Below are 54491 nucleotides of genomic sequence, written 5' to 3'. Positions count from 1 at the left end.
GGCCGGACACGCCTCCGCGCGGCAGGTCCCGACGGCCGTCCGGGCGCGCTAAATCGCACGTCGCAGGCTCCCGCGCCCTGGCACGCGGGAGCCTGCGCATCGCCGCGCATCCCCGGAGCGGACGCAGTGCCGGCTGGCTGGCAAAACCGCGCGCGGAAAAACCCAAAAAGACGGCGGGGACGAAGAAAAACAAGGCCGCCCGATCGGCGGACGCGACCTGCGCGCCGCGATCTTCCCGGACATTTTCGCCAAGACGATTGCGCATGACTGAACAGGTACGCTAGACTGAACATGTCAGTACAGAACAGGGGCTCACCACCCCGAATCCGACCCGAAAGGGAACGACATGTCGGACGTCATCACCACCGCCTCGAACACCGACCTCGCCGCGATCGCCGCGCTGCTGCAGCAGCAGCGCGCACAGCGACTGGACGTCGTCGCCCCGGCGGCTGCGATCCGCGCCGAGGGCGGCCGCCTGGTCGTGCGCGACGCGGGCGAGCCGGTGCTCTCGCTGGACGGGGTCACCACCCGGGACGCCGCCCTCACTCCGAACGCCGTTGCCGACGCGGAGATCGCGGACAAGCTCGGCATCCCCACCCCGTACGTGCGCCGCCTCCGCGAGGACCACGCCGAGCTGTGGGACGCCAACGTCAACGGGTGGCTGCAGCGGGACGAGCGCTCGTTCCTCGTGCGGGGCCTTACCGACGGCTCGGAGGGCGACGGCATCGCGCGCGCGTTCCTGTCCGACCAGTACCGGATCGTCGACAATCTCGACGTGCTGCTCGCGACGCTCGAAGGCCTGCGCTCCACCGGGATCGACGCGAACGTGACCGGCGCGGACCTGTCGGAAAAGCGGATGTACGTGCGCGTCAGCTCGCCTGCTGTCGCGGCCGCTGCGCCGCAGCTGCTGGCCGACTACCGCTCGCCCTTCACCGGCGACCGGGGCGCGGACAACCCGCTGGTATTCGCGGGATTCGTCATCACCAACTCCGAGGTTGGACACGGGGCGTTCACGATCACCCCGCGCCTGGAAATCCAGGTGTGCCAGAACGGCATGACGATGCAGCGCGACGCGCTGCGGTCCCCGCACCTGGGCGGCCGCATGGACCACGGCCAGATCCGGTTCAGCGACGCTACCCAGCGCAAGAACCTGGAACTCGTGAAATCGCAGACCGTCGACGCCGTGCGCACGCTCCTGGACGCCGATTACCTGGCCAAGGTGATCGCCGAGATGACCGATAAGGCAGCCACCGAGGTGACCGCCCCGTCGGACACCGTTGAGCGCGTCAAGACCGAGCTGCGTTACACCGACGCGCAGCGCGACGAGATCCTGTCGCACTTCCTCAAGGGCGGCGACCCGACCGCCGGAGGGGTCATGCACGCGGTCACCAGCGCCGCCCAGGTCATCCGCGACCGCGACGCCGACAAGGCCCACGAGATGGAAACCCACGCCGTGCGCGCGCTCGAAATCGCCGCGGCCGCCCACTGACCGAAGACCGGAGCCCGGGGCGGGGCAGCACCGCCCCGGGCTCCGGTTCCTTGTCGCTCCGAAAGGACAACTGTTCACCATGACCACGACGGAAAACCGCTTCGTCATCGGCGAATTCGTCCGCATCACCTCCGGCGCACTCGCCGGCCAAACCGGAACGGTCGTCGCCACCGAAACCGACGCTCACGGCAACACCCTGTACGCCCTCGCCCCACGGCGAGTGGTCATTGACCGCCGGCGACTTGTCACCGGCGACCTGCTAGAGCACGCCACCAGCGTCTCATTGGCAGAGGTGCAGCACACCCTGCAGGCTCTGGGCGATGCCGTCACGCGCGACGACGTCCAGGCCTACCGGCGCGCACTCGCCGTCGCGCGGCAGCAGGGGCTCACCAACGAACAGATCACCGACGCCCACACTTGGCGCGACCGCAAACGAGATCGGCCCGCCTCGTTCGGACCGGACGGCGGAATCCGATAACCCGCCGCCAACGAAAAATGTGTAGGGCCCGCCCGAGACAAACTCGGGCGGGCCCTACGCGTCGTGTACGCGGCCCGCCGCACGACGACGCAGCACTGAGCGGAGCGGCACTACCTACTGAGCGGAGGATTCCGCATCGCCGGCTGCCGGGTCCGTCGCGGCTTGCGCGGGTTCCCGCTCAGTCGACGCGTCGCGCTTTTTGGTGGACGCGTCGCGCTTTTTGGTGGCCGATCCACGGCGAGACGCTGCCGTCCGGGGCCGCCCGCCACGTCGTGAGCCGGGCTGCTCGATCCCGAGCTTTCGCAATTCGTCGACAGTCCATCCCGCTTTGGTCGCCGCCGTCCAGGCGTCCGCGAGCTTGCTTTCGGCAGCGCGCAGCGCGTCACGCGCCGACGACGCTTCCTGCGCGTACTTCTCCAGGTCTCGAATGCTTCCGAGCCGTTCCTGCAGCAGTGCTTGGGCGCGGTCCGTGATCGTGTCCATGCCCGCAGTGTAGGCGACTTGATGCGTCAAGTCCCGTACTGATTTCCCCCGTCCTTGCCGATGGGTTTCGGTGACCGAGTGCATTTCCGGAGGAAAAGGCACTCCACGCCTTCGGCGGGAGCAAGCTATAGGGTAGGGTGCCCCTAAGTGCGGGTCACCCTGATCATGCACCTCGCCCGTCCAAGGTGGCCGGCCGAGTAGACCCACTCGTGCGCAGCACGAGGAAACCCATCAGGAGGTGTGCTGCAATGGGTGAACGGGGAGGCTCGTACCGTCGTCGGATGGTCGGTCAGCGACGTGACAAGCGGACCGTCATTAAACACACTGACGAAGAGTGGGCGCGGGTCGCGGCCATGGCGGAAGTGCAGGGCGTCAGCGTCGCAAGGCTGTACGAGCGGGCGCTGTGGGCCGGCGACGCTGTCGCCGCGGCGAAGATGTCGCAGATCTACGCCGAACTGGTGATGGCTCAGCGTCTGCTGATCGGCGTCGCGACGAACGTCAATCAGATGGCGGCCGTCGCGAACTCGACCGGGGAGCTGCCTGCTGCCGCGCAGTTGGAGGGCGCACTGGCACTCGTACAGCGGCAAGTCGAGCGCATCGGCGAGCTGCGGCACGACCTGCCGGGCGGAGAGCTGTTCAGGAGCGTGAAGCGTGACCGGTGAACCGTCGACCATGGTCGCGCACGTCGCCGAAGGCGGTCGGGACATGCCCGGCTTGATGAAGTACCTCTACGGACCCGGTAAGGCGAACGAACATCGCGACCAGCACATGGTGGCCGGATCCCCCGGGCTGGCCCTTGCCTGGCCGGGCGCTCTCGCCGTCGACGAAGCACGCGAGCTTGGACATTTCGTCGAGTCATCGTGGCGCGCCGCGTACATGGAACAGATGGCCGAAGCCGGAATGCCGGTGCGCGGCGTATCGCGCACCGCGCGCGGCAGTGAACCGGGCGTCGTCGACGTATTCGGAAACGACGTGGTCGGTCCTGAGCACGTCTATCATCTGATCGTTTCGCTCCCGCCGGACAACGCCTGGACCGATGAGCAGTGGGCTACCGTCGCCCAGGAGTTCGTCAGCGGAATGGGGTTCAGCGACGGACCCGAGGACGACCAGGGCTGCCGGTGGGTGGCGATGCGCCACGGCCTGTCGGTGAACGGAAACGAGCACATGCACATCGCGGTGAACCTCGTCCGCCAGGACGGGCGCTGGGCTGAGCTGCCCCACCGCACCGACCGCAACGGCAATCGCCACCGAAACGACTTCGCACTGGTTCAGCGCGTGCGTCGAGAGATCGAAGAGCGTCACGACTTCGTCACCCCGCTGCACGACCAGGGTCGTTCCGGCCGATCGCTTCCCGCGTACACGATGGCCGAGCACCAGATGTCCCGGCAGCGCGCCGAGCAGACCGGAAAAGAGGTCCCCGACCGCGTCCTCGTTCGACAGCTTGTGCGTGCAGCGGCTGCCATGTCGACGACCGAGGTCGAGTTCATCAACGCTGTCCTCGACGGTGCTGTCGGCGTCGAGCTCGACGTCGCGCGATGGGCTCCCGGCGGGCACGACACGGTGACCGGGTACAAGATCCGCATCGGCGATGGGACCTGGCTTTCGCCCACTCATTTCGACCCGGAGATGACCCTGGGCAAACTGCGTGCGCAGTGGGAGCCGAACGAGACTGCGCAGACGCGCGCGCAAGCGCTGGCGCTGTGGCGCGGAGACGCCGCACCGGAGGATTCGACGCCGGTGGCGGAGGGCGATGTCGAGGAACAAGTTCGTGCTGCGGTCGTGGAGCTGGACGCGTGGAACGGCGACCTCGAAAGGCTGTCCTCCGACTCCGCGGAGTGGCGTCGTCACGAGCGGGACGCAGCCGGTTTTCTCTCCGTGTTCTCCCGAATCGACGGGCCGACCGGGGAATCGTTCGCGGTCGCTGCCGATGCACTCATCCGGCACACCGTCGACGCCCCACCGACACTGCCGGCGATGCCGCAACCTCGCGGACAGGACGGCGCACCTGCGCAACAGTTTGGGCCGACCCGTGCGGAGCTCGCGGCGCGGCATGCTGCGACCGCGTTGCGCGCGAGCTCGCCGGATCATCACCGCGGATGGCTCGCAGTCCTCGCCCAAGTGCAGCGCACCGTGACCGCCGTCCACGCGGCGAGCGCCGCACGGCAAGAGCTGGCGGCCGCGCGCGCCCTGCACACCAACGCCGTTGCAGTCCTCGAACACGTAACGAGCGACCTGCAGCACACAGTGCCGGACCGTGCGGCGTTCACGCCCGAGGCGACTGACGCGGCGTCGATGGCGCGTGTTGCGACAGGACGCGCCACGACCGCACCGGGCGCGACGGTCGCCAAGGCGTCGCCGATTCGACCTGCTGGTGCGGCGAAGCCGGCGCCGGACGAACGGCGCGGCCGGACTCGCTGAACACATCTGCCTGCGCGCGAGGCAGTTGGAAACGTTCCGTGGTCCGGACGGACGTGGAGCAGGCCTTGCATAGCGAAGCCCCGGCTCGCGCGTTCGCTGAGCCGGGGCTTTGACCGTTGAGTTCGGCGGTTCAGGTGGTTTGGGTGCGGGTCCGTGTGGTGTGCGCTGCGGGCGTCTCGGCGTGCGGCGTTGCCTGGGTCGCCGGCCGTGTCGCCGCTGATGCCAGCATCTCGCGGGTCGAGCGCGGATAGCCGTACGCGGAGACCTGGCGAACCCGGGCCGCCTCGTCGTCGAGCGATGCCGTCATGGTTTCGCCGCGGTCGGAGAGATTCGCGGCAGCAGCTGCGGTTTCCGGCTGTGCGGCGTCGTTCCGCAGCAGCGTGTCGCGGAGTTGGGCGAGGGTGCTGTCCACTGCTTCGGCGACGTCGGGATCGTCCATCGGCTCCAGCCACTCGAAGTGAGTGCCGTCCTCGTCGCTGACGACGGACTCGGTGCCGTGGGCGTCGAGCGCGGACATCACGACGTCCCGCAGTTCGTCGCTGGGGATGGCCTGCACGTCGCCGCCGGCTTCGGCGACGAGGCGGACGAGCTTGACGTCCGGCATTCTCGGTTCGTCCGTCCAGGACGCGTTGCTGTAAGCCTGGTCCTCGCGGGCGGCGGCCTCGGCAAGGATGGTCTCGGCGCGGTCCGCGCGCCGGGCGTTGGCGTTGGCCGAGCGCCCCTCGATCCCGAGGTAGGCCTGCTTGCGCAGGACGTCCGCCGCAGCGTCGGGGTCGATCCGCCGCGGAACGTATTCGTCGTAGAGCCGGGCGCTGTCGGCGCCGGTGTCGTTCTGCGCAGACTGTGCGGACTCGCTCATCGTTGAGGCCCTTCCTGTCCTGAGCGATTGGTTGTTGCTGGGCAGATCGGACGCTGTCACCGTCGTTGGGAGCGAATGTGGGTGGCGCGGCCGGACGCGGGCGTTTGCGGACGAGGTTTCGCCTGCGTCGCCTTTCGACTGTCGGTCTCGGCCAGCATGTCGCGGGTCGAGCGCGGGTAGCCGTACGCGGAGACGGTGCGGGCCTGGCGGGCGTCGACGTCGATCGTCTCGGGCACGGACCCGGCCCGGTCGTAGTTCGCAGTGGCCGGTCGAGCTTCGGCGTGGTGCGATCCGTTGTCGAGGTCGCCGGGCTGGATCGCGGTGGCTCGCTCGTCGTCGATGACTGACTGCGTTTGGTCGAGCTCGCCCTCGGTGGCGCGCATCTCGCTGAGCACCTGCTCGACCGCCTCCTGGCCTGCGTCGTAGTGCAGCTGGGCGACCTCGTCGATGGAGTAGCTCAGCAGCTGCTCGCGTTGGTCTTCGGGGGCGTGTTCGCGGACGCGGTATTCGGTGAACCCGACCTCTGCTGCGGCGTCGTCGTCTCCGGCGATGAGCCGGGGCCGCAGCTCGGCGATGGCGTTGTCGATGACGAGGTACGCCCCCGAGCGGGCGTTGTCGAGATCTGCCAGCCGCGCGCGAAGATCGTCGCGCTTGTCCTCCCACATCTTGGCGGGGTCGAGGCCGTCGGGCAGCGGGATGTCGCGCACGTCGACTCCTCGTTCGGCCAGCAGCCAGAAGTCTTTTTCCGCGGCCGCGCGGCCCGCGCCGTCGGCGTCGAGCATTTCCCAGATCCGCCCGCGTTCGGCGAGCTGGTCGGCCTGCCGGTCGGTCAAGGCGGTGCCCAGTGGGGCGACGCCGGCGACCTGTCCGTCGCCGGCGGCGGTCACCGCGATCGCGTCGAAAGGGCCTTCGACGCGGGCGAGACGGGCGTCGGCCGGAGCTTCGTAGAGGCCCAGGAGGTGATCGCCTTTGGTGTAAGCCGGGGTGCTGCCCGTGTTGAGGTATTTCGGCGCCCTCTCGTCGCCGGAGAGGTCGCGTCCGATGAACCCGACGATGTCGCCGTCCTGGTTGTGGATGCCTACCATCGCGCGGTCACGGAAGAAGTCGATCACCTGGCCGCGCGAGGACTGCCGGCCCAGGCCTGCCGCGACGATCTCGGTGTCGGTGGCGCCGTGGCTGCGCAGGTGGCCGGTGAGGTTGGACCAACCGGTCGGGGCGTAGCCGAAGCGCCAGCGGTCGTCGGCCACGACGTCCGCGCCGAGCCTGCCGGCCAGGTACGCATACCCGGGAGAGTCGGGCGTCATCGACGCGGCGAAGTAGTCGGCGGCCAGCGTGTTCAGTTCGATCGTCCGTTCCCGGCTGATCGCCGGAGTTTCGTCAGGCGCGGGGTCGGCCCGCCGCGATCGTGCGGGTGCCGTCCGCGGAGCGGCGACGGGATCCAGGCCGGCGGCCGCGCGCGCGTCGGCCGAGTCGTAGGCCGTCCAGTACCGGAGGGCTTTGTCCTGCCACGCCATCTCCTGCCATGCCTTGCCTGCGGCCATCGACGAGGTGTCGGCAGGGAGTTCGGCGCGGAAGCTCTGCTCGGCCAGGGCCCACGCGGTCGCCCGGCGGGCCCGCTCCTGCGGGGTCGACGCCTTGGACGGGGCCATTCCCCGCTCTTCCTTCGGTGCTGGCTTCGGCGGTGTGCTCGCAGGGGCCGTGGACTGTGTTTTCGCTTCGGTTGAAGGGGAAGCGGGCATCTCGTGCTCGGGTGCAGGGTCCTCGGGGGCAGTGGTCAGCGGGGCGGCTGCTCCGAGGGTGCCGTTCTCGGGGATTTGGACCTGGCGGGCTTCCTCGGTGTCGTAGACGGTCCAGTAGCGGTCGTAGCGGTCCTTGCTGGGAAGGGCCTTCCATGCTGTCTCGTCCATCCCTGCCTGCGCCAGCCGCCATGTTTGCGCGCGGTGGGCGCGCTCGGCGTCGCTGTCGGCTTTTGTCGGGGCCACGCCGCGGTCGGGGTTGTCGGGACCGGCGGGGAGCACGACGTCGCGGTACCGGATCTCGGCCGGGGTGCCGGTGCTGGCCGAGATCTCGTGCGCGATCGCGGTTTCCTCGGACAGCGCGGTCGCGACCGCGTCCTGGTCGCGGGTTGCGTCTGCGGCGGCGGCCGCGGTGTCTTGCAGGGCATCGGCGAGGTAGGTCGCCGGGTCGATGCCGAACCGCTCGCGAAAGTGCCGTTCGAGCAGGTCGGCGTTGTCCAATGCGGTTGCGGCGTTGTCGGGATCCAGGATGGCGGTGACACGGGCCGACTCCCAGGTGCGCACCAGATCGGCGACCGCCGCGTCGTCCAGGGCGTTCGGATCCAGCGGCCGGTCCGGACGCCCGGCCGGCGTCAAGGGAGTGCCGATCGCGAGGTCTGCCCGGTTCGGGTTCAGGCCGGCCGCGCGCATCTGGGCGCGGTGGTGGTCCAGTTCGGCTTCGGCGCGGTCGGTCGCGGTGGTTTCCCAGTGGCGGTGCAGCGCAGCGGCCCGGGCGTGCTCGTCGACGGCTCCGCCCGCGACTCGCCATCGGTCGGGCGCGAACTCGGCTCCTCGGCCGGTGTGCTCGGCCCATGCCTCCCACCGCGACAGCGTGGGGAGGCGTCCGTACTCGGCCCAGTGCTGCCAGTCCGCCCACACCCGCTGCTGCGCCGCGCCGTTCGGGCGAGCGTCGAGCCGACCGCGCAGGTTGTTGTGGCGTCGGTAGTAGAACGGGGCGTTGGCCTCGGCGAGGTCGACCGCTTCGGGCATGGTGATGCGTCCGGCGGGCACGCGGCCCGGCTCGGCCGGGTTCTCGACGCTGCGCAGGATTGTGGCCGGATCTGCTCCGTGCGCGGTTTCGATCCGTCGGCCGAGATCGTCGCGGGCTGCCAGGGCGCGCGGGTCCTGCTCGGCCCACGCGGCCGCCGCGGCCCACGCGCGGGCCGCGTCGACGCGATCGCCGCGTTCGACGACACCAGGCCGGGTCCAGGGCAGGAACCTGTCTCGGGCCCCGTCGCGTTGTGCCGTCCAGACGGCTCGGTTCTTCGCCTCCTGTTGCCGGTGCAGCTCCCCGGCACGGGAGGCGTTCTCACGGGCTGCTTCGCGTTCCCGCTGTGCTAGCTCGCGGTTTTTGTCGGCGCGGGCGCGGGCGGTCCGCTCGGTGATCTGCGCGACCGTGGTCACTGCCGTGCGCAGTGCCTGGTCCAGCTCGCGTGCGAGCTCGAGTTCTTCGTGCATGGTCATGCCACGCCTCCCTGCTGGTGGGACTGGGGTTGCACAACGGACTCGGGGTCGACGTCGAACAAGCCCGCCGGCGGTTCGGTGTGAGCCCACACGGCACCGGCGCGGTGGACCGGCTCGTCGTGGGTGCGGGGCGAGCACCCGGCGAACGTGCCGTCTACACGGGTGAGCATCGACATGTGGTGGTCGAAGTGGTCGCGCAGCCAGGTCGAGAGGCTCGGAGCCGGTTCCAGGCGCATCGCCTCGAACGCTTCCCAGAGCGCTTCCAGCCGGGTGACGGCTTCCTCGTGCAGCCACCATCGCTCGCACCAGCGGGTGTCCCGGTCGTGGCGGTGGCGCCAGTTGGGCAGCACATACCGGTCGACGAACGTCGGCAGCGACGCGAACGACGGCGCGCTCGCGGCGGGCGCGTCCTGCCCGGATTCCAGGGCGGCCGCGCGGTCGTAGGAGGCCCGGGCCGCAGCGACGCGTTCCTCGGCCAGGTCTCGGGCGCGTTCGGCCTTGGCGACCTTCTCCCGGGCCGCGACCACGGCCGCGCTCTCCCGGGGAGGCACCGCGCGGGCCTGGGCGAGCTGCTCCTCCGCGGCTGCCAGCAGGTTCTCGGCCGTGTCTCGGCTCTCGTGTGCCTCCAGGAGGGCCTCCTGCGCCGCTTCCTGGGCCCGGACCGCCTTGTCGTGGCGTTCGGCGGCCTCGACGAGCTTCACGTCGTCCGCAGCGTTGTGGGTCCGCTCGGCGTCGAGTTTCGCGGCCGCGACCTCCACCGCGCCGACGCGGTCGGCGGCCGTGCGTTGCGCGGCGCGGACCGCGGTTGCGGCCGCGTGGGCTTTCGCCCGCGCGGACTCGACTTCTTCCGCGGCGCGGGCGACGGCTGCGTTTTCCTGCGGAGTCGCGGCGAGCGTGTCGGCGAGCTGGGCCTGCGCGACCCGCACCGTGCCCTCGGCATCGGCCAGAGCGCTCTGCGCTGCGCGGAGCGCGGCGTACGCGGCCGCGGCGGGCCCGTCCGTGCGCTGCGGCGGCGCCGGTGCAGACCCAGAAGGGCCGTCCGGGCGCGCTGGGGCCGACTCCACGGAGGAGAGCCGGCGGTTCGGGGTCCTACGCATGCGTGTTCTCCTCCTCGGAATCTGCTTGGGCCAGCAGGTCCGGGTCGCCGAAGTGGGCTTCGGACGCGGCCACCAGCGGGGCCCACGGGTAGTCGGTGAAGTCGCGCAGGCCGAGCAGCACCGGGCGTGCGCCGGAGGCGAACAGGACCGCGCGGCCGCGCGGCATGGCGCGCAGGTCGGCTTCGGTGAGGATGCGTTCGTCGCGGTTCTGGTGGCCGGTCGAGCGGTGTCCCCTGGTGCCGACCGACAGCGAGCGGTCGGCGATCTGGCGGTCGCCGATCAGCTTGGCCAGCAACGACAACGTTTCGCCGTCGTTGATGCCGCGGCCGGCGACGAAGATATTCGCGGCGCTGATCATCATCTTGAACATCCGCTCGCCCCACGCCTCCTCGCCCTGGGGCGCGGACTGCAGGATCACAACCAAGATCAGGCCTTTCGAGCCCGCGTGGCTGTAGAGGCGCGGGAGTTCGGGCCAGCGGCAGATGTTGGCCGCCTCATCGAGCTCGAACAGGATCGGTGTCGGCACGCGGCCACCGGAGGTCTCCGCATATTCCTCGCCCGCGGCGTAGACCGCCGCGGTCAGTGCGGCGGTCAGCGCGCGCGCCGAACCGGCGCCGTCCTTGGACAGCAGCAGCAGCGTGTCGGCCTCCGACCGTACGAACGCGTTCGGCTCGAACACCGGCCGTGCATCATCGGTGCCGGTGGGGGCCATCCACGGAAGAAACTCCGGGGTCTCCAGGAACCGCACGAACGACCGCGCGGTGCCGAAGAGACCGTCTTTCTGGTCGGGGTTGAGGTCGAGGAAGTTCTCGACGGCTTTGGCCATCGTCCGGTACCCGTGCTCGCGCAGGATCTCGGCCGGGTCCGGCACCCCCGGGCGCGGCGAGAAGCCGGTGAGCCAGTCCGGGAACCGGGTCACGTATTCGCCGCTGAGAGCGGCGGCCATCACCAGGTTCGCCAGCAGCGCGCGGCCTTCGGGTTCGAAGTAGGGGTCGGCGCCGGCCATGTCGGCCGTGGTACGGGCGGCTGCCCAGATCTCAACCAGCTTTTGGGCGCGCTCGACGTTGGTCACGAACGACATCGGGTTCCACCACCAGCTCGGCGGCCGGTGGGCGATCTGCTGCGGGTCGTTGACCCATACCCGCCCCATTTCCGAGCGCGGCCCGCAGATGCGGTTGTGCATGTCGCGCTTGTTCTCCGTGGCCACGACCGGGCCCCGGTGGGAGAGCACCTGAGGGATCGCGACTGAGCGGGTCTTGCCCGCACGAGTGCCCATGATCCACACCTGGGACCACTCGTAGGTGCCGTAGAGGTTCTGACCAGTCAAAACTGCGCGTCCCACCGGGACCCCGGCGCCGGCGTGCGCGCAGCCGAGCCGCTGGGCATCGCGGGCCACGGCTTGGTCGGTCAGCTCGTGGAAATCCCGCCGCGAGGACATGTCCGAGGCGAGGGCGTCGGTCCATTCGCGGCCGCGCCACCACCGCCACGCGAGGACGCCGATCACGGCGGCGGCGAACAGGGTGAGCAGCGCGAACAGCAGCAGCCACCCGGTCGCGGCCGGGTTCCACCGGCCGGTGCCGCCGCGGTCGGCGGCCCAGGACACCGGGTCGCCGTGGCCGGTGCCGCCCAGCTGCGCGGACAGCCACACCGCGGCCGCGCACCACAGCAGGGCGAGCACGCCCAGGAGCACCGCCAGTGCTTCGCCGCCGGTCATCCCGGCCGCCGGTCGGCGCTTGTTCGGACGCTGGGTGGGCATGGTCTACACCGCCTCGTCGAGCAGTTCGTCGTAGCTGCCGCCGCCGCGGTTCATCGACGCGATCGCGTCGTGCCACGTGCGGTTCGTGTCGTTGAGCGCGAGCTCGGCGTCGACCAGCTGCACACGGAAGGGCAGCCCGAGATCCTGTCCCGTTTTCAGCAGGAACTTGCCCCGCCCAGGCGGGGCGTCGGCTTTTCCGGTCTTCGGGTTGACCGTGCCGCGTGCCGACCAGCTGGTGACCATGGCCTGTTCGCGTGCGGACATGGCGAACACCTCGGCCAGGTTGCCCATCTCCTTGTGGTCCAGCCCGCCCATGAACACCATTTCCGAGCGGGACACGAACCCCCAGGCCTTTTCCGTCGCGTCCGCAGTCGGCAGCTTGAGGTCGGCCATCGTGTGGGTGATCAGGATCTGCGCGAGCCCGAGCGTGCGGTTGAGCCGGGTGAGGTCGTCGATGCGGTCGACCATGAACTCGGCGGCGCGCAAGGAGCGCCACAGCTCGTCGTAGCCGAGGACGTAGACCTGACGCGGCTGCAGCCCGGCGTCGGCCAGGTGCTTGGAGGCGGTGACGGCGGCCGAGCCGTAGGACCAGCAGACCAGCTGCAGACCGGCCTGGACGGTGCGGTCGGCGGCGTCGACGGCCTGCAGGTCGAAGCAGAACGGGCGGCCCATTTCCATCGGCTCGGTCGTGTGGTGGGCGAAGATCCCGCCGAACAGGCCCTCGTCGGAGCACAGCGCCAGCAGGGCGTCGACCAACCGCTCGGTCCGCTCGGCGTAGCGGGTCTCGTCGCCGCGGTCCTGGGCGATCAGCTGCAGCTCCTTCGGCCGCTGCCTCACGACGTCGAGGACGTCCTGCACGACGGGGATGTCGGTCTGATGGCGGTCCTGCCAGCACCGGATCGCCGCGACGAGGATGTTCTGCTCGTGCGCGGCCAGCCGCGTCCCGATCGCCAGCTCGCACAGGCCGATCATTACGTTCGCCCTCCGGCCCTCCATGTCCGCGCGCGCTTCGGCGCGGGGGTGGCGGAGCCGGCCGTCGCGGCCGGTCATCGTCTCGGGCAGCTCCATGAGCCGCTGCCACAGCGGTCCCAGGTCCAGGGGATTGACGTAGGCCGAGCCCCGGCCGGGAGAGACGACCTTGCCGTCCAGCTCTCGGATCAGGTCGACGTACTCGCCCTTGAAGTCGGACAGGACGAGCGGGATAACGCCCTTGTCCGGCAGCTGGATCATCATGTGCCGCACCAGCGACGACTTCCCGACCCCCGGGCGGCCCAGCACGAAGCACGAAGGGTTGTTGATGAGGCCGGCGGCGAACCACGCGACGAGGTCCGCGCACAGGATGCCGCGGCCGCCCAGGTGCGGGCCCAGCGCGGAGCCGATCATCGGCAACGTCGACCCGGCCGAGAACGGATACAGCCCGGTGACCTGGACCGACGGTCCTCGGAACTCGGGCGGGGCGTCGACGATGGTCGTCTCGCCTCCTCCGGCCATCGCCCACCCCGTGCGCGTGAGCGCCGACCGCGCCAGCCGCTTACGACGGGAACGGCTCAGCGCGCGACTCCAGAACTTGTTCATGCCGCACCCTCCTGATGCTTGCCCGGGGCGCGCAGCGCGCTCTGAGGAACCAGCCCCAGCGGCAGGGACGAGAGGAAAGAGACGTCCTGGGCGCCCTTGGGCAGGCGCAACGCGATGCGGGCTTGCCCGGCCAGACCGGTCTTGACCGCCCGCGAGGCCCGCGCCAGCTCGGCGGTGTCGCGGACGGTGACGGTCACCAGCAACCCCACTCGGATCAGCGGGGACCCCATCGCCACCTGCTTGGTCGTGCGCTGGGCGGCTTCCAGTTCCCCGGCCGCGGCGGCCTTGGCGTAGCGGCCTTGGGTGGCTTTCAACCGGGCGTTTTTCACGTCCCGCTCGGATGCGGTCGCCGAGATCTCCGGCGACTCCGGCCGGTACAGCAGCGCCACGCGTTTGCGGGCGATGTCCTTGTGCGGCGCGAGCATGTGGTGCAGGGTCTGCGCGAAGAACACCCCGCGCGGCGGCTCTTTCATCTGCCAGGTGCGCGAGACCGCGGTCTCGTGCTCGTAGTACTCCCAGTGGTTCCATGCCGAGATCGGCCCGGCCTGCGCCCACTCGATGCCAGTTCCGCCGCCGTCCTCGCCGGAGCGCAGCTGCGCCTCCTCGACGAGCTCGGCTACCGACGGGTCGAAGGCGACGCGCACGTAGTCGGTGATCTCCTGAGCCGTGCACGGCCGTGCCCCGGTCCCGGCGCCGGTCATGTCCAGCGACCCGGTCCAGGTCGGCAGGAGATCCCCGATCAGGTCGGCCATCTCCTGTTCAGTGCGCGCCGGTTCGTCGGTGCTGCCCGGCGCGATCGCCGAGAGCGTCACGGTCAGCCGCACTGTCGTCGCCGGAGTCCCGACGTGGTAGCTGTTCAGGATCTGGTCGGTGACTCCGCGCGAGAGCTGGGGCGCGCCGTTGACCCGGCCCCGGCGCACCGCACGCAGCAGGCGGCGTCCGGAGTCCGGCACCGTCTCCACCACGACGGCCGCGCCCGCGATCTCTTCCACCGTGTTCAGCCGGCCCAGCCACGCTGCCCAGTGGGCCAGGCAGCTGTCGATGGTGGACTTGTCCAGGCCCTCGAAGCCCGTGGGGAAGGCCTCGATCACCACGGTGTAGAGGTCCTGTTCGGGCCACACGATCAAACCGAATTCGCGGCTGTGGACGTCGCGGTAGGTGCGCAGCCGAGTCGGGGCGGCCAGGCCGGGCAGGCGGCATTCCCCGTCCGGAACGTGGCCGGTCAGGCCCTGGCGCAACGCAGTGCGCCCGGCCTTTTCGGCGCGAGCGTGCATGCGGCGGCGCCACATCATCTGGTACCGGCCGTATCCGTCCTTGGTCGGGAACGTCGCCGGTGCCAGCACTGCCGCGCTGATCGCCAGCCACACCACGGCCACCGTCAGCAGCTGCAGCACTGCGACCAGCACGATCAGCACGATCGCGGAGAACACCGCGAACATCGTCGAGCCGAAGCCGAGCGAGCCCAGGCCCGGAAGCTTCGGCGAGATCAGGTTGCCGTAGGTGACATCCCGTTCTGCGGTCTCGTTGGGGGTAGTCATCGCTGGGTTCCCTCCGCGCCTTCGGCGGTGTCCGGCTCTTCGCCGGACCCGATCTGATCGGTCAGTCGGCGGGTTACTTCCGACCCGCCACGAATCGCGTCGCCTCGGCCTGTCGAGCGGGAACCGGCCGCGGCGGGAGCGGGCGACGACCCTCCGCTCGAACCGGTCGCGCCGCCGGGCGCGGGGGCGGCATCAGCCTGGGCGCCGCGGCTTTCCGGGGTGCCGGAACCGCCGCCAGGACCGGATCCCCCACCGCCGCCACCAGAGCCGGAACCGCCGCCTGCGGACGCAGGCGGTTCCGGGCTTCCGCCAGGCGAACCGGATCCGCCGCCGGCGCCGGTCTGCGCCAGCCCGGCACCGCCCATGCCGCTCCCGGTCGCCCCGGATCCCGCAGTGCTGGCACCGCCGCCGGCGGCTCCCGCTCCGGCCCCGGCCACGATCGCGGCACCGGCGGCGACGGCGCCGATCGCGGCCCCACCGGAGAACATCGAGGAGCTGCCTGCCGCTGCGGCCGGGGCGATGAACTTGATGAAGGCCGGCAGCGCCAGCGCGGCGATCACCATGATCACCATGCCGTAGATCGCGTCCTGGATGGAGCCTCCCGGCGCGTCGGCCTGCGACGTGGCGGTGGTGGTCATCAGCTTGATGCCGACCGCGTAAATGATCGCCGCGACCGGCTTGTACAGCGTGAACCCCAGAACGATCATCCCCAGGCGTTTGAACCGCTGCCAGCCCTCCTCGCTGGCCGTCGTCGCCGCGAACCCCGGCGACAGCGTGAGGAGCACGATCACGACAGGAGCCCGGATCACCATGAACACGCACTGGATCAGCGAGCCGATCAGGCAGAGGAGGAACAGGATCAGCCACAGGCCCAACAGGGTCCCCGGCGCGCCCGTGCCCAGCCCGATCTTCATCAGCTTGTCCATGCCCTGAGACGGGTCGCCGTCCGACGCCCGTTCCAGAATCCACGGACTGAATGCGTCGCCCGCCGAGATCAGCAGCTGCGTGATCGCTGCCAGGCACAGCGGACCTGCCGCGACCGTGGCCACCTGCCGCACGAGGCCCTTCGCCTCGTGCGCTTCACCGGACCGGTGCGCCGACCACGCGATCCGGCCGAGGCCGAAGACGAACGCGCACACCGCGAAGAAACCGGTGAACGCCGACAGCGCCCCGTGGAACCAGTCGAGTGTCTGAGACTCGTGCCATTGCCCGTCCGCGCCCTGGCCCGCCACCGTCGGCGACGGCACCTTCATCCAGAAAGTCGACAGAAACTTGACGAGGCCGATCACAGCCTCGCCGAACGCCTTGACCATGTAGGCGAACGCCTTTTTGGCGCCGTCTTCGAGATAACAGCCGATGCTGATGCCGCAGTTGTCCGCGAGAACGATCCGTGTCATGAGCTCGGCCCCCACGCGATGAACCCCGACGGCATGGTCTGGCTCGCGACGGGCTGCAGCGGGCCGCCGGTTCCGTCGATCTTCCAGTCGCCGCCGCGCCACACCATCGACATCGCGAACTGCCCGTAGGCCCCGTCGGTGAGCAGGAGGCTCACCTGGCACCGGTCGGGCTGGCACGCCCCGATCGAGAACCCGGCCGGGGTCAGCGGGCTCTGCTTCGCGTCGGCGGTCGACGCGATCGTCGCGTCGCGCCCGGGCCCGGGAGTCATCCCCGCGTACGCCACCTGGGCCGCCTGCCCCGGCGTCGCCAGCCCCTCGAGGATGACCGTGGCGGCGATCAGGGCGCCGGTCGGAGAATGCTGGAAACAGCTGTGGACCGGGCCTTCGGTGCGGATCGGCCCGTAGTCGGGGCTGGTCGGGATCGAGGCCATGTTCTCGGCCCGCCACGTCGCCTGGGGCGCGCTGGTCGGGACCGTGGCCGAGCCGCTGGTCCCGGCGCACCCGGTGTCGCTCCAGCCGTCATTGCCGTTGCCCGGCACCGGGCCGGCGCCGACGGGAGGCGCCTGCGCCGGCGCCGCGTCGCGGCCGGAGGGCAGCAATACCCAGACCAGGCCCGCGGTCACGACCACCACGATCGCGGCCGCGACGTACCATCCCCCGGTACGGCTGAAAAACTTGTCCAGCCGGCTCGGCTCGACGACCTGCTCGCTCCGCTCGGCTTTCTCGCTCTCCTCGGCCATCAGGCCTGCTCCCTTTCGTCTCGGACGTGCTTAGCCAGCGCTGACACCGAGCGCGGCGAAGATCGCTGTCGCGGCGCCGAGCAGGACGGCGCACACGAGGCAGATGACGGCTCCCGTGCCGCCCTCGAAGTGCCCGTGGCGCAGCGCGGCGAGGCCGGTTTTGCCCATGGCGGCGATGAATCCGCCGAACAGGGCCAGCCCGACCAGCCCGCTCAACCAAGCCCCGATGGTGCTCAGCTGGCCGGTGCCGGGGGGAAGCTGGCCGGCGGCCAGGACGGCCGCGGAAAGGAAGGGATTCATCAGCTGCTCCTTGCTTGTTGTTGACGGTGGATGTGCGGGCTGGCCAGTTCGGCTTTGGCCAGCACGTTCTTGCGGATGCGCCGCATCCGGGAGGAGAACCGGTCCGGGTGCGTAGGCCCGGGGTTCAGCCGCAGTTCCTCCTCCCAGTCCAGTCGCCACGTGACCGGGAAGATCCGCGACGCGGACTCGGCGGGCCGTTTCTGGGCCCCGAGGCTGGGCAGGTCCGCGACCAGCACCAACCCGAGGATCCGGATCTGGTTGAGGCCGCCGGAGGCCCACTGCTGACCGGTTCGGCGCACGAGATCGAGCCCGCGCGCGTGGGTGCGGGCCACCAGCAGCACCGGGGCCGAATTGGTCCACAGCCAGTCCAAGCCGACGCCGCAGTCGACGACACCGGCGCCGAGCATTGCCGCCACCGTCGTGGCCCCGGCGCCGCCGTGCAGGCCGACCACCTGCAGCAGCGGGACTCGCGGGATCCGCGGCGGCGCGACCCGCGGCGACACCATCCACAGCGGCAGCCGCAGCACCGGGTGCGCCGGGGCAGGCGCGCCGGTGGGCATCGGGGCACCTGCGTACTCGAACTGTCCCCGGTCCTGCTGGAGCGGGGCCTGGATCGGCGACGGGCGAACCTCCGGAGCCAGGAACGGGTTGGCGACCGGGGTTTTGTCTTTCCTTCTCATCAGCGCTCCCGCTTCCATCCGGGACGTCCTCGCTTTCCCTTGTCCGCTCATGACGCTGGGTTCCAGCCGTTGACCAGCCATCTGCCCTCGGCGCGGACGACGACCACGCGGACGGTCACCGCGTCGGTGGGCACGTCCACGGTGATGTCGTCGGGCATCGCCGAATGGATCGCCGCCGGTCCGGTGATCCGGGTCGAGTCGACGTTCTGCGGATCGACGGTGCGCAGCTGCGTCACCGCCTCCGGGGTCGACAACGGCTGCAGGCCCGCGATCCACTGGCCTGACTGGACTCCTTCGGCGGGGCGCAGCCACCGCTGCGCCCACTGCAGGGCCGTCGAGGTCGCGGCCGCTTGGTCGGCTGCGGACGGCGGCACGGTGGCCGGGTTGACCGGGACGAGCGCGGTGGCGGACGTCGCGGCCGGGCTGTGGTCGGCGGTGTCGCGTTCGCCGGTGGCGCACCCGGCCGCGGCGGCGGTCAGCGCCACCGCCGCCGCGATGCGGAGAACGCGTGCGGACAGCTGCATCAGGGGCCTCCCGGGGCTTGCGTGGGCAGGAACGTGACCGCGGACGGCATGAGCCCGACGTTGCGGATCTTCGAGATCTTCACCGGGACGCCGTCCTGCTGGGCTTCGACCATCTGCCCGCCGCCGAGGGACATCGCCACGTGGTGGATGGTGGCCGGGTCGTTGGTGTTGTAGGCCCAGAACAGCAGGTCGCCGCGGCGCGCCTGGCCGACCGGGACGCGGGCGCCTGCCCGGAACTGCTGGGCCGAGGTTCGCGGCAGCGTGATCCCGGCCTGCTGGTAGGAGCGCAGCATCAGACCGGAGCAGTCGAAGGCCCCGGGCCCGGTCGCGCCCCACTGGTAGGGCTTGCCCTGCTGCGCCAGCGCGAAGACGACGGCGGCCTCCATGCGGCCCGCGTCCAGCGCGGACGGCCCGCACACGTCGGCGACGCCGCCGGGCGGCGCGCCCGCGGCGGGCGGGACGGCATCGCCGTTCTGCGCGATGACCGCCGCGGCGAAGGCTTCCCAGCGGTGGTAGCGCTCGGGGAATCCGCTGCGCTCGACCCGCTGGGCGGCGTCGCCGGTGCGCATCGACTGCCACCCCGGGACCGCGATCAGCACCGAGTACCACTTGTTGACCTGGTAGGTGACGTCACGCAGCTGGGCGGGCGTGCCCCAGCCCATGCTGGGGCGCATCTGGAACACCCCGATCGAATCGCGGTCGCCGTCGGGGAGGTTCCGCAGCTCGGACTCGGTTTTCCCGGCCTGGATCGCAGACTGCCATGCCTGGGGCGGCAGGCCTCGCTGCTTGCCGATCCCGATGATCGAGGCGACGATCGACCGCTGGTCCGGGGTCAGCGCGGCCGCCGCTCCCTTCGGGTCGACGGGTGCATACGATCCGCCGCCGCAGCCCTGGCCGGGCTGCGGGTTGTTCCCCGAGGACGCGAACATCGTCAGCGGCAACGCCAGCAGCAGCGCGAACAACCCGCCCACGGCCCACTTCATCAGCGGCCTCCCGCCGAGGCCGGAGCCGCGTCGGCTGCGGGGACGGCGTACAGGTGCTCGGCGTTCCCGTCGCGCGCCACCAGGTACGCGGTGGTCCCCCGCACCGCGCCCGGCGCGCCCGGGACGGACGTGCCGCCGGTTCGCCCGGCGGCCAGCGCCTGCGTGCTCGCCGCGGTCAGCCCTGCGGGGGTGGCAGCGACGGCCGTGCCGTCGACGGTGCCGAACGCGGCGGCGTCGCCGACGACGCTGGTCTGCCACCCGGTCGGCAGCGACGTGGTCTTCCCGAGGTCGAGATCCACGATCGAGGTGCCGTAGATGCCCCAGTGCCCGGAGGGAGCCGCCGGGGCCAAGGCGGACGTCGTGCCGGCCGCGACCTGCGCCTGCGGCACCGGCGTACTGGTCCACAGAGGCTCGCCGCCGGCGACCGGGAAGGCCCTCAGCACGACCGTGCCCGACGCCGCGCCTGGCGGTGCGTAGGCGAGCACGATCGCCCGTTCGGTGGCCCCGGCGACCGACGAGAACGTCGCACCTGCCGGTGCTGCCACCGGGATCGGGTCCCCCGCGACGGCGTCGGACGTGATGCGCCACAGCTGTCCCGGCGCGGCCGCGGCCACCAGGGCGCCGTCGGCGGTCGGGAACAACGGGGTCGCGCCCGAGGGCAGCACCCGCGCGACGAGGTCCTGGCCCTGGACGACCAGAACGTGCTGTCCGCCGTTGTCGTCGGTCACCATCGGACCGGTCGGCGTCACCCGGACACGAGCGCTGGAAGACGGAAGTTTCGCGGTCAGCAGGGACCGGCCGGTGGCCGGATCCCACGCCTGGATTTCCGAGGAGGACGCGGCGACGACCGCCGGTGCGCCGCCGATCCGGGTGAGGGCCGGTCCGGTCTGCACCGTTCCGCCGAGCCCTGCCGACCACAGCCGGGCGCCGGTCGCGGCGCTGTAGGCGACCACCGAGCTCTTGCCCGGCGCGAACACGCGCAGCTCGTCGGCCGCGACCTGGGAGGCCGGGTTCGGGCTGTTGGCCTCGACCGGAGCCGACCACGTCGCGACCCGGGACCAGCCTGCTGGGCCCGCTACCGGAAGCTCGGTCGCCACAGGTTCCGGTAGCGCGGGGGCCGCGGACTCCGACGGAGCCGGACGCTGCAGGATCAGCACGGCCGCGACCAAGGCCACGGCCAGGGTCAGCGCCACGCCAGCGGCGGCGATCAGCACAGCACGGCGCGGCCGGCGGGTCTTCCGGGGCGACCGCAGGGCCGTCGCATCGTAGGTCTGGCCGTCGTCGGTCACGACCGTCTCCCACACCGCGCCCGACAGATCCTCGCCCTTGGCGCGGATCGCCCGACCCGGGCGCAGCGCAGCCTTGCGCGCGACCTCGCGGATCAGCTGCGCCCGCACCTCGGCGAGGTCGCCGGACACGGCCACGACCGCGCCGTCGACCAGACCTCGCACCGTGCCGTCGACGGCACCCGGCTCGGCCTCCAGCCGAATCCGCACCACCGGGTACACCGGCACCGTCGCCGGGTCGAACCCCGCCCCTCCCGGCGCGGTCCCCCTGCGGGACGGGCCGCTTTCCCTGGTCGGGCCCATGATCTCCTCCTCTCGCCCAGCCGGTCCTGATCAGTTGCTCCGGGACGGCCGTCGCGACGCTCCCCGGAACCCCCATCGGCAATGTAACATTATTAGCATTGATTGATAGTTCATATTGTTAGATAACTGGGGTTGCGGCCGACACGGAAAGGGACGGCGGGATGATGGGCGACGACGTGACGCGGCGGCGACCAAGGATGCGACGGGTGACACTCGCGAGACTGCCGGGGTTCTCCCCGCGCCGACTGCGCTCCGAACGCGAGCGGCGCGGCCTGTCGATCCTGGACCTGGCGGACCTGATCGGCACGACCCGCAGCTCGGTGCACAAATGGGAGGCCGGCGACGTCTCGCCGGACCCGCGGCACGCGAAGAAGGCCGCCGACGTCCTCGGCATACCGCTGCGGGAGCTGACCGACCTCGACGACGAGCAGATCGGGCTCGCCGAGCGGAGAGCCCTCCAGGGGCTGACCGCCCGCGACCTCAGCCGCAAGAGCGGGATCGACGGCGCAACCCTCAGCCACATCGAGAGCGGCCACCGGCGGCCCAGCGAGCACCAAGCCGCCGCGATCTCCGCGGCCCTCCAGCTCGGGGCGGGAGAACTGCGCACGCTGTGGGAACGCACCCGCCAACGGCGGATGAGCGAATTGCGGCAACGAGCCGGGCTGGACGGCCGGCGCCACGACGAGAGCGGTACAGCGCAGAGCTGACCCATCCGACGACAGCGCGGCGGTGACGAGCCCTCCCCTCCCCTGAACTCGAATCCCGCCGGTGTCTTTGCCGGTCGTTCCCGGCTCCGCTCGTCCGGCGAGTTCCGGCCCCGCCGGCGGTAGCCTCCAACGAAGCAAGGACCGGCGCAAAGCCTGGCTCGTGGCCACGTGCCGATCCCGGCAACCGGTCGCGAGGCGGGGCCGAATCCCACCGGATTTTCCGGTCGAGGCGGGGCCGGAACCGGCCGGAAGAAACACCCCGGCTCCGCGACTGGCTTGGTTCGCGAGGGTGCCGGCAGCGACCGGGAGGACGGCGCATACGCAGGTCGCGGCCGGGCCTGAAACCGCCCGGCCGCACTCGTCGCACCAAGTGCTGGCCTGCATATGCGCCTTTGTCCTTCCTGGTTGCCGCCGCTCCGGGTCAGGCTGGTTGGGCGGTGGTGATGAGGTTGTCGGCGTAGCCGAGATCTCCGCCGGCCCACCGGCCGCCGCAGGTGATCAGCAGCAGCGTTTCGGGGCCGGTGCGCCGGTTGACCTCGCTCGGCAGCCCCGACCTCTTGTCGTAGGCGCGGGTGCCGGTGACCCGGTAGCGGCGCGGCCCGGACCCGGTGGTGGACAGCGTGATGTCCTGCCCTGGTTCGACCCGGCCGCCCGCCGAGGGCGGCAGCCACCTGCGGGCGAATCCGGCGTGCCCGGCCCAGTTGATGTGCCCGGTCACCACCACGGCCCCGGTCCCGGAGCCGGGCAGCGCGGAGTCGACCCACCACCCGACCCGGCCCGGGTCTGTCGGCGGATGCAGCGCGCCGCGGCCGGTCGGGGCGATCGTGTCCACGCTCGCGGCCGACCCGTCGGGCAGGATCAGCCGGTTCGGGGCGTCGCCGGTGTCCGCCCGCGCGGGCACCGGTGCCGGCGCGACCGGTTCGGGCTCGCCCGGCCCGGGGACCGGCGCGGGGGCGACGGTCACCGGCGGCGGAGCCTGCCGGCCGGACCCGGCCCCGTCACCTGCGGCGGCGGGGCCGGGGGACGGCGCGGTGACGGCGATCGCGATCCCGGCCGCTACCGTGATGGCTCCGGCGGCCAGCAGCAGCCCTGTCCGGCGGCCGGGCCGCCGCCCGCCCCTGTCGTCAGCAGGGACGGACGGCGCGCCGCCGCCGTGTTGCTCGGCGGCCATCCCGTTACTCCGCCGCCGCCGCGGCAGCGGCGGAGACCGGTCCGGCGGTGACCTGCCGCACGACCACGTGCTCGCGGACGCGGTCCTGGGTGCGGACCACGATCCTGGCGTTGACCAGGTCCACCGCGACGGCCTCGGCCTTCGGGGCGACCGTGACCGGCTTCAGCGCGGTGTCGACCTGGTAGCCCTGCGGCGCGACCAGTTCCCTGATCCAGTACCGGCCCGCCGCGAGCCCGCCGGGCACCGCGACCGTCCCGTCCGGGCCGGTGGTCAGCACCTCGCCCAGGGTCCGGGCGCCGTCCTTGTCCGCGTAGAGCTGCACCTGCGCGCCCGCCAACGGCTGCCTGGTGTCGGCGTCGAGCTTGCGGACCACCGTGCGCACCGTGTCGGCGAACGCGACGGCCGCGGTCTGCCCGGACTTCAGCTCGACCTTGCGGACCTCGCCCGAGCGCTCCAGGCCGCCGGGCGCGGACACTTCGCTGACCAGCACGGTTCCCGGCCACGCGTCGACGAGGACCGGCTTGTCCGCGGTGGTCACCTTGTCCGCGATCACCGTCCCGTCCTGTCCGGTGACCTTCAGGACCGCGCCGGGCACCGGCCGCAGATCCTTGTCTCCCTCGACCACCTTGACCAGCGACAGCGCGGCTTTCTGGGTCACCTCGCGCGTGTTGCCGCCCCGGACCCGGGTGGGCTGGGGCACCACGACCGCGCGCTGCACGGTGTCCTGCGCGGGCACCCGCATCCGCACGTCGGTCGCCGGGGCGGTCGTGCTCGCCGACACCTCCACCGTGCTCCCGGCCGTGCCCGGGGTCACCGGCACCGTCACCGCGCCGTCCGGGCCGGTGCTCGCCTGCGCCGGGCCGGTCCCTCCCGACACCGCGACCGTCAGGGCCTGGCCGGGCACCGGGTCGCCGGTGGCCGAGGCGACGCGCAGCGTCCACGGCGCGGACTGCCCGCCCCGCAGCTCGCCCGAGGGCGGGGCCACCGCGACCGTCCACGGGCCGCGCAGCCGGTCACCGGCCGCGCGCAGATCGTCGACGATCTTCCGCACCGGGCCCGGGGCGGCCCGGTAGTGCAGGCCGTAGTCGTAGCCGACCTCGCGGAAACCCGCGCCCGCGTCCGGCGGGCGCTGCGAACCGGTCAGCTGGTGCAGCAGGATCGCCACCGCCGCCGACCACTCCGGGCTCTCCGCGTGCGCGCGCCCCGCCTCCAGCCACACCGCCGCCCGCGCCCGGTCCTCCGGCGACAGCGGACCGCCCCACTTGTCGGTCAGCACCACCGGGTCCGGCAGCCAGCCCGTCGCCGTCGACGGGTTGTTCAACGCGAACTGCACGCACCACGCCTTCGACCCGTCCGACAGGACGTAGGTGCCCTCCCAGTCCGCAGCCGCCCGGTTGCCCACATAGGGCTGCGACGGCTGCAGCCACAGCCCCGTGCCCTCGCCCGCCGCCGACGCGACACCGCCCAACGCAGCCGACCCCGCCGCCATCGTCACGACCGCGACCACCGCCGCGACCACCGGCTTCCACCATCTCTTCACAACCACTGCCTCATCTCCATCCGAATCCCCGGCCCGAACAGCCGGAACTCTACAATAAAACTCTACAATAAAACTGCACCTCGCACCTGCGCGCCGGGGCTGCGCGGTGAAGCGCGGAGGAGGGATAATGCGTCCCATGAGGGGGCACGCATGAGCATCGGCGTCCGCCGGGGGTTCGACCCCGAGGCGCTGGCGGCGGCCCGCCGCCAGCGCGGCCTGTCCCGCGGCGACCTCGCCCGCCTGGCCGACATCTCCCCCGCGGCCGTGGCCTCCCTGGAGACCGGCCGCCGGCAACCTCAGGTGGACAGCCTCGCGCGGATCGCCGCCGCACTCGGAATCGCGGTGCGAGACCTCGTGCCGATCCCCGACGAGCAGCGGCACCTCAGCGACCTGCGCGTCCACGCCGGCCTCACCCAAGCCGCACTCGCCGCCGCGATCGGGGTCTCCCCCACCCGCCTCGGCGCGCTCGAACGCGCCGAGCAGGCCCTCGCCGACGACCTCGCCCGCCGCCTCGCCGACGCCCTCAGCGTCAGCCCCTCAACGATCCGGGCCGCCTGGACCCGCGCCCGCGCCAGACCCTCCCGCACCCCTGCGTAGTCCCACGCCCTCTCTTCGCCCCAGGCTCCGCGCCTGCCCCTGCGGGCAGCCAGGAGCCCCGGCTCCGGGCGCGCTCCGGACGATCGCGGCGCACCTTTCCCACCTGCGGCGTCCGTCAGTCGAACAGTCATTCCCGCGGTCCCTCCCCCTGGTCTTCGGAAGCCCCCTTGCCTCGCTGGTGTCCGAGAAGTTTTCGCGACCGCGCGTAGGCGATCAACTACTATTGCCAGGGGTATGACTGCCAGGGGTATGACTGGAACTATCAGGCGACGCGGTGATTTGCCTGCCTCGTTCAGGCGAACGGCGGTTGTGCGATCACGTAAAGTAGGGGGACAGCGCGGTGCGTAGTCGCGAGAGGTTGAGCGGCAGTGATGCAAATCACACGCCTGGCCCTCTTGAACCGCCTTCGTTCGGGGGGTATTTGCGGCATCTGCGGACGACTGACGCCGCGGGGTTTCCGGCCGGTGCGCCCGCCCGGCCGCGGCCTCGGATGAGCCGGGACGACCTCGCCGCGGCAGCCGGTGTCAGCACCGGGTACGTGATCAAGCTGGAACAGCGGCTCGGGAACCCATCCGCGGACATCGTGGACCGGTTGGCTGACGCTCTGCACTGCTCGCCTGTCGAGCGCCAGCACCTGCACGACCTGGCGACGGCGCAGCTGCCGGGCGCGGCCACGGCGCGGGCCGGGTACCGGCCGCCGGAGATCACCGACGTGATGAAGCAGATGGTCGACAACCTTGTCCCGCAGCTGGCGGGGTACGTCGACGACGCGTGGAACGTCCTCTACGCGAACAGCGAATACGCGAGGATTTTCCGCGGCATCACCCGCGTCGGCAACGTGCTGGCCTGGTTTTTCGGGGTGCCGGAGTCGCGGGCGATCATGGTGGAGTGGGAGACCGAGGCCCGGCTTACCGTCGCGTGGCTGCGCGGGCTGATGGCGCGTCGCCCGGCGGAGCCGATGTTCGAGCAGGTTCTGGAGGCGTTGGCGGGCTACCCGGATTTCCGTGCCATGTGGGAGCGCCAGGAGCTGCTGATGGGCCGCCACACCCAGCACATGCGGGTGCGCGACCTCGACCGAGGCACCGAGTTCGTCCTGCTTGCCCAGGTGCACAAGGCTCCCGACCCGACGGTGCCGGTGCAGATGTACCTCGGGACCCGCTCCCCGGACCCCGGCGCGGCGGACGCCTCCGGCGCCGAGCGCTCTCGCCCCTAGGCTGCCGCTGGTCAGCGGAGGGCCGCTCCCGCAGTGGTTAGCCGTGGCCGGAACGCCGTCAGCGCCGCGATCACCTGGCCGGGGTGGGTCAGCGTCGGTGTGTGGGCGGCTCCGTCGATGACGGTCACCCCGCTCGCGCCGGGCAGCCGCCGGTCGAGCAGCTGCATCCGGTCGTAGGGCAGGCTGTGGTCCTGCGACCCCCACATCAGCAGCGCGGGGCAGGCGATTTCGCCGAGCCGCCCGGACACGTCGTCGCGTTCCATCAAGCACCGTGCCGGAGCGCCCAGCGGCAGGCTCCTCTGCTGCCACGTCTGGCGCCATTGCCGTTCCAACGCCGGGTCGCCCAGCAGCTGCGCGGCCAGCGGCCCGGTCAGCTCGTCGGCAGGGCCGTGCTGGTCAAGCGCAGCGAACAGCCGCTCGTATCCGGCCCGGTCGTCCGGGTCGCACGGCGTGGCCTCGGTATCCATCAGCACCAGGCCCTCGACCCGCTCCGGAGCCAGCAGCGCCGCCCGCAACGCGATAAACCCGCCCTGGCTGATCCCGCCTGCCACCGCCCGTTCCAGCCCGAGCGCGTCCAGCAGGCCCAGCAGGTCCCGAGCCAGGTCCCAGTAATCGAACGGCTGCCCGTCGTCGGCGGTGCCGCCGTGCCCGCGCGCGTCCCATCCGATCACCCGCCACTCGCGCCCCAGCCCGGCGGCCAGCGGCGCGAACACCGTGGAATCGAGGAAAAACCCGTGCCCGAGCACCAGCGGAATCCCGTCGCCGCCGGTGTCCTCATAGGACAGCTCGCGTCCGTTCGCCCGCACCGATGCCATGCCCCGCCCCCAGTTCCTCGTCTCCGACAACGTCCCCGCGAGCATCCCCGCCACGTGCCGACGGATCAAGGCACCCTGCCGCACTTCCGGACAACGCCACATTCCGGAGCCCGGAAACCTGGACCGTCGCCGAGCACACGAGGGACGACCTATCTCAGTAGTAGTACGGGTAGTCGGACCAGTCCGGGTCGCGCTTCTCCAGGAACGCGTCGCGGCCTTCGACGGCCTCGTCCTGCATGTACGCCAGCCGGGTGGTTTCGCCGGCGAACAGCTGCTGTCCGACGAGCCCGTCGTCGATCGCGTTGAACGCGTACTTCAGCATCCGCTGCGCGGTCGGCGACTTGCCGACGATCGTCCAGCCCCATTCGAGCGCGACCCGCTCCAGCTCGGCGTGCGGCACGACCTCGTTGACCGCGCCCATCCGGTGCATCTGCTCGGCCGTGTAATCCCGGCCGAGGAAGAAGATCTCGCGCGCGAATTTCTGCCCGACCTGCCGGGCGAGGCCCGCCGAACCGTAGCCCGCGTCGAACGAGCCGACGTCGGCGTCGGTCTGCTTGAACCGCGCGTGCTCGGCCGAGGCGAGGGTGAGATCGCACACGACGTGCAGCGAATGCCCGCCGCCCGCCGCCCAGCCGGGCACCACGGCGACCACGGGTTTCGGCATGAACCGGATCAAGCGCTGCACCTCGAGGATGTGCAGCCGGCCCGCCCGCGCCGGGTCGACCGTGTCCGAGGTCTCCCCGCTCGCGTACTGATACCCGGAGCGTCCGCGAATACGCTGGTCACCGCCGGAGCAGAACGCCCAGCCGCCGTCCTTCGGCGACGGGCCGTTCCCGGTGAGCAGGACGCACCCGACGTCCGCGCTCATCCGGGCGTGGTCGAGCGCCCGGTAGAGCTCGTCGACGGTGTGCGGGCGGAAGGCGTTGCGGACCTCCGGACGGTCGAAAGCGATCCGGACCACCCGTTTGCCGGAGCGGGCGTCTCGCGAACGGTGGTAGGTGATGTCGGTGAAGGAGAACCCTTCGACCTCGGACCAGGCGGCGGGGTCGAACAACTCGGAAACGATCACACCACACCGTAACCGCAGCACTACCGAACCCGCTTCACCTCACGCCCGCCAGGACCGGCCCGCAGGGGTCGGAGCCGGTCCGATCGGGTTCGTGGCTCACCGGACCGGGCACAGCGGCGGCATGGACATTCTGTACTGCGCCCAGCGCGGCCGCCGATTCGTCATCTACCGCCGCCACGAAGGCACGACCGAACAGATCAAGCGGAAAGACCTGGTCAACCGCATCGTCCACGCAGTCCAGAACGGTGGAACCTACGCCCTCGCGCCCGGCTATGCGGACCAGCTCGACCACGACATCCAGACTCAACTGGCCCGCGCTCAGTCCGGATTCCTGCTTTAAACAGCCCGCCTCCTCACCGCCTGCCCGCACCCGGGACCACAGGAAGACCCCCACCAGCGGATATCCGCCACGCCTACGCCGGCTCCCCGATCGTGGTCAGGCTGCGCGCGGACGGTAAGACCGGTGCATGACACCTGCGGCTCCTCGACCGGTCCTCATCGACACCGACGGCGGCCTCGACGACGCGCTCGCCCTGCACTGCCTCGCCCGCTGTCCGGACATCCGCCTGGTCGCAGTGGGCGCCGTGCACGGCAACGTCACCGCCGACGCCGCAGCCCGCAACGCCCTGCGCGCCCTCGAGCTGGCGGGAGACCGCTCCACTCCCGTCGCGGTCGGCGCCGCCGAACCGCTCGCCCAGCCGCTGCGGCTGCGCCACCCCGACGACCCGTTCGCCGCCCTCGCCGGGCCGCCCGGCCGCGAAACCTCCGGCCAGAACGCCGTCGAGCAGTTGCTCGGCCTCGCCCGCGCCCGCCCCGGCGAGCTCGAACTGCTCACCCTCGGGCCGCTGACCAACCTCGCGACCGCCCTGTCCGCCGAGCCGCGGCTGCCCCGGCTCCTCCGCCGCGTCGTCTCCATGGCCGGAGCCCTCGACACCACCGGCAACATCACCGCGGCTGCCGAGACCAACGTCCACCTCGACCCCGACGCGGCCGAGCACGTCCTCTCCGCCGGCTTCGCGTTGACCCTGGTCAGCCTCGACGTCACCCGCACCGTCACCGCCGGCCGCGCATGGCTGCAGCAGCTCGCCGACCACGCGGCGCCGCCGTGGGGCCCCGCCGCCGCGATGCTCGCGCAAGCAGGAGACCAGGTGCCGAGCCTCCCCCTGCACGACCCGCTCGCCGCGGCCGTGCTCGTCGACGAGCACCTGGTCCTCGAACGCCGCGACGCCCCGGTCGCCGTCGTCCTCGACGACCGCCACGGCCACCGGGGCGCGACCCGCATCGCCACCGACGACCCGGCCAGGCCCCCGGTCGCGATCACCGGCGCCGTCGACCCCGAAGCCGTCCTCGCCCGCCTCGCCTCCGCACTCACCGCCTGACGGCCCACCCCGGCAACAGCAGCGTCCGCGCCGGGTCGTGACCAGCGGAAACCTTCCTTGGCTTCGAGAAGATGCTCGACCACCAGGACATCTCCCCGGTCAACCGCCCCGCGACCAGCACCGAGCAACCGGCCAGCAACCGCCAGACCTACTCGCCCGAACGCGAAGCCCTTGGCGTGGTCGCTACCGGCATCGAGCTGGTCGACCCGCCCCCGGCCCGCTGCGGCTCCGCGACCAGTCCTCATCGAATTGGTCTGCACGCAGGACACCTCTGCCCGTACCCCCCCCGTACGGGTACCTCTGACCTGGGGCTTTCCGTGCGGGAGCCTTGTCGATACGGTCCGAACTTGATCGACTACGGCTCGTACACGCGATCACGTCAGTGCGACAGAGAGGCAGCCGTGGCCTTGTACTACGGCAACGGCGTCCTCACCTGCCTGGGGTTCTGATCCGAGCACGAGGGCGCCGAGCGGCCCTCGTGCGGCCAATGCTGCCGGGCACGCTGCGAGTTCGCGAGCGTGCCCGGCAGCGCCGTGCCGGAGCGGTCCGGCACGGCGCAGCGTTCGCTGCGTCGAGTCACGTCAGGCGTTGCGGTCGGGGTCGTGCCGGAGCAGCCGCTGCAGGGCGGCGACGTGCCGGTCGTAGCGGGCCTGCCCCAACGGGGTGATGCGGCCAATACGCATCCGATGGGATATGCGGCGGTTCCCGAATATCCCGGAAAGGGGCCACTGGGTTAAGTAGCTGCTGGTCAGAGGTTGTCTTAGATGCCTGTCCGGGGTGATGCGAGCGGATGCTGCGGTCGTATCCTCGCGGTGTGCCCGATAATGACGCCCATGCGGCGAGCGCTCCCCAGTTCAACGGTGACCTGCGCGCAGCGGTAGAGCTTCTACGTGCGACCGTCACGAACGACACCGGTGGCCTGGACCAGTGGCAAGCCGTTTACGGCACGCTCTTGTCTGGGCTTCCAGACGATGTCGTCGATCCAATGGCGCACAGGGTGGCGAAGTCGTTCGAGCAGGTTCGCAGCAGTGCCGATCTCCCGGATGCGGTCAGGGCATTGACTCGGGAGGTCGTCGATGTTCTCAGTCGCGAAGCCAGCCGACTGCTCAGCACGACCGCTATAGCGCACGTCGCTCTGGAGAAGAAGCTCCTGGAGGATGTGGCGGTCGCTACGGGACGCCCCATCGACGATGTTCTCGCTCAGCTGGACATCTGGATCTCCGACCTGGAGGTTGACGAGTAACTCGGCGGCGCACCGCAGTCCGCTAGTTCCTGGTCAGTGGTGTAGTGCCCGGTGGAGTTGGGCGTGGAGGGCGGTGAGTTCGTCGGCGGTGGTGTCCATTGCGCCGGTGCGCTCACCGGACATCCGCAGCTCGCCGTCGCCCGCTCGGCATCCGTTGCCACGGCCAGCGCGCCGCGACCCATTCTGCGACGAGGTCGCCCTGGTCAGAGGGAGGGGAACATGCTTCCGGACGTGCGTTTAATGGCATTCGCACCGCTGCCGCCGGGGTTTCTCCGTACTTGGCCACGTAAGGGCCGTTCTTGTCGGGTGACTCGCCGCAGTCAGGCGGACAGCGGTACAGACTCAAGCTGGGGTGAATACCGGGTATTCACCCCAGCGACCCTCCGCTCGGCCGCTCCCCCGCCAGCCCGGCGCGGTCACGCTGTCGCCGCCTGGTCGGCGAGCGCGCGGTAGAGCGAGGCGCCCCAAAGAGCGCGGACACGGCGAATGGCCCCCGCTGCGGCGGGGGCCATTCGCCGTGGTCCAGTTCGGTTACAGGGCGCGGCTGAGCAGCGTCACCGGCGCCTCCTCCGGCGCGCCGACGACCAGCTTCGTGTCGCCCTTCGCGAGCTTCTTCATCAGGTCGCGCACTTCGATCGCGACCGGCTTCGGCAGGCCCAGCTTCGCCGCCAGCTGGGTACTCGCCGGCACTCCGCCGCCGTCCGGCATGATGGACGGCGTCAGCGACCCGGCGGCCATGCCCTCGAAGCCGCGCAGGGCGTGCGGCAGCAGCGGCAGCGTCCGCTCGTCCAGGACCACCTCGGGGCGGGCGTCGCGCTCGGCCCGCAGCGCACGGGCGTCCGCGCTGGCGGTGTCTAGCGCTGTGCTCAGGTTGCCGAGCCGATCCTGCAGCTCTTCCTCGCGCCGCCGGTGCTCCTCGAGGGCGGTCCGTGCATCGTCGAGGTCGCTGACCAGCTGCTCGTGCGCGTGCAGGTCGTCGGTCAGCTTGAGCAGCGTGGTCGAGAGCTGCCCGGTGATGTGGTTGTAGGCCCACACCAGCATCCCCACCATCACCGGCGCGATCGCGCTCTTCACGGCCAGCAGCAGCTCGCCGTGCGCGAGGTGCGTGCCGGCGTTGAGCGCCAGCGACGCGGCGAGGATCGCCGCCTCCTGCATGTAGCGGGACAGCCGCCAGCCCTTGACCAGCTGTTTCCGCTGGGCCATCCCGGCCCGCGCGGTGGTCGCCGAGGTCAGCATCAGCAGCACCAGCGTCCCGCCGAGGCAGACGTCGATGCCGTACGACAGCCAGAACAAGGGATTGCCCAGCTCGCCGCCGGGGACCAGCTGCTGCTGGACGTTCACACCCGACCAGGCCAGCAGCAGGACGACCCCGCCGATGATCGCCTGCTTGGCTGTGACCAGCAGTTTCGCCGTCTCCGCCAGCTGTGCCGACTTGCTGGTCAGCTGCTCGGCGCGGTCCCCCGCCCGCAGCTTCCAGCGGCGGATCTCCGCCTCTTCGTTCCTTCGGCGGTCTTCCTCGGCCGCGTCCTTCTCCTCCCGCGCCCGCTGCCGGCGCGCTTCCAGCTCGCGGGCCTCGAACGCCGCCTGGTTCTCGCGCACCCGCTGCTGCAGCTCCAGCGCGCGCAACCGCTTCTCCGCCGCGATCCGCGCGTCGATCTCGTCGAGCTCGGGCGTTTCGAACAACGCGGTGCTCTTGCCGAGCACCGCCTGCCGTTCCTCCGCGGCCGCGGCGCGCTCCGCCAGCGACAGCAGCGGCCGTTCCGGCCGCCGAGCAGCCCGCCGGAAACCGGACCGGCCGTGACGGCCCGTCTGTGTGTTTCCGCTGGTAGCCAAGGCCGTATCATCAACTACGGACATCACGGTTCCAATCTGTCGTGTCCAGGCCCCGGGCGGTGTTCCAGCACCTCCGGGGCCGCTTTCCTATTTCGCCCGCTTCGTGCGCACCGGAGCAACCTGGGAGATCCGGGCCACCGACACGCCCCACGCCCGTGCGAGCTCGGCGGCTCCCACGCCGTGCCGCCGCGCGTCTTTGGCCGCAGCCGGCATCTCCGCCTGGATCACGCTCTCCAGCTCGTCACGCCACCGCCGCAGCCGCGTGAGCCGGTCCCAGCTGCTCTCGCCGTCCTCCGCCGGCCACCGAGCCGACGCGTCGCGGATCTCCGGGTCGCCCACCGGGGCCCCTTTCAAGCAGATTTAAATCAACTTGATTTTAATGCATCTGCTGACGCGGCTGCAACAGTGTCATTAGCTGGTCACGGTGCCCGCGCATGGTCAGAGCAAGGATCGCGCCCACCTCAACGCACCCGCAGCGCTCGGGCAGAGCGCGCTCCGCGCAATGTAGCGAGGTGTGGTGAATACCGGGTATTCACCACACCTGCTCAGCCTCGCTCGGCGGCCTGCCTGTCCAGTCAACGATTCAGGTCGAGCTGCGGAGCGCAGTGACCAGCTCGTCGACTTCGTCGGCTGTGAGCTGGTCGAGCAGCGCAGTCGCAAGCTGGGCGGGCGAGCGTTCCATGATCCGGATGGTGATGGCAGGTTTGGCTCGCGATGTCTTCTGCGGCGAGTCGTCGCCCTCTGGGGCTTCGGCACCGCTCTGCGAGTCCTTGACGCTATCACTTGGACTGGGGGGTTCTGAGCGAGCCTCGCCGAAGCCCGGGGGGCCGGCCATCCAACGCTGCCACTGCTCGTCGGGTTTGAGCCGAAGATCGATGAGCCATCGGCGTGCCACCTCGATCGGCAGGTCGCCGACCGCGAGTAGCGGCTGAAGCTTTTCATGCAGCCGTGGGCACTCGCGGGCCAGCTTGAACGTGATGCGGTCCTCCTCGACCTCCTTCTGCAGGTCAGGATGGAGCCTTGTCAGCCCGACTCGATGATTTACCCAAGCCGGTTGCTTTCCCAGTGCCTTGGCGAGCGCACGTTCGGACCCGTAGCGGGGCACCATTCTCTTGAGGTGTCGGCCGAGAAGCAGAGGGTTGAGCTGCTTGCGATGCTCGTTCTCGCTGATCATCGCCTCGTCGATCTGGTTCTCGGTCCAGTCGTCGTGGATCGCGCACTTGAGCGCGGGCAGATCAGCCAACGGTGCTGCCTCGAGGCGGCGGCAGCCGTTGATCACCACATACCTGGCGGTGGTGACCTGGTCGGCGAGATGCGGCTTCTGGTCCAGAAACGCCCTGCGTGACATGACATTGAGGTTCTGGAGCTGGCCATGGTTCCGGAGAGTCGCAGCGGTCTCCTCGATCTCCGCATCCGAAGAGCGAGGGTTCTCCGGGTTCGGCTGCAACTGCTCCCGCGGAATCGCGATGAGGCGGTCGCTGGCCGCAGTCGTGGTGAGCTTGTGGTCCTCGGTGGTCCCGAGTTTGACGCGGGCCACGATCAGTTCCCACCGTTCAGAGCGAGCTCCATGCCGAGCTTCAGGAAGTCCGATCGCGCTTCGACGGCCACACGGTTCTTCGGGTAGTCCGTGCACAAGCGCCCCGCCGCGGGCGCGGACGTGTGCAGCTTGTACCTGCGGACCACAGTGTTCGCCAGGGGCCACCCCTCGGCCTTGGCCCGATCCCGAGTGTCTGCCAGGTCGCCGTCGCCGTCCCGGGGATCCCAGTTCGTGAGGACCACCACGAAGGGAATCTTGAGCGGCTCGACGACCTCTTCGATTGTCCGCTTGGTCGGGTTGAAGGCAAGATCTTCCGGTTCCAGCGGGAGGATCGCGAGATCAGCCGACTCCAGGGACGCGCGGACGATCAGCTTCTCCGTCGGCTCGTCCTTTTGGCGGGCGTGCTCGCTCGGGAGCCAGCCCGGACTGTCGACGAAGATGCGTCGGTACACGTCGGCTGTCTTCAAACTCGCCAGGACACGCGGGTTCTCGTCTTCCTGCGAGTAGTCAAGGGGAAGCGGCTTCTTCTGTTTCCAGTAGGCTCGTTCAACCTTCTCGAGCCATTCCACGAGCGACTGCTGAGGGTCGGTCGAAACCGCCAGAACGTGGGCCGTGACCTTCTCCATGAGGAGTTCCAGCTCAGCCTCTGAGTCAGGATCTTCCGGATCGAGTTCCTTCAAGGCAGCGGCGACCTCCGGAGGAACGTCCGGCGGATGCACTTCCGCGGTGACCGCGGCCAAGTTGGCCGCGATGGTCGTCTTGCCGACGCCGCCTTTCTGATTGACGACGACGTAAACCTTCGTACTGCTCATCTCCGTGTGCTTCCCGTCTGTCAATTGGTACTGCGGAGCGCAGTCACTATCCCAGGTCGCCACGGGCCCTGTCGCTGCTGGCGCGCGCGGTTTCCGCTTCCGTTACCTGAGCTGGCGGGGGAGCGGCCGAGCGGAGGGTCGCTGGGGTGAATACCCGGTATTCACCCCAGCTTGAGTCTGTACGGCTGCCTGCCTGACTGCGGCGAGCCACCCGACAAGAACGGCCCTTACGTGGCCAAGTGCGGAGAAACCCCGGTGGGCAACGGTGCGAATGCCAGTAAAAGCGCGTCCGGAAGTGTGTTCCCGCGTCCTCTTCCCCGGCGATCGCCTCGGCCGGTCCGTCGCCGGTCCTCCTGGCCGACCGGCGACGGACCGGCAGCGATGGCTGGTCACGGCCTGCGGGTGAACTTCTCGTAGTAGGGGGGTCCCCGTAGTGCTCGGGAAAACTCGGGGCGGATTTGGCTGGCCTGCGGGTTCGCTAGTCGCTGAGCGGCTGGTCGGGGCTGGCTGCGAGGACCGCGTTGACCCGGGCTTGCAGGCGGCTCTGGCGCTCGTGCTCGGCTCGCGGCATTGGTTCCGGCGGCTGCCCGCAGGACGGCGTCGAGCGTCCGCCCGCAGCGTGCTTCCAGAATCTCGTGCCGCGCCGGCCGAACCGGTAGACCGCCAGCCCGCACCGGGCGCACACGTATCCGCTCGTCCCCATCGGCCGCCTCACCTCTCGCTCGGGCAATCCCTTCTGCCTGGAGAGATCGGGTGAGGCGAGCGTTTCTTGCGCCGCCCGCCGGACAGCGACCTCCCGCTCACCGTCGCATGAGTTCGAGAAGCAACGCACCAATCTGATCGACGCCGGCATCCTCGCAGCATTCCTGCCCAGCGCCGCCGAACTCCACCGCACCGACCTGACCTGAACTTCACCGCTCATCGCCCATCGGGCCTTCGTCGACCCCAACGACGTCGGTCTGAAGCGCCTGCTCACCGGCGGGGGTGAGCGGCTCGTGGTCGGCCCCGCGGCTTTTCGGCTGGCCAGTGCTTCGCCAGGTGGGTTAGAAGCGCGTCGGGGTCGTCGGCGAGCGCCGCCAGGCACGCCACCACGAACCCACGCATCGGCAGGCCGCGCTCCTTCAGGACCGCGTCGGCACGGTCCTTCACCTCGGCAGGCGGTCGCACGGTCAGGGCCGGGTCCGCGTGCTGGCTTCCCATACACCGATTCTTTCACAAGTGGCTTGCCACTTACAATTTCAGCTGCTAACTAAAGTGGCAAGCCACTTTTAAACAGGGAGAATGTAGGAGATGAGCATCTACGCGACTTCCGGCGGCACGGTGCACCACGCGACGTGCGGCCGCGACGGTTCGCCGTGTCCGACCGGCGAGCACGCGGCGAGGTCCCGGTACAGGTGCCGATCACCCAGCACGACACCGGCTGCCCTGCCGAGCACTGCCCCCCGGCTGCGCCACCGACGGGGTCAGCCGCGGACACCGGGTCGACTGCCCGTGCGCCTACGACGACCACCGTGTCCTGGCGACTGTGATGGCCGAGGTGCACATCGAAGCCGAAGCCGAGTACGTCGTCTGGGGGCATGGAAGCACTGGCCACGGCCGCACAGTCCGGCTTGCGCCTGCAGCGCGACGAGCTGCGCAACGCCGTCCACGCCGCAGCCAGGCACTCCAACCCGACCGGCCACAGCCTCATGCGCCTGCTGGACCGGGTCGGCGCCATCCACATCCAGCTCTTCGACCACGACTACCGCGTGCGCAACGAGCCGACGGGCACCGGCTACCGCGTCACCCCCGACACTAGGCTCCTTCATGGGCGTAAAGCAGGTCCCGCTTGAGCGTGTGCAGCGACTCGGCCCTTGTTCAGCTGCCGGGAGATCTTGCTCCGGTAGGCCGCGGGTCCGCGGGCGGCATAAGGACACCCTGCGGACCCTCGAATCTCTGGTCCGCAGACCTTTTGTGAGTCTGTGGGCCAGCTCCATTGAGACAATTTGCAGCATGCAACCGGACAATGCTGCTCATGATCACTCGAAAGTGGATGATCGAATCCGATGACACACCGGCGCGCCTGCGCCATCTCGGGTACCAAAGACGATAGAAACCGGGGCATGGAGCGCAAGAAGCCAGGCCCCGCCCCGCGCTGGGACGAGAAGCCGAAACAAGTGAAGGTGCGGATGCCGCCGGCACTGGCGGACGCGTTTCAAAAAGAGGTCCGCGGCCGGGGCATGACGGTCCAGGACTTCATCGGTCGACTCGCGTCCGAGATGACGGGCGTGCCCTACGACGAGCAGGAGGCGATCCCCGCCGCCTAAACAGCGAAAACGCCCTGGTCAGGACTGCCATCCCGTCAGAGCGTTCGTCGCCAATTTAAATATTCAGTTTTCACGACGCCGGAATTCTCTTGGAGGGGGATCCCCGGGCTTTGTCGTGCCTTACCAAGCTGAGGTCACCATACCAAACGACACTCGGCCTGGTACCCCTTTGCTCGTCCGCGACACGCGGACGGGGGATGAGGCCCAGGCCACACACGTATCCAGGGCACGGAAGAATCCGTGCTTCACCTGCGGAAACCCGGAAGCGAAGCTCCGGAAGAACCTGCCGCTGCGGTTCGTCTGGCCCTCGGCGTGCACGCTGTGCGGGCAGTGCTGGGGCCAGTTCGGCGGGAAGGCCGACGCTGCGGAGATCGGTCCGGCGCCGCGTGCGGCGCTGGAGGTGCGGTCGGTCGGTCCGGACGAGTGGCGGCCGATTCTGGACGCTCAGCCGTGGCGCGGCGAGTTGCGCCGCGACGCTCGCGGCAAGGTGGATTCGCTGGTCAGCGAGCTGTGCCGGTGGGCCGGCTGGGAGTCGGGGGAGACCTGGCCGACCTGGGACCGGCTGATGGACGCGACCGGCTGGGCTCGCGCCACGCTGGCCAGCTGGCTGCGCCAGCTGTGGATCCTCGGCTGGATCGACCGCGTCGAGCCCGGCTCGACACCGGCGACCAGGCCCATGGGCTCGCGCATCGAAGGCAACCGCGCCGCGGTGTACGGGATGCGCGTCCCCGCCTATGCCGACGAGGCCGCCAAGCCCGCCCTGCAGCGCGAATACACCACCACCCTCGCCCAGCTGAAAGCAGCGATCGCCCAGGTCAAACAGCTTGGGCAGAAAAACTGGACCCCCACCGGGTCCTTGGACCCGGTGGAGTTGCGTTTAGAGGTTGGTTACCTACGGACGCGCACGAAGAAAATTTTCCACAGGCTCGGCGGCGGTTTCGCCGGCGGGAAAAACGAGATCGAGCCGCTTCGCGGCCCGGGCTTTGACGAGAGCAAGCCGCGGCTTTGGGCGCGGACGGTCCCGACCACGCGGGCTGAGATGCTCGCCGCGGCCGCTGAGCTGCGCCGACAGCACACGACGCTGGCCCGGCTGAGCGCGAAGGCCATCCGCAGCGAGTGCCGGTCCTGGTGGCGGGCAGGCTGGTGCAACGACGGTCTGCTCCACGCCCTCCGGGCCCGCCCGGTCGGGTGGAGCGGCGCGAGCACCGCACGATCCCACGCCGTGTACGCCGTTATACACCCGGCGGGGTGGGTGCGGTCCCGACTCTCGATCTGGACCACCCACACCGCAAAAGGGCTGGTCAAACCCATGACCGACCCGACCCTGCGACGCGAGATCCGCCGGTTCAACGTCGACTCGGCGATCGCCGAGACCGAGCAGCGGGCCGAGGCCGACCGGACCGCCTACGGCCGGATCGGCGCCCGGCTGCTCGCCGACGCCCGCGCCCAGGCAGGCCGCTACTGGCAGCCCACGCCCGGCCAGGCCGCCGCCGCGCTGACCGACCGGATCCGCCTCGACCGGCCCGCCGGGCAGCCGACCGCTCGCGATCGCGCCGTCGCCGCGGTCGCCTCGCACTTCCAGGCGAAGCAGCTGGAGCGGCGGCCGCGGCTGTCGCCGCTCCAGCAGGAGCTGCGCGATCGCGCGGTCGCGGCCGAAGCGGCGCGCGGCCCGGAGCGGACCGGCACCGGGTACCGGCCGCGACGAGACCGCCGCGGCCGCCGATGAGCATGTGGGGCAGCCCACGCCGTTCAGACGTGCTGGCCCTGGTCAGGGCTGGGGAAGCTGCGAAATGACGTATTCGATGAACGGCAGCTGCCGGAACGGCGAGCCAGCGTCGAAGGTGTCGCCGAGGGCCTGCGCGATGGCGGCTGGGGGCAGGTGGTCCAGTTCGTGCGCGGCCTTGATCCGGCGCACGACGCCGTCCACGACCTCGCCCGGGGCGAGGCCGAGCCGCTGAGCAGCGGCCTCGGTCGCTTCGGCGATCGCGAGGTCGGAAGCCATGCTCGGCACCGTATCGGGCAGCGGCCTGCCGAGGACGCACTCGGCGACGTCCATGCCGATCTCGACGAACACGAACGCTTCCCGCATGGCGTCCTCCTCCTGGCCCACGACCGCCACGGCGGTTCCGTCGGCGAACTCCACCTCGATCCGCACCTCGCCGTCGCCGAGGTCGTAGAGCGTCGTGGTCACGTCGGGCTCGGCGGCGAGAGCCGGAAGGTCGGAGGCCATGCGCGGCAGCGTATCGATCACGAAAGAAGCCGGCGGCGCTGGCCATCGGGCGGGAAGTTCCCTGGTCAAGAGGCCAACGAGGCGACCGCCGGAGCTGCTGCGGCGGTCCAGGACACCCGCAGCGAACCCGCGGGACGCTCTAGATCTGGACTCCGGCCACCTTCTTCCAGGCCGAGGAATCAGGGCCGCCCATCGACTCGTAACCGCTGACGCCCGCCGCGGCCGCCAGGGCCAGCTTGGCGTGCACGTCGGCCTGGCGCAGGAATAAGTCAGCCGCGGCCGTGTCGCCCGCCGCGGCCTGTTCCTTGGCCATGACCAGCAGGTTCTCGGCTTCGGTGTAGTGCTGGGGTCCGATCATGCTCGCGATTATCCGTGATCACGAGACAGCTCTCCGGCTCCAGCAGCCGCCCGAACCCGGCTTCATCGTCCTCGGCTGCCTCGACCAGCTCGTTGCGGGCGAGACGTTGGGGCACCGCCGGGATACCGGAGAAACCTGCCACGCGACTGGTCAGGTGCGTTGCCTGTTCGGGACAGGCGCGCCGTGGAGAAGACCGTCCGGGCCAGGCGCGGCTCCCTCTTTAACCGGCGGTGGTCTGCCGCCGCGGTCTGGCGCGTCAGGTCCCGCACTGCGAGGTCGCCGCGCTGGACCAGTTCGACCAGGCGCCTCCCGCAGGCCTCACATGCACGCGGATCGTGATCTTGACCGGGCCGCAGACGCGGGTGGAAGTGGCGATGGCGATCGGGCCGACAGTGGAACGCCGCTGCACGAGAGTCCGGCCGTTACCCATCTTCATCCAGTCGTCGCCGTCTCCCTGCACGTGGAGGTAGGCCTCGTACTCGACCCACGAGGCATGGGCTCGGGAGTTGGTGATCAAGGTGTGCGCGGTGATGTCGCGCATGAAGATCTTCCCGTCCTTCCAGCGCTCGGCGGAAATGCAGCCCTGGGCGCCGATGTTCTGTGTCGAGACCCCGCCGCCGCAGGCGACGGCAGCGGCTTGGGCCTGGGCGGGGAAGACGAGCGCGGTCGCGACGGCTGCCGCGGCGAGTGCGCCCGCACGCTTCATGGTTCGAGCAGTTTTGGCCATGGCGAAAAAAAGTATCCGCTCGTTCCGCCGTCCGCCCCGGTTTCCGACAAAGTCACCGTATCGGGGGTGGCACCCCTAGTGGGTGTGCTCGGGCAACAGCGCCGCGATCCGCTCGGCGAGTTTGCTCTTGCCGCCGTAGTAGACGAACGGCGGCCGCAGGCCGGTGGTCACTGGACCTCCCCGGTGAGCAGGTCCGCAGGGGTCCAGTACAGGCCCAGCCGTCCCCCGCCCAGGGATCGGCGTAGCGAATGGTCGCGGGTCGGCGAGCACCCAGTGGAAGACACCGTCGCCCTGTTCGCCCCACGGTGCGCAGCACCCGGCGGCGGGGTAGCCGCCAGGGCATTCCTTCGAAGTGGCGAAGCCGGTGATCCCGAGTTCGGCGGCGAGCACAGCTCCGGCTGACTCCCAGGTCTGGCCAGCGTGAACAACCGATTTCGGCGCGGTGTTCGGTCGCCCAGGTGCGGTTTTCGACAGTCTTGTGCCCCCGGTGATGATGAGGTTGGCGTACGGCCTGCGGACGCTCAGTGCACGTCGTTGCCCGGCGAGCATCCGCCGGGCCAGTTCCGGGTTTCGCCGCTCGGCGGCCCGCCCGGCGGACGTGCGGCGCTGCCACTCCTCGCCCGGCACCCACCCCGAGGACGGCCGTGGCAGGTAGTCGTTCGCCATCACTGGACCCCGTCCTGCCCCTCCAGCCGGAGGACGTAGACGCGGTGCGCTTGCAAGGCTCAAGGCTCCCGAAACTGACCCGAGCCGCAAAGTAGGGACTTTGTGGCTGGCCAGGTCGACGCCGTGATCGTCGGCGGTGACGCACCAACTGTCCACTCCGATCCCGGCGGCCCGCAGCGCGAGGGCGACCGTGGACAGGTAGGGCTCGTGGGCTTCGTGCTCGCTGATCACCGGCATCCTCGTTCCTGGTCCTCGTCGGCGTCCCCGGCGAGATAGCGGGCCCGCAACGCGGCGACCTGTTCCGGGGCGAGGTCGTCGACTTCGGCGATCCGGTAGCCGTTCTCGATCGCCTCGCGCGGCCAGGCCCAGTCGTGGTCCTCGACGTGGGCGTAGCCGGGCTCCCCGCCGCCGGCGGGTTCGGTGATCCACTCGTACTCGTCGCCGGTGTCCAGGTCGATCAGCAGCGGGTGCGTGTGCTGCTCGCGGATGGTCATGTCCGGGATTCCTCCTTCCAGCACAAGGCGAATCGGCGCTTCAGCGGGCGGATTTCCGGGTCAGGAGCGGCCCTCGAAGTCGCCGAGATAGGACCCCTCGGCGTAGCTGCCGTCGCCTTCCGGGGCGATGACCATCTGCTGACGCTGACCGTCCCCGGCAAGGAACGACAAGCGGATTTCCCTGTCCGTGCCGTACTTCTCGACGACAATGTCCGCGCTGTTGTCGTCCGAGTCGAGCCTGCTCAGCCAGCCCCGGACGAACCTTCGCTGCTCAACTGTTGCCGCCGCGGGCATGGCGACCTCGTTCTGGCCCACCGTGATGACGTTGATGTTCGCCGCGTTCATGGGCGACGTTCCTTTCGGTCGGATGGTGCTCGTCGATGCGACCGGCGGCGCGGTCGCATCGATCCTCCTCCGCCACTTCGGCTGAGAATCCGCCGCCCTATCCGCGCCGCCGAGCATTTGAGTTGTATTTCATTCCTTACATTCCTAACACAATCTATGTGTGTAATGCAAGTCATGTAAGTTATGATATAGTGGAGGCATGACCGACGATGACGGCGCGGGCCGGGCAGAGCAGGGGAGTCCGCTGGTCGAGGGCGTTGCGGAGGCTCGGGACGCGGTGCGCGCCGCGATCGCGGCGGCCGCCGAGGTGGGGGCCTTCACCCCGGAGGCGGCCGCCGAGGCGTCGGCGGGGCTCGAGGCGCAGCAGGGCGACCTGTACGCGCTGCACGAGTGGATGCGCGGATACAAGCAGCTGCGGGCGCGGTTCTGCGGCTATCCCGGCTGTTTCGAGCCGCCGCGGCCGCGGCGGGAGGGCGCGAGGGGCGGGGCCGCGCCGGTGTACTGCGACGTCGTGCTCGACGCGGAGGGCAAGCCCGCGCACACCGCGCAGCGGTCGCTGCGGCTGAAAGACCAGCTGCAGGCGGGGGACGGGCCGCGGTCGGCGCTGGCCGCCTCGGCGGCGCCCGCGGAGGCGGGGTTCGAGCGGCCGGTGGCCCTGGCGCGGGAGTCGGTGCCGGTCATCGTGGAGCGTGTCGGGCAGATCATCGCCGACCAGCAGGCCGTGCTCTCGCGTCACCTGGAGCAGCTGACGGCCGCCGTCGGGCGGATCGGCGACGACGAAGCCCGCCAGGCCGAGGTCGAGTCGATCGCCGCCGACGCCGACAAGCGGATCAGCGCCGAGGCCGACCGCCGCCGCGCGGCCGAGCAGCGGGCCCGGGAAGCCGTCGTGGCCGCCGAACGCGCGCGGGCCAACGAAGAGGAAGCCCTGACCGCCGCGCGGGAACTGGCCGCACGGGTCGAGCAGGTCGAAGCCGGCGCCGCCGCGCAGGCCGAGCTCGACCAGGGCCGCGTCGAGAACGCCGAAGCCGCCGAACGCGCCGCCGTCGAGGCCATGGAGCAGGCCAAGGCCGATGCCGAGCGGCAAGTCCGGGAAGCCGCCGAACGCGCCGAGGCGCAGGTCGCGGCCGCGGAAGCCGACGCCGAGCGCCGGGTCGCCGCGCACCAGGCCGCCGCCGACGCGCAGGTCCGGGAAGCCCGCGAAGCCGCGGACGAGGCACGCAAGGACCGGGACCGGCAGGTCCGCGCCGCCGAATCCGACGTCGCCCGCGCCGAGCAGGCCCGCGACGACGCCAAGACCGCCCGCGAGGAGCTGCAGCGCGAGCTGACCGCGCTGCGGACCAAAGCCGAGGAAGACGAGAACCGGCGCCGCGAGGAGGTCAAGGCCGCCGAACGCGCCGCCGCGCAGGCCCGGGAAGAGCTCGCCGGGGCCACGGCGCAGCTGCAGGCCGAACGCGACGCGCACGAGCGGGAGCTCAACGCCGCCGAAGAACGCGCACGCCACGCCCGCACGGCCGCCGCCGAGGACGTCCGCGCCGCCTACGACGCCCAGCTCGCCGAACTGCGCGCCCAGCTCGCGGCCGCCGCCGGCGACGAAGGCCCAGGCAAACGCCGCTGACCGCCGCAGCCGGCCTTTCTGCGCGCGTCCGGCCCTGCTGAATACCCGGTTGACCAGCCCTCATAGTTTGACGCGTACGCGTCAAGTCAGCTAGGCTGATGCTTCCGAGGGGAGCGCTGCGCCTCTCTCGGCAGCAATCACGAGCAAGGGGAAGGGGGGAACCAGGATGGGCAAGGGGCGAAACGTTCGTTTGTGAGAACGAGTCGGGGAGGTTTGCCGGTCCGCAGGACTGGGCTTTTTGTGGGCATCGTGCTTGACTCGACACCATGCCCACAAAAAGCCCAGTAGAGGACGAGGTGGTCGCCGCGATCGGGCGACTGTTGCGCCGTGGGCTGCCGGTCACCCCGGCGACCGCGGACCCGGTGCTGCTCGATCTGCGCGGGATCGTCGCCAGGGCGGTCGACCCCGCCGACGAGGCCAGCCGCACCGCGGCATTGGACGGCACGCTGCGCGGCCTGCTGGCCCGGTTCCCGGACACCCGCTACGCCCCGGCGGCGCGGGCGCTGTTCGGGCTGCCGCCGGCCGAGCCCGGCCAGAACCTCACCGTCCGCCGCGACCTCGCGGCCGAGCAGGCCGGGCACGAGGTGCACCACTTCCGCAAGCGGGTCGAACCCCGGCTGATCGAAAAGGTGGCGTGGGAGCTGCTGGCCGACGCCGACCGGTTCACCCGCTCCCCGATGATCGCGCCCAGGTTGGCGCCGGTCACCGAACGGCAGCCGGTGCAGCCGGACCCGTTCGCGTGGGAGGTCGCCGAGCACGAGGAACAGCTGTCCCGGCTGTGGTCGGCGATCTACGCCGCCCGCGCCGAGCTGCTGGCCGTCGAGCGGCTGATCAGCCTGCGCGCGGACCGGATCGACGTTCTCCACACCGCGGTGACCGCCGCCTGGCGGTGGGCGGTGGCCCGCGCCGAGGCGATCGGCTACACCACCGCGTTCGCCCCCGACCTGGACGTCGACGAGCTGGTCGCGCTGGCCGGCTGGACCCCGCCGCTGACCGAGGCGCAAGCCTCGCGGCTGGCCGAGGCCGCCGGCGGCGGCGCCAGCCGCGAGCAGTTCGTGCACTCCCTGCACGGCGAGACCGGGCTGGGCAACGCCTGGACCGAGGGCTTCATGGCCCGCACCCCATCCCCAGAGAAGAACGGACAGTTGTCGTGACCAGCACCAACCCCGCCCTGGCCGCCGCGCTGGAGGCCGCGGCGACCGGCGATCCCCGCCGCTACGTCATCACCGGCGGCCCGAGCTCCGGCAAGGACGACCTGATCGAGGCGGTGCACGCCGCCGGGATTCCGTGCATGGCCGAGGAACCCGGCCGGGAGATCTACCGCAAGCACCGCGAACGGCTCGGCCGCCACCTGCTCAAGGAGGACCGGCGCGCGTACTCGCTGGAAGTGCTGGAGGCGTTCATCGCCGAGTACACCAGCCACACCCACGGCATCCGCTTCTACAACCGCGGCATCCCCGACGGCTACGGCTGGGAGGGGTTCTTCGGACTCAAGCCGACCACCGAACTGGAGGACGCCACCCGCACCTACCGCTACGACGCGATCTTCGTGCTGGACCCGCTGGACACCTTCGAGGACCCCGACGACATCGTCTGGGCCAAGGACCGCGAGATCCGCCGCGTGCACGAGCTGATCGTGCAGGGCTACTACGACGCCGGCTACGAACCGGTGTTCGTCCAGCCCGACTCCGCCGCCGCCCGGCTGGACTTCATCTGCGCCAACCTGCGCCTGCCCAAGCCGAGCCGAGGAGCGTGAACGCCTTGTCCCGCAACGGAAAGTCCTCCTTGCTGATCTCGCCGAACAGCGTCCTGGCCAACGCGCTGCTGCGCTCGATCGACCTGCTGCGCCCCCGCGTGCTCGCCGCGCGGCCCGCGCGGATCGAGTTCGTGGTCGGCACCCAGATCAACGGCGCCCCGCACCTCGGGACGAACCTGGTGCAGACCGCGGCGTTCCTGCTGGCCAAGATCGCCCGCCGCGAGTTCTCCATCGACACCGTCGTCCGGTTCGGCGCGCTGGACAACGCCCCGCACGACGTCGTGCTCGACCCCGAAACCCACCACGCCTACCAGCAGACCTATTACCACGCGCTGGGCAAGGACGGCATCAGCGAGCTGATCGAGCGCTACTACCAGGCGTTCTTCGCCTCGCTGTCCGAAGCCACCGACACCGACTTCGCGGTGGAGACCTACACCGACCAGCAAGCCAGCCCTGGCTTCCGGGCGGAGTTCCTGCGCACCCTGGAACGGCTGGAGGACATCCGCTGGTGGATGGCCCCCAGCCACGGGATTGTGCACGTCCGGGTGCCGTGCCCAACCTGCGGATGGGCGGAGAAACGCGCCGACCGCACCAAACTCGCGCACCTCGACGAGGACGGCGCGACGTTCACCGCGGTCTGCTTCGACCACGGCCCCTACGAGGCGCACATCGATCCCGAGGACGACGCGCCCTACCTGGACCTGGCGACCCTGTACCGGAACCTGGTCAAGGAACGCGCGCTGGGCCGCGACGGCGGCACCCTGCACGTGATGATGAAGGGCGGGGACTGGACCTTCGGCTGCCAGCTCGTCGACGGCGCCCTGGCCGCGCTCGGCACCCCGGCCGGCCAACTACCCGTCCGTGTCTTCACGCCCCAGGTGCTGGCCCCGACCGGGGCGAAGCTGTCCAAGTCCCTGCTGCGCGAACGCGGCCGGGACGCCCTGCCCGCCGACGTCGAGCCCTGGATGCTCGACACCACCGCCTGGCCCGGCACGGTCGACGACTACGTCGACGCCCTGGTCTGGCTGGTCGGCGAACTACTCACCGACCCCAAGCACTTCTTCCGCTCGTTCACCGTCAAGGAACTGGGCCGCCTCATGACCGCACGCCCCGCCGAAGCCGTTGTCCGCGCCCACGAGATGGGCATCTACAAGCGCTACTTCGACCTCATCGCCACCGGCCGCAAGACCACCGAAATCCGGGTCAACGACTCCAGCCGACGCAAGATCAAGGAAGGGTCGCTGATCCGGTTCCGCTGCCAGGGCGACGCCGTCCTCACCCGCGTGACCGCGGTCAACCGGTACACCAGCTTCGAGGAGATGTTCGACCACCAGGACGTCGCCTCGGTCAACCCGCTGGCCACCCGCGCCGAGCAGCTGGCCAACATCCGCCAGATCTACCCGCCCGAACGCGAAGCCCTCGGCGTCGTCGCGATCGGCATCGAGCTGGTCGACCCACCCCGCCCCGCCTGAGTGTCTTCCGGGCCGTTGTCGGCACCGGGTGCCACGCTGGCGGGCATGAACGTGGATGCGGCGCACCCGGACCTGATCGACCTGGACACCGGGGACATTTACGAGTGGGAGCCCGAACCCGCGGGCGGCGGCGAGCCCGGCTACAGCCACAGCGAGGACCACGACTTCGCCTGGCTCCGCACAGCGCTCGAAGAGACCCGGCGGCTCGCGGAGATCGCCGCGGTGGACCCGGCCGAACTCGACCGCCTGCGCGACCTCTCGCTCAACCCGCCCGAGGACGAGGACGACTGACCGGGAATGCGGGCAGGTCCCCGGCGCTCGCCGATGCAGCGACCGTCGGGGACACCCACCGCCCCGGACCTTGGTGCCCGAGGCGATCAACATCCTGCCCGACCAGCGAGTTACCGCCGGAAAGCGGCCCGCATTCCGGCGACGACGATCCGGAGTGAACCCGACCCGGTGGACGTGGGCCGACCTCAGCGAACCAGCAGCCTGGCGAGATAGTCGGCTGGCTCGCGCTCGTCTTCAACCAAGATCAGGTCGTCCTCCAGCTCCCGCAACGCATCCACCGGATCGACACCATCCAGCGCGGCAAGGTGCAGCTGCCACGCGAGCCGACCGAACAGGTTGTCGGCCACGATCCGATCAGCGACCGAAGCCGGAAGAACCGCTCGCACCGCCTGTTCGGCCCGGATCTCCTCCAGCTCGCGCATCGCCGAATCCTGCCAGCAACCCCGACCCGCCGCCAGATGGACAAACCCCAGCGGCCCGGACCCTGACCAGCACCGAAGCCTCACCGCGGCCCCTTTCTGGCGTATTCGGTTGCCACGCCTATCTCGCCGACCGGGGTGCACAACAGCGGTCGCCGGACCTGGACGGTGCGCTACCGGCTGCGGAGGCGCGCTAGCGCGCGACGTTGCAATGTCTTGTCGAATTCCGCGTGCGTCATGGTTTTCTGGCCGGGCTCGGCCGGGATGAACTCCTCGGGCGAAAGGAGGTGTCCGGCCAGGTCCACGCGCAGCCGCTGGTTTTGCGAGGGAACGCTCATCCGCACGACGGCCATCCAGCACCCGGTCGACGTGGCCACCCAGGACAGTTGCTCGCCGCGGACGATCGCGCCGGCGTCGACACCGCCGGCGCGCATCCACGGCGGCGCCGACCGCCCCCACCCCACCGGGGCCGGGACGATCGTGGACATCCGCACCCACACCGGCCGCGGCATCCCGACCCGCCGCAAGGCCTGCCGGGCATCCGGCCCCTCGTCGCCTCGCTCGAACATACGTTCCATTCTTGCACGGAAACCGCAGGCCGCAGCAGGTCTCCGTGCGGACCTGGCCATACCCTGGACACGACGGAGGCCGGGCGGCGTGCAACGCCGCCCGGCCTCCGCAGTCCGGCTCGGCGTCAGCCGACGTCGAGCGCCAGGCCCGCGACGCGCAGCGACTCGATGAGGATCTCCGCGTGGTCCCAGGGCATCTGCTCGGCCACGGCGTCGACGACGCGCCGCCAACGGACGTCCCGGACCGCGTCGCCCACGAGGACCGGCACCGGCTCCGGCAGCAGCACCACATAGCTGACGGTCACGTACCGGCCCTGGTCGTCGCGGCCTTCGTCGCGGGAGGAGACGTGCATCAGGTCCGCAGCGTCGAGGTGCACGCCGGTTTTCTCGCGGAGGCGGCGGACCGCGACCTGGGCGGGCGCGTCCCCCGGGAGGCACACCCCGCCGGGCAGGCCCCACAGGCCGAGGTGCGGTGCGCGGTCGCGCTGGGCCAGCAGCACGCACACCGCGCCGTCCGCGTCCTTGGCCAGCACCACCGCGTTCGCCGCGTGGTGGACCCGGTCCACTGTCGTGCCGGTCGTGCCGGTCGTGGTGTCGTTCATGGTCTTCTCCTTGTCTCGCAACGGTTCCCGACGTCCGGGGCTTGTTTCCAGCTTCACGGCCGGACGGCCGCAAACCGAGGGGTTTCCTGTTTCGTCCGCCAGCGGGCAACTCCGGACGATCAGCCCGGTGCGGCGGTGATGCCGTCGCCGGCGTCGTCCGCCGGTCTCGTCGTGTAGCGGCGAAGACGGCGCAGCAGTTCCGCGGCGGAGATCTCGCACAGCCGCGCGAGCTTCTCGACGTTCTCCGGCTGCAGCTCGACCTCAGCTCGGCCCGTGGCGCGCGCCCACCGTGTGAGCGGGGCCAGCGAGCTGTCGTGCGGAGCGCTGAGCAGCGCCGCGACGTCGATCCGTACCGCGCGCTGCTCGGTGAGCACCCGGGTGTGCACCTTCGCCAGCAGGTCGTGCGGCAGTTCGTCCATCGCGACGCACAGCTCCACCAGGCGCATCACGGAACACTGCCGGGTGCCCAGTTCGTACGTCGCCAGGGTTTGCAGCGAGATGTCGCGCTGCAGCTGCGCGTTGAGCTCTTTGCGCGTCCATCCCCGGCCGCGCCGGAGCTTGCGCAGCTCGTCTCCCAGCACCCGCTGGTAGTGCTCGGCGTCGATCATCGGCTCACCTTCCGTTCAGCGGATCGGAGACACCGCAGCCCCGGCAGCAGGGGAGGAGCTGCCGGGGCCGCGGCCGGGGTGGGCGCCGGAGGGTCAAGGGGAATCCGGATCGGATTCGTGCCGGTCCAGCCAGTCGGCGAGCGAGGCGCCGTTCGAGGGGTCGTCGGCGGAGCGGGCCCAGAGCAGGGCGTGCAGCATCGGGATCCGGTGGTGCCACTGGACGATCGGGGCGCACAGCAGGCTGCCCTCGCTCGGGCCGCCGCGCAGCCCGAGCACGTCCGACTCCCAACGGTCGACGGGCAGCGTGAGCACCGTGGTGTAGGACCCGGCGGTGTGCACGAGCGCGGAGATCACTCCGTGTTCGTCGAGCTGCGGAGCGATCCACCAGCCGCGCCGCAGGATCAGGTCTGCCGCCAGCCGCTCGCACTGGCGCAGGATGATGCGCGCTCGCGCCGCGTCGGTCATACCCGCTCCAGCCGAACCCACGGACCGGCCATGTCCTCACGGCGGTGGCGGCCGTGACCGCGTCGGGACCGCCGCGGCCGGGGGATGGCCGGCTGCGGCGGCACCCCGCGCCAGATGGCGTCGCAGGCAGCACAGACCGCGGTCTCGCCGTCGACGCCCGGCCGTACCGTCTCCCCGCACAGCGCCGGGTAAATCCCGCCGGCGCGGTGCTCGACGAACTTCGTGTGCGCGATCCGGTGCTCGACGCCCGTCTCGCCGTCGACCATGGGCATCGAGTCGATGCGCTCGTCGGCCACGGTCGTCACCTCGCCCTCGCCCGGCGAAGCACCCGCCGCGCTTCGGAAATGAGGCTGTGCACGGCAAAACCGGCCGTCACGAGCGCACCGATCACCAGCGGGGCCATGTCCCACAGCGTTCTGATCATCACGGCCTCCGGGCGGTGGAAGGAGAACCCGCCCGGGACCCGAAGGAGGGGGGAGACGTCGAGTCAGCCGGGCGGATCCTCCGCTGACCTCGGCAGAGCCGAACGTCGGGCTCGCCGAGTGCGTGAGGCCCGACGACACAACGTCGGTCGCGTGGCGCGAGCCGCGATCCGGAGTGGCGTTCCCACGCCTCCGGGTGCAACCCGCCCGTAGCAACTGGCTGCGCCGCCGGGGGCTACCGTGTAACTGGTTCGGTTGGTAGCCACATCTGAATGTAGACGCTCACATTGTGGACGTCTACATTTTAGGCATGGCCTATCCGGGTGAACCGCTGTCGCCGTTCGTCGTGGAGTCCGGAGGAGGTGCTGCAGTGCCCGCGTTGAGTCCTCTCGCGATCAAACGCTGGATCGCTATCGAGATGCGCCGCCTCCGCGAGGCCGCGCCGAGGGAGGACGGCCCGCCGGGTGTCGACGTGGCCGAGGCTGCGCAGCGGATCGGCAAGGCGAAGACGGTCGTGCACCACATCGAGACGGGGCGGAACCTGCCCGCGCCGGCCGACCTGGAAGTGCTCCTCAACCTCTACGGAGTGCCGGAGCGGACTCCGTTCTTCCGCGAGCTGGTCAAGACCGCCAAGCGCGGAAAAGACTGGTGGGTCAACGGGTTCGACACCGTTGTGCCCGAGTGGTTCACCTTGTATCTGGGCTTGGAATCGGCGGCGGCCAGGATCAGCCGTTACGACGCGCTGTGGATTCCCGGGCCGTTCCAGACCCGGCCCTACGCCGAGGCGCTCTATCGCGCTCGGGCCCTGCCGCCTGCCTACGACGAGGATCCCGTTGCCGCCGCGGCGAAGGCCGAGGAGGAGATGACCAAAGCGGTGGATCTCCGGATGGCCCGGCAGAAGCTCCGCGAGGAGTCCGAGCACCCGTCCGAGATCCGGTGCGTGCTCGACCAGAACGCGCTCGACCGGGCCGTCGGCGGTGCCGAAGTCATGATCCCGCAGCTCGACCGGCTGGCGGAGCTGGCCGAATCGCCCGGAATCACGGTCCAGATCCTCGTCCATGCAGCCGGTGCGCACGCCGGAGCCGAGGGGACGTTCGCGATCCTCGACTACCCGGACGAGTTCGAGGGCGACCCTGGCACCGCCTACGTCGACACTCTCCCGCGCGGGCTCTACTACGAACGGCCCGATGAGGTCGATCGCTACCGCCGGGTGTTCCAGCGCCTAACCGAACAGGCCGAGGACCCCGACCGGACCCTGGAATTGATCAGCACGGCCAAGAAGGAACTGACGTGATGGACGCCGACGAGGCACGGGTCAAGCTTGCGAACACCGCCAGCGGCTGGGAGAAGTCGAGCTTCTCGAACGGTGGCGACAACGGATGCGTCGAATTCCATTTCGACGCCGTCCCGGGGTGGGTCGGGGTGCGCGACTCCAAGCTCGGCAGCCGCTCGCCAGTTCTCGTCTTCAACAAGCGCGAAATCGAGGCGTTCATCGCCGGAGCCAAAGCCGACGAGTTCACCGGCCGGATCCGGTAGCGCGCTCTCCGGCGCGGGGTTTGCGCGATTCGCGAGGCCAGGTGACCTGGGGCACGACCGGGAGCCTGGCCTTACGCATGTCCGCAGGGATTCACGGCGAGCCGTCCGTATGCAGCCGATGACGCAGTCCGCCATCGCCGCGAAGTAGACGCTGGCCCCGGTCAGCCTGGCCTCGTGCCTCGCGTCAGCCGCCACCGTGCGGGCACCGGCTGGAACAGCGGCGGACGACCGGGCCCGGTCCGCGCCGGCCGACGTCCGATCCGGCCGCGGACCGCTGCAGAACCATCGCTGATACGCGGCGGACCAGCGAAAATGACTTGACGCGTACGCGTCAATTTCGTTAGGGTGGAGTCCTCGGACAACGAGGGAGGAACCCGAGATGAGCACTGCGATCACCGACACCAGCGGCGCGTCCGGGCCTGCCGGGCGGCTGGAGATCCTCGCCCGGGAGCACGGGATCACCGCGGCGCAGCAGCAGCTGCGCGCCGAGCTCGGCGACGACGTCCAGGCCTACCGCGAGGCGCTGGACGACTGGGCGGCCACGCGCCGGGTGTGGCTGGTCGGCTACCGCCGCCGCACCGCGCCGGGCCGGTGGGAGATCGGCGGCCAGGCGTTCGTGGTCGCGGAGAATCCGCTGGTCGCGCGTGTTCTGGTCGAGCAGGATCCCGACGTGCGGATGTGGGGCGCGGACGCCTACGGCGTTCCCGGCCGCGACCGCGTCGGGCTCACCTGCGACCGGATCCACGTCGGCCCCGGCGACGTCCGCCAGCACTGAGCGCCGGGGGAGCGCCGAGGCATGGCTGCGAGGCAGTGGGCGGAGGGCGACCCCGAGCCGTCGAACGACGAGGTCCGCACGGTGACCGGCGCGTCCGGCACCGTGTGGGCCCGGTCCGAGCCCAACGGCCTGTTCTGGTGGCCGCGCCCGGGCGGCAGTGTCCGGCACTGGCCGGAGCTGCTGCGGATCGACGGGCCGGTGACAGCGGAACCTGTTGCTGTGCAAGGAACCCTGTTCGACATCGAGCCGGTCGTCCCCCGCCGCGGCCGCCGCTGAGGGAAGGCCCGGCCGCGGCCGGGCGGTACATTCGTTGCGGGCACGGCGCGGGCCCTTCTCCGAGCCGGACGATCCCCACGTGATCGCCTGGCGTCCGAGGACAAGCTGACCACCGAGTCACAAGCGCGAACGACGAATCCCGCGACCAGGCGCACATCTGCCGACAACCCTTCGCGGGGCGACGTGGGCTCCCCGCAGGAGGAGATCAGATGGGCACCGGAAGCATGCGCGACTACCGCGCCGAAATCCGCAAGTACATGGCCGAACACCAGGTCAACTACACGACCGCCAAGCGCGCGGTCGACACCGCGGCCGCGGCCCCGAGCGGGCCGCCCGACGACGGCTTCGGCGGGCACGAATTCGACTACGAAGCACGCACCGACCTGTTCCGGTGCCACCTGTGCGGGCAGTACGAGGCGACCGCTCGCTCCGACGACGGCCCGATCGAGCCGTGCACGGGACTGCCCGGCTACGGCGGCGACACAGAACGGGTCTACCTGCTGCTGCACGAAAACCCGCGCAGGGCCGACCTCGGGACGGCATGGATTGCTGGCCGCATCCGCGAGACCGGCATCGGCCGGACCGTCCGGTTCGGCTGCCGCGACGGCCGCTGGCTGGTCGAGTCCGCCCCGCGCGTGGTCGACGAGCTGCAGCGCCGAGTCGGGGAAATCCCCTGCACTCTCGTCGACGGCGGCACCGCGCCCGCCTTCACCGGAGCCGAACAGCTCTCCTCCGCCGAGGGACGGCAGGTCATCGCCGAGAACTACGCCGCCTACGTCGCGAAATACGGGGTGCCGCAGTAACACCCGGTTCGGGTCGGGCCGGGCGGTCAGGCTCCCCATTTCGCGCGGGCGGCCGCGGCCGCGAGCGCAGCGGCGGAGCCGACGACGGCGAAGGCGGTCACGGCGCATCCGGAGCTGCCGGACGCTCCGGAGCCGGGTTCGGCGAGCAGGTCCGCGGAGACATTGTTGACGCGAGTGGTGCCGTCGTACTCGAAGTCGACGTCGCAGTCTCCGGTGAACGACGTCGAAGCGACCTTGCCCCGGGTGCCGGCCGGGACGCCGCCGACGGCGCGCACCAGCTCGACCCGGTCGCCCGTCGACCACCCCATCGCGCGCCCCCTTCCGCACCGGCCGCGGCGGATGCCGCGCTGATCACCGTACGACCCGGTCCGGCGCTGCGCCGCGATTCCCGGCGGATCGGCGAGCCCGCCTTTCCAGCGCAGTGACCAGCGAATATAACTTGACGCGTACGCGTCAAGCCGCGTAGGCTGGTGCTGCCGCCGACAAGGGCGGAACCCCGTGATCCGACGGGTCGGGAACAGGAGGAGATCAGGATGGACAGGAAAACCGTTGTCGTCGGCGCCGGCGCGATCGCGGCCGCCGGAGTGGCCGCCCGGGTCGCGTACGCCCGCGCCGTCGAATACCCGAAGTGGCGCGCAGGCCAAGAGGGTTTCGCACGTCGGCTCGCCGAGCGCGAGGGCCAGGACGCCGGCGCT

At 70.7% G+C, this 54491-nt stretch carries 59 protein-coding genes (1 of these 59 running past the window's edge); 24 read left to right on the top strand and 35 right to left on the bottom strand.

From position 1 onward, the window contains the following. The 3 genes from SSMG_RS42080 to SSMG_RS42070 all read left to right on the top strand — a co-directional run. Positions 1–52, top strand: partial view of a hypothetical protein gene (locus SSMG_RS42080; RefSeq protein WP_037719561.1) — the end only. The gene continues 191 nt to the left of window position 1, outside the view; the window shows 52 of its 243 coding nt (coding positions 192–243); the start codon falls outside the window, past its left edge; its stop codon occupies positions 50–52. 294 nt (positions 53–346) lie between these two features. Further along, a complete protein-coding gene (locus SSMG_RS47510) occupies positions 347–1489 on the top strand; it encodes a hypothetical protein (protein WP_009086670.1) in 1143 nt (380 codons plus the stop codon). Between the two features lie 79 nt (positions 1490–1568). Further along, positions 1569–1967 (top strand): hypothetical protein, encoded by a 399-nt coding sequence (locus SSMG_RS42070; RefSeq protein WP_009086669.1) that lies wholly within the window; start codon positions 1569–1571, stop codon positions 1965–1967. A gap of 114 nt (positions 1968–2081) precedes the next feature. Here the strand turns inward: SSMG_RS42070 and SSMG_RS42065 are convergent, their stop codons facing one another. Further along, positions 2082–2450 carry a hypothetical protein gene (locus SSMG_RS42065; protein WP_037719559.1) on the bottom strand — a complete coding sequence of 123 codons (369 nt, stop codon included), beginning with the start codon at positions 2448–2450 and terminating at the stop codon, positions 2082–2084. Positions 2451–2731: 281 nt separating this feature from the next. On the opposite strand from SSMG_RS42065, the gene mobC reads away from it, so the two are divergent. Continuing rightward, positions 2732–3112 carry a plasmid mobilization relaxosome protein MobC gene (gene mobC / locus SSMG_RS42060; protein WP_158688183.1) on the top strand — a complete coding sequence of 127 codons (381 nt, stop codon included), beginning with the start codon at positions 2732–2734 and terminating at the stop codon, positions 3110–3112. Next, positions 3102–4868, top strand: coding sequence for a relaxase/mobilization nuclease domain-containing protein (locus SSMG_RS42055; RefSeq protein ID WP_009086663.1), 1767 nt, complete (start codon positions 3102–3104; stop codon positions 4866–4868). Before mobC ends, SSMG_RS42055 begins: the two co-directional genes overlap by 11 nt. A 130-nt stretch (positions 4869–4998) precedes the next feature. On the opposite strand, the gene SSMG_RS42050 is transcribed toward SSMG_RS42055, so the two are convergent. Genes SSMG_RS42050 through SSMG_RS41990 form a run of 13 tightly spaced genes read right to left on the bottom strand, consistent with a single transcriptional unit; the run spans position 4999 to position 21145 of the window. Beyond that, a complete protein-coding gene (locus SSMG_RS42050; protein ID WP_037719555.1) occupies positions 4999–5727 on the bottom strand; it encodes a hypothetical protein in 729 nt (242 codons plus the stop codon). Between the two features lie 56 nt (positions 5728–5783). Then, positions 5784–8966, bottom strand: coding sequence for a toprim domain-containing protein (locus SSMG_RS42045; protein ID WP_009086659.1), 3183 nt, complete (start codon positions 8964–8966; stop codon positions 5784–5786). After that, positions 8963–10063 (bottom strand): DUF4913 domain-containing protein, encoded by a 1101-nt coding sequence (locus SSMG_RS42925; RefSeq protein ID WP_158688182.1) that lies wholly within the window; start codon positions 10061–10063, stop codon positions 8963–8965. The genes SSMG_RS42045 and SSMG_RS42925 overlap by 4 nt, the downstream gene beginning before the upstream one ends. Continuing rightward, positions 10056–11819, bottom strand: coding sequence for a type IV secretory system conjugative DNA transfer family protein (locus SSMG_RS42035; protein ID WP_009086656.1), 1764 nt, complete (start codon positions 11817–11819; stop codon positions 10056–10058). Before SSMG_RS42035 ends, SSMG_RS42925 begins: the two co-directional genes overlap by 8 nt. Before the next feature lie 3 nt (positions 11820–11822). After that, positions 11823–13394 (bottom strand): hypothetical protein, encoded by a 1572-nt coding sequence (locus tag SSMG_RS42030; protein WP_009086655.1) that lies wholly within the window; start codon positions 13392–13394, stop codon positions 11823–11825. Beyond that, on the bottom strand, positions 13391–14932 hold the full coding sequence (locus SSMG_RS42025; RefSeq protein WP_009086653.1) for an SCO6880 family protein: 1542 nt from the start codon (positions 14930–14932) through the stop codon (positions 13391–13393). Before SSMG_RS42025 ends, SSMG_RS42030 begins: the two co-directional genes overlap by 4 nt. Continuing rightward, positions 14929–16329: a hypothetical protein gene (locus tag SSMG_RS42920; protein WP_009086652.1), complete on the bottom strand. Its 1401-nt coding sequence runs from the start codon at positions 16327–16329 to the stop codon at positions 14929–14931. Before SSMG_RS42920 ends, SSMG_RS42025 begins: the two co-directional genes overlap by 4 nt. Beyond that, positions 16326–17069, bottom strand: a complete 744-nt coding sequence (locus SSMG_RS42915) for a hypothetical protein (RefSeq protein ID WP_009086650.1) — start codon at positions 17067–17069, stop codon at positions 16326–16328. Before SSMG_RS42915 ends, SSMG_RS42920 begins: the two co-directional genes overlap by 4 nt. 30 nt (positions 17070–17099) lie before the next feature. Next, entirely contained in the window at positions 17100–17369 is a 270-nt protein-coding gene (locus tag SSMG_RS42010) for a hypothetical protein (RefSeq protein ID WP_009086647.1), read from the bottom strand. Further along, positions 17369–18049 carry a DUF6668 family protein gene (locus tag SSMG_RS42910; RefSeq protein WP_158688181.1) on the bottom strand — a complete coding sequence of 227 codons (681 nt, stop codon included), beginning with the start codon at positions 18047–18049 and terminating at the stop codon, positions 17369–17371. The genes SSMG_RS42010 and SSMG_RS42910 overlap by 1 nt, the downstream gene beginning before the upstream one ends. Positions 18050–18096: 47 nt before the next feature. Then, complete coding sequence (locus SSMG_RS42905; protein WP_050788579.1) at positions 18097–18573, bottom strand: hypothetical protein; 477 nt, start codon at positions 18571–18573, stop codon at positions 18097–18099. After that, positions 18573–19556, bottom strand: coding sequence for a C40 family peptidase (locus SSMG_RS41995; protein WP_009086635.1), 984 nt, complete (start codon positions 19554–19556; stop codon positions 18573–18575). Before SSMG_RS41995 ends, SSMG_RS42905 begins: the two co-directional genes overlap by 1 nt. Next, a complete protein-coding gene (locus tag SSMG_RS41990; RefSeq protein WP_009086634.1) occupies positions 19556–21145 on the bottom strand; it encodes a PQQ-binding-like beta-propeller repeat protein in 1590 nt (529 codons plus the stop codon). Before SSMG_RS41990 ends, SSMG_RS41995 begins: the two co-directional genes overlap by 1 nt. A gap of 206 nt (positions 21146–21351) precedes the next feature. On the opposite strand from SSMG_RS41990, the gene SSMG_RS41985 reads away from it, so the two are divergent. Next, positions 21352–21852, top strand: a complete 501-nt coding sequence (locus SSMG_RS41985) for a helix-turn-helix transcriptional regulator (RefSeq protein WP_037719552.1) — start codon at positions 21352–21354, stop codon at positions 21850–21852. A gap of 421 nt (positions 21853–22273) precedes the next feature. Here the strand turns inward: SSMG_RS41985 and SSMG_RS42900 are convergent, their stop codons facing one another. Both SSMG_RS42900 and SSMG_RS41975 read right to left on the bottom strand, forming a co-directional pair. After that, positions 22274–23023 carry a class F sortase gene (locus tag SSMG_RS42900; RefSeq protein WP_009086632.1) on the bottom strand — a complete coding sequence of 250 codons (750 nt, stop codon included), beginning with the start codon at positions 23021–23023 and terminating at the stop codon, positions 22274–22276. 4 nt (positions 23024–23027) lie between these two features. Then, positions 23028–24569: a collagen binding domain-containing protein gene (locus SSMG_RS41975; RefSeq protein ID WP_009086631.1), complete on the bottom strand. Its 1542-nt coding sequence runs from the start codon at positions 24567–24569 to the stop codon at positions 23028–23030. A 144-nt stretch (positions 24570–24713) separates the two neighbouring features. Between SSMG_RS41975 and SSMG_RS41970 the strand changes: the two genes are divergently transcribed. Further along, entirely contained in the window at positions 24714–25160 is a 447-nt protein-coding gene (locus SSMG_RS41970) for a helix-turn-helix transcriptional regulator (RefSeq protein ID WP_009086630.1), read from the top strand. Between the two features lie 340 nt (positions 25161–25500). After that, entirely contained in the window at positions 25501–26373 is an 873-nt protein-coding gene (locus tag SSMG_RS41965; protein WP_009086629.1) for a helix-turn-helix domain-containing protein, read from the top strand. Between the two features lie 11 nt (positions 26374–26384). Here SSMG_RS41965 and SSMG_RS41960 read toward each other — a convergent pair whose 3' ends face one another. Further along, on the bottom strand, positions 26385–27188 hold the full coding sequence (locus SSMG_RS41960) for an alpha/beta fold hydrolase (protein WP_009086628.1): 804 nt from the start codon (positions 27186–27188) through the stop codon (positions 26385–26387). A gap of 154 nt (positions 27189–27342) precedes the next feature. Then, positions 27343–28257 carry a 1,4-dihydroxy-2-naphthoyl-CoA synthase gene (locus SSMG_RS41955; RefSeq protein WP_037719548.1) on the bottom strand — a complete coding sequence of 305 codons (915 nt, stop codon included), beginning with the start codon at positions 28255–28257 and terminating at the stop codon, positions 27343–27345. Between the two features lie 91 nt (positions 28258–28348). On the opposite strand from SSMG_RS41955, the gene SSMG_RS41950 reads away from it, so the two are divergent. The 3 genes from SSMG_RS41950 (at position 28349) to SSMG_RS41940 (ending at position 30879) form a co-directional block, all read left to right on the top strand. After that, positions 28349–28597 carry a hypothetical protein gene (locus SSMG_RS41950; RefSeq protein ID WP_158688180.1) on the top strand — a complete coding sequence of 83 codons (249 nt, stop codon included), beginning with the start codon at positions 28349–28351 and terminating at the stop codon, positions 28595–28597. A gap of 127 nt (positions 28598–28724) precedes the next feature. Continuing rightward, positions 28725–29636 (top strand): nucleoside hydrolase, encoded by a 912-nt coding sequence (locus SSMG_RS41945; protein ID WP_009086625.1) that lies wholly within the window; start codon positions 28725–28727, stop codon positions 29634–29636. Positions 29637–30450: 814 nt separating this feature from the next. Then, on the top strand, positions 30451–30879 hold the full coding sequence (locus SSMG_RS41940; protein ID WP_037719542.1) for a hypothetical protein: 429 nt from the start codon (positions 30451–30453) through the stop codon (positions 30877–30879). A 531-nt stretch (positions 30880–31410) separates the two neighbouring features. Here SSMG_RS41940 and SSMG_RS41935 read toward each other — a convergent pair. The 4 genes from SSMG_RS41935 to SSMG_RS41920 all read right to left on the bottom strand — a co-directional run bounded on the left by SSMG_RS41935 (position 31411) and on the right by SSMG_RS41920 (position 35061). After that, positions 31411–32712, bottom strand: coding sequence for a hypothetical protein (locus SSMG_RS41935; protein ID WP_037719540.1), 1302 nt, complete (start codon positions 32710–32712; stop codon positions 31411–31413). 87 nt (positions 32713–32799) lie between these two features. Beyond that, positions 32800–33051: a hypothetical protein gene (locus SSMG_RS41930; RefSeq protein WP_037719536.1), complete on the bottom strand. Its 252-nt coding sequence runs from the start codon at positions 33049–33051 to the stop codon at positions 32800–32802. 244 nt (positions 33052–33295) lie between these two features. Continuing rightward, positions 33296–34249 carry a ParB N-terminal domain-containing protein gene (locus SSMG_RS41925; RefSeq protein WP_009086618.1) on the bottom strand — a complete coding sequence of 318 codons (954 nt, stop codon included), beginning with the start codon at positions 34247–34249 and terminating at the stop codon, positions 33296–33298. 2 nt (positions 34250–34251) lie between these two features. Next, entirely contained in the window at positions 34252–35061 is an 810-nt protein-coding gene (locus tag SSMG_RS41920) for a ParA family protein (protein ID WP_009086617.1), read from the bottom strand. 1577 nt (positions 35062–36638) lie between these two features. Between SSMG_RS41920 and SSMG_RS41905 the strand changes: the two genes are divergently transcribed. The 3 genes from SSMG_RS41905 (at position 36639) to SSMG_RS41895 (ending at position 39093) form a co-directional block, all read left to right on the top strand. Continuing rightward, the gene (locus SSMG_RS41905; protein ID WP_009086610.1) at positions 36639–36893 is read left to right on the top strand and encodes a hypothetical protein; all 255 of its coding nucleotides are present in this window, start codon (positions 36639–36641) and stop codon (positions 36891–36893) included. 270 nt (positions 36894–37163) lie between these two features. Beyond that, a complete protein-coding gene (locus SSMG_RS41900) occupies positions 37164–37367 on the top strand; it encodes a hypothetical protein (protein WP_037719535.1) in 204 nt (67 codons plus the stop codon). A 400-nt stretch (positions 37368–37767) separates the two neighbouring features. Further along, positions 37768–39093, top strand: a complete 1326-nt coding sequence (locus tag SSMG_RS41895; protein WP_158688179.1) for a hypothetical protein — start codon at positions 37768–37770, stop codon at positions 39091–39093. Between the two features lie 42 nt (positions 39094–39135). Here the strand turns inward: SSMG_RS41895 and SSMG_RS41890 are convergent, their stop codons facing one another. The 5 genes from SSMG_RS41890 to SSMG_RS41870 all read right to left on the bottom strand — a co-directional run bounded on the left by SSMG_RS41890 (position 39136) and on the right by SSMG_RS41870 (position 42187). Next, positions 39136–39597, bottom strand: coding sequence for a hypothetical protein (locus tag SSMG_RS41890; protein ID WP_037719530.1), 462 nt, complete (start codon positions 39595–39597; stop codon positions 39136–39138). Positions 39598–39736: 139 nt separating this feature from the next. Continuing rightward, a complete protein-coding gene (locus SSMG_RS41885) occupies positions 39737–39955 on the bottom strand; it encodes a hypothetical protein (protein ID WP_009086604.1) in 219 nt (72 codons plus the stop codon). Positions 39956–40211: 256 nt separating this feature from the next. Further along, the gene (locus SSMG_RS41880; RefSeq protein WP_234392926.1) at positions 40212–40682 is read right to left on the bottom strand and encodes a hypothetical protein; all 471 of its coding nucleotides are present in this window, start codon (positions 40680–40682) and stop codon (positions 40212–40214) included. A gap of 893 nt (positions 40683–41575) precedes the next feature. Further along, the gene (locus SSMG_RS41875) at positions 41576–41842 is read right to left on the bottom strand and encodes a hypothetical protein (protein WP_037719527.1); all 267 of its coding nucleotides are present in this window, start codon (positions 41840–41842) and stop codon (positions 41576–41578) included. A gap of 60 nt (positions 41843–41902) precedes the next feature. Then, positions 41903–42187, bottom strand: a complete 285-nt coding sequence (locus tag SSMG_RS41870) for a hypothetical protein (RefSeq protein WP_009086594.1) — start codon at positions 42185–42187, stop codon at positions 41903–41905. Positions 42188–42386: 199 nt separating this feature from the next. Between SSMG_RS41870 and SSMG_RS42895 the strand changes: the two genes are divergently transcribed. From SSMG_RS42895 to SSMG_RS41840, 5 genes are all read left to right on the top strand, one after another. Further along, positions 42387–43802 (top strand): hypothetical protein, encoded by a 1416-nt coding sequence (locus SSMG_RS42895; protein ID WP_009086592.1) that lies wholly within the window; start codon positions 42387–42389, stop codon positions 43800–43802. A 266-nt stretch (positions 43803–44068) separates the two neighbouring features. Then, positions 44069–44956 carry a hypothetical protein gene (locus SSMG_RS45895; RefSeq protein ID WP_158688178.1) on the top strand — a complete coding sequence of 296 codons (888 nt, stop codon included), beginning with the start codon at positions 44069–44071 and terminating at the stop codon, positions 44954–44956. Beyond that, entirely contained in the window at positions 44953–45558 is a 606-nt protein-coding gene (locus tag SSMG_RS45890) for an AAA family ATPase (protein ID WP_050788578.1), read from the top strand. Before SSMG_RS45895 ends, SSMG_RS45890 begins: the two co-directional genes overlap by 4 nt. Next, positions 45555–47030, top strand: a complete 1476-nt coding sequence (locus tag SSMG_RS45140) for an ASCH domain-containing protein (RefSeq protein WP_353611842.1) — start codon at positions 45555–45557, stop codon at positions 47028–47030. Before SSMG_RS45890 ends, SSMG_RS45140 begins: the two co-directional genes overlap by 4 nt. A 45-nt stretch (positions 47031–47075) precedes the next feature. Continuing rightward, positions 47076–47321 carry a hypothetical protein gene (locus SSMG_RS41840; RefSeq protein ID WP_037719517.1) on the top strand — a complete coding sequence of 82 codons (246 nt, stop codon included), beginning with the start codon at positions 47076–47078 and terminating at the stop codon, positions 47319–47321. Positions 47322–47506: 185 nt separating this feature from the next. On the opposite strand, the gene SSMG_RS41835 is transcribed toward SSMG_RS41840, so the two are convergent. From SSMG_RS41835 to SSMG_RS47505, 7 genes are all read right to left on the bottom strand, one after another. Next, positions 47507–47743 carry a hypothetical protein gene (locus SSMG_RS41835; protein WP_009086577.1) on the bottom strand — a complete coding sequence of 79 codons (237 nt, stop codon included), beginning with the start codon at positions 47741–47743 and terminating at the stop codon, positions 47507–47509. 170 nt (positions 47744–47913) lie between these two features. Then, positions 47914–48309 (bottom strand): hypothetical protein, encoded by a 396-nt coding sequence (locus tag SSMG_RS41830; protein ID WP_037719516.1) that lies wholly within the window; start codon positions 48307–48309, stop codon positions 47914–47916. 125 nt (positions 48310–48434) lie between these two features. Further along, positions 48435–48911, bottom strand: coding sequence for an NUDIX domain-containing protein (locus tag SSMG_RS41825; RefSeq protein ID WP_050788577.1), 477 nt, complete (start codon positions 48909–48911; stop codon positions 48435–48437). Between the two features lie 119 nt (positions 48912–49030). Beyond that, positions 49031–49519 carry a helix-turn-helix domain-containing protein gene (locus tag SSMG_RS41820; protein ID WP_009086572.1) on the bottom strand — a complete coding sequence of 163 codons (489 nt, stop codon included), beginning with the start codon at positions 49517–49519 and terminating at the stop codon, positions 49031–49033. 93 nt (positions 49520–49612) lie between these two features. Next, positions 49613–49984 (bottom strand): hypothetical protein, encoded by a 372-nt coding sequence (locus SSMG_RS41815; RefSeq protein ID WP_037719513.1) that lies wholly within the window; start codon positions 49982–49984, stop codon positions 49613–49615. Beyond that, positions 49981–50280: a hypothetical protein gene (locus SSMG_RS41810; protein ID WP_158688177.1), complete on the bottom strand. Its 300-nt coding sequence runs from the start codon at positions 50278–50280 to the stop codon at positions 49981–49983. The genes SSMG_RS41815 and SSMG_RS41810 overlap by 4 nt, the downstream gene beginning before the upstream one ends. Positions 50281–50285: 5 nt before the next feature. Next, positions 50286–50408, bottom strand: coding sequence for a hypothetical protein (locus SSMG_RS47505; RefSeq protein WP_255409900.1), 123 nt, complete (start codon positions 50406–50408; stop codon positions 50286–50288). Positions 50409–50716: 308 nt separating this feature from the next. On the opposite strand from SSMG_RS47505, the gene SSMG_RS41805 reads away from it, so the two are divergent. From SSMG_RS41805 to SSMG_RS41785, 5 genes are all read left to right on the top strand, one after another. Then, a complete protein-coding gene (locus SSMG_RS41805) occupies positions 50717–51700 on the top strand; it encodes a helix-turn-helix transcriptional regulator (RefSeq protein ID WP_078561308.1) in 984 nt (327 codons plus the stop codon). Continuing rightward, on the top strand, positions 51700–51942 hold the full coding sequence (locus SSMG_RS41800) for a DUF397 domain-containing protein (RefSeq protein WP_037719507.1): 243 nt from the start codon (positions 51700–51702) through the stop codon (positions 51940–51942). The genes SSMG_RS41805 and SSMG_RS41800 overlap by 1 nt, the downstream gene beginning before the upstream one ends. A 379-nt stretch (positions 51943–52321) precedes the next feature. Beyond that, on the top strand, positions 52322–52717 hold the full coding sequence (locus SSMG_RS41795; protein ID WP_009086562.1) for a hypothetical protein: 396 nt from the start codon (positions 52322–52324) through the stop codon (positions 52715–52717). Between the two features lie 21 nt (positions 52718–52738). Beyond that, the gene (locus SSMG_RS41790) at positions 52739–52993 is read left to right on the top strand and encodes a hypothetical protein (RefSeq protein ID WP_009086560.1); all 255 of its coding nucleotides are present in this window, start codon (positions 52739–52741) and stop codon (positions 52991–52993) included. 209 nt (positions 52994–53202) lie between these two features. Continuing rightward, positions 53203–53796, top strand: a complete 594-nt coding sequence (locus tag SSMG_RS41785; RefSeq protein WP_009086558.1) for a hypothetical protein — start codon at positions 53203–53205, stop codon at positions 53794–53796. Between the two features lie 26 nt (positions 53797–53822). On the opposite strand, the gene SSMG_RS41780 is transcribed toward SSMG_RS41785, so the two are convergent. Beyond that, positions 53823–54104, bottom strand: coding sequence for a hypothetical protein (locus SSMG_RS41780; protein WP_009086555.1), 282 nt, complete (start codon positions 54102–54104; stop codon positions 53823–53825). Positions 54105–54491: the final 387 nt, after the last annotated feature.

Source organism: Streptomyces sp. AA4 (assembly GCF_000158875.1).
In the GTDB taxonomy this organism is placed as follows: Bacteria; Actinomycetota; Actinomycetes; order Mycobacteriales; family Pseudonocardiaceae; genus Amycolatopsis.
This window is presented reverse-complemented; position numbering and strand designations above follow the sequence as displayed.

What these genes read in the sequence shown, in the direction of transcription:
- SSMG_RS47510 (WP_009086670.1), top strand. Translation starts at nt 347, where the DNA reads ATGTCGGACGTCATCACCACCGCCTCGAACACCGACCTCGCCGCGATC.
- SSMG_RS42070 (WP_009086669.1), top strand. Translation starts at nt 1,569, where the DNA reads ATGACCACGACGGAAAACCGCTTCGTCATCGGCGAATTCGTCCGCATC.
- SSMG_RS42065 (WP_037719559.1), bottom strand. Translation starts at nt 2,450, where the DNA reads ATGGACACGATCACGGACCGCGCCCAAGCACTGCTGCAGGAACGGCTC.
- mobC (WP_158688183.1), top strand. Translation starts at nt 2,732, where the DNA reads ATGGTCGGTCAGCGACGTGACAAGCGGACCGTCATTAAACACACTGAC.
- SSMG_RS42050 (WP_037719555.1), bottom strand. Translation starts at nt 5,727, where the DNA reads ATGAGCGAGTCCGCACAGTCTGCGCAGAACGACACCGGCGCCGACAGC.
- SSMG_RS42045 (WP_009086659.1), bottom strand. Translation starts at nt 8,966, where the DNA reads ATGACCATGCACGAAGAACTCGAGCTCGCACGCGAGCTGGACCAGGCA.
- SSMG_RS42925 (WP_158688182.1), bottom strand. Translation starts at nt 10,063, where the DNA reads ATGCGTAGGACCCCGAACCGCCGGCTCTCCTCCGTGGAGTCGGCCCCA.
- SSMG_RS42035 (WP_009086656.1), bottom strand. Translation starts at nt 11,819, where the DNA reads ATGCCCACCCAGCGTCCGAACAAGCGCCGACCGGCGGCCGGGATGACC.
- SSMG_RS42030 (WP_009086655.1), bottom strand. Translation starts at nt 13,394, where the DNA reads ATGAACAAGTTCTGGAGTCGCGCGCTGAGCCGTTCCCGTCGTAAGCGG.
- SSMG_RS42025 (WP_009086653.1), bottom strand. Translation starts at nt 14,932, where the DNA reads ATGACTACCCCCAACGAGACCGCAGAACGGGATGTCACCTACGGCAAC.
- SSMG_RS42920 (WP_009086652.1), bottom strand. Translation starts at nt 16,329, where the DNA reads ATGACACGGATCGTTCTCGCGGACAACTGCGGCATCAGCATCGGCTGT.
- SSMG_RS42915 (WP_009086650.1), bottom strand. Translation starts at nt 17,069, where the DNA reads ATGGCCGAGGAGAGCGAGAAAGCCGAGCGGAGCGAGCAGGTCGTCGAG.
- SSMG_RS42010 (WP_009086647.1), bottom strand. Translation starts at nt 17,369, where the DNA reads ATGAATCCCTTCCTTTCCGCGGCCGTCCTGGCCGCCGGCCAGCTTCCC.
- SSMG_RS42910 (WP_158688181.1), bottom strand. Translation starts at nt 18,049, where the DNA reads ATGAGAAGGAAAGACAAAACCCCGGTCGCCAACCCGTTCCTGGCTCCG.
- SSMG_RS42905 (WP_050788579.1), bottom strand. Translation starts at nt 18,573, where the DNA reads ATGCAGCTGTCCGCACGCGTTCTCCGCATCGCGGCGGCGGTGGCGCTG.
- SSMG_RS41995 (WP_009086635.1), bottom strand. Translation starts at nt 19,556, where the DNA reads ATGAAGTGGGCCGTGGGCGGGTTGTTCGCGCTGCTGCTGGCGTTGCCG.
- SSMG_RS41990 (WP_009086634.1), bottom strand. Translation starts at nt 21,145, where the DNA reads ATGGGCCCGACCAGGGAAAGCGGCCCGTCCCGCAGGGGGACCGCGCCG.
- SSMG_RS42900 (WP_009086632.1), bottom strand. Translation starts at nt 23,023, where the DNA reads ATGGCCGCCGAGCAACACGGCGGCGGCGCGCCGTCCGTCCCTGCTGAC.
- SSMG_RS41970 (WP_009086630.1), top strand. Translation starts at nt 24,714, where the DNA reads ATGAGCATCGGCGTCCGCCGGGGGTTCGACCCCGAGGCGCTGGCGGCG.
- SSMG_RS41960 (WP_009086628.1), bottom strand. Translation starts at nt 27,188, where the DNA reads ATGGCATCGGTGCGGGCGAACGGACGCGAGCTGTCCTATGAGGACACC.
- SSMG_RS41945 (WP_009086625.1), top strand. Translation starts at nt 28,725, where the DNA reads ATGACACCTGCGGCTCCTCGACCGGTCCTCATCGACACCGACGGCGGC.
- SSMG_RS41920 (WP_009086617.1), bottom strand. Translation starts at nt 35,061, where the DNA reads ATGAGCAGTACGAAGGTTTACGTCGTCGTCAATCAGAAAGGCGGCGTC.
- SSMG_RS41905 (WP_009086610.1), top strand. Translation starts at nt 36,639, where the DNA reads ATGGAAGCACTGGCCACGGCCGCACAGTCCGGCTTGCGCCTGCAGCGC.
- SSMG_RS41900 (WP_037719535.1), top strand. Translation starts at nt 37,164, where the DNA reads ATGGAGCGCAAGAAGCCAGGCCCCGCCCCGCGCTGGGACGAGAAGCCG.
- SSMG_RS41890 (WP_037719530.1), bottom strand. Translation starts at nt 39,597, where the DNA reads ATGGCCTCCGACCTTCCGGCTCTCGCCGCCGAGCCCGACGTGACCACG.
- SSMG_RS41885 (WP_009086604.1), bottom strand. Translation starts at nt 39,955, where the DNA reads ATGATCGGACCCCAGCACTACACCGAAGCCGAGAACCTGCTGGTCATG.
- SSMG_RS41880 (WP_234392926.1), bottom strand. Translation starts at nt 40,682, where the DNA reads ATGGCCAAAACTGCTCGAACCATGAAGCGTGCGGGCGCACTCGCCGCG.
- SSMG_RS41875 (WP_037719527.1), bottom strand. Translation starts at nt 41,842, where the DNA reads ATGACCATCCGCGAGCAGCACACGCACCCGCTGCTGATCGACCTGGAC.
- SSMG_RS41870 (WP_009086594.1), bottom strand. Translation starts at nt 42,187, where the DNA reads ATGAACGCGGCGAACATCAACGTCATCACGGTGGGCCAGAACGAGGTC.
- SSMG_RS42895 (WP_009086592.1), top strand. Translation starts at nt 42,387, where the DNA reads ATGACCGACGATGACGGCGCGGGCCGGGCAGAGCAGGGGAGTCCGCTG.
- SSMG_RS45895 (WP_158688178.1), top strand. Translation starts at nt 44,069, where the DNA reads ATGCCCACAAAAAGCCCAGTAGAGGACGAGGTGGTCGCCGCGATCGGG.
- SSMG_RS41840 (WP_037719517.1), top strand. Translation starts at nt 47,076, where the DNA reads ATGAACGTGGATGCGGCGCACCCGGACCTGATCGACCTGGACACCGGG.
- SSMG_RS41835 (WP_009086577.1), bottom strand. Translation starts at nt 47,743, where the DNA reads ATGCGCGAGCTGGAGGAGATCCGGGCCGAACAGGCGGTGCGAGCGGTT.
- SSMG_RS41830 (WP_037719516.1), bottom strand. Translation starts at nt 48,309, where the DNA reads ATGTTCGAGCGAGGCGACGAGGGGCCGGATGCCCGGCAGGCCTTGCGG.
- SSMG_RS41825 (WP_050788577.1), bottom strand. Translation starts at nt 48,911, where the DNA reads ATGAACGACACCACGACCGGCACGACCGGCACGACAGTGGACCGGGTC.
- SSMG_RS41820 (WP_009086572.1), bottom strand. Translation starts at nt 49,519, where the DNA reads ATGATCGACGCCGAGCACTACCAGCGGGTGCTGGGAGACGAGCTGCGC.
- SSMG_RS41815 (WP_037719513.1), bottom strand. Translation starts at nt 49,984, where the DNA reads ATGACCGACGCGGCGCGAGCGCGCATCATCCTGCGCCAGTGCGAGCGG.
- SSMG_RS47505 (WP_255409900.1), bottom strand. Translation starts at nt 50,408, where the DNA reads ATGATCAGAACGCTGTGGGACATGGCCCCGCTGGTGATCGGTGCGCTC.
- SSMG_RS41805 (WP_078561308.1), top strand. Translation starts at nt 50,717, where the DNA reads ATGGCCTATCCGGGTGAACCGCTGTCGCCGTTCGTCGTGGAGTCCGGA.
- SSMG_RS41800 (WP_037719507.1), top strand. Translation starts at nt 51,700, where the DNA reads ATGGACGCCGACGAGGCACGGGTCAAGCTTGCGAACACCGCCAGCGGC.
- SSMG_RS41795 (WP_009086562.1), top strand. Translation starts at nt 52,322, where the DNA reads ATGAGCACTGCGATCACCGACACCAGCGGCGCGTCCGGGCCTGCCGGG.
- SSMG_RS41790 (WP_009086560.1), top strand. Translation starts at nt 52,739, where the DNA reads ATGGCTGCGAGGCAGTGGGCGGAGGGCGACCCCGAGCCGTCGAACGAC.
- SSMG_RS41785 (WP_009086558.1), top strand. Translation starts at nt 53,203, where the DNA reads ATGGGCACCGGAAGCATGCGCGACTACCGCGCCGAAATCCGCAAGTAC.
- SSMG_RS41780 (WP_009086555.1), bottom strand. Translation starts at nt 54,104, where the DNA reads ATGGGGTGGTCGACGGGCGACCGGGTCGAGCTGGTGCGCGCCGTCGGC.